The sequence below is a fragment of the Aureimonas sp. Leaf454 genome, from assembly GCF_001424685.1.
GTDB lineage: Bacteria > Pseudomonadota > Alphaproteobacteria > Rhizobiales > Rhizobiaceae > Plantimonas.
The window spans coordinates 1-54,789 of sequence record NZ_LMQT01000002.1; the positions used below are offsets into that span (position 1 = coordinate 1).

The following is a 54,789-nucleotide window of genomic DNA, read 5'->3' on the forward strand; positions in this document are numbered from 1 at the left end:
ATAATCCTCTCGTCAGACTGCCATAATCCTCTCGTCAGACTGCCCGTCCTGGCCGCCTGACGAAATAACTCGGCCCTGCCGAGATCGGTGTTTCTACACCACGTCCCGGGACACGACCCGTGCTTTAAGCCGCTTGGCTTACCAATGTGGTGCTTGCCGGCAAGGTCAAGGTGCAACGCAGCCCTTCCTCCGCATAGTCGATTGCAGCTTTCCCTCCCAGCTCGAGTTCGATGCTCACCCGAATGAGGCGTGAGCCGAAACCCTTTCGAGTGGGAGCTCCAAAGATCGGCTTCCCAAGCTCAGTCCAATTGAAGCGAAGGACACTCTCACCATCCTGTTCTTCGAGGTGCCATTCGACCGCGAGCCGTCCACCTGGCACTGAAAGCCCACCGTGCTTTGCGGCATTGGTCGCGAGCTCGTGAAACACCATGCCAAGAGATAGAGCCGAGCGTGCACCCAAAGCGACGTCCTCTCCACGTATATCCACCTGACCTGCGGCATAGGGTTTCAGCTCATTTTGAAGAATTTCCCGAAGGCTCGCTTTGTCCCAGCCGCCTCGCGTCAGTGCATTGTGTGTGGCTGAAAGGGCCTGCAACCTTGCTTCGAAGCTGGCGAGAAACAGATCGGTAGAAGGGGACTCCCTTGCTGTTTGGCGTGCGATCGACTGAACAGTCGCGAGCGTATTCTTCACTCGATGGTTCAGCTCGTCCGTAAGAAGCCGCTGGCGCGCTTCACTAGCCTTAAGTTCGAGGAATGCGTTACGCCGATCTGTGACGTCGAGCACCACGCCGACCATCTTGCTTGATCGACCATTCCGCGAACCAACCACTCGGCCTCTTGAGTTCACCCAACGCTTGTCTTGAGTGAGGGAGTACTCGATATCGTAATCCGCTCCTGTAGCGACTGAGTGCGCAAGACGGCGTTGCCGTTCCTCCCGAGCGTCCGCTCCAACGCGCATCAAAAGGTCTTTGAATGAAATGCCATCATCAGGTGAAAGGCCGAAGACAGCTCTGCCCTTGGGAGAAAGGTGGACCGTGTCGGACGGGAGGTCGAGTTCCCAATAGCCGACGCCGCCCGCCTCCAAGGCCGCCAATATACTCGCACGTTGATCGTAAAGGCTCGCCATCAGAGCGAGAAACAGGACGAGCACGGTGAGCGCCGCTACGCCTATGGCAAGTGCCATCGGTGGAGCGCCGTTCAGCGCGACCTGATGATCCTGAACATGCACAAGCTGCAACGCGGCCATGGCCGTGTAGTGCATTCCGACGATGGCGAGACCGAGTATAAACGCGGCGATCGCCTGCATGCGCGTGGAGTGCTCACGCCGAGCAGCAAAGAGCGCGGCGGTTGAGGCGACCACGGCGATCACGAGCGAGAGCACGACGAGACCAGGTTTGTAACCCAGTGAAACGGTAGTTTGGACGGCGGCCATACCGACGTAGTGCATCGAGCAAATACCGGCGCCCATCGCTATGCCTGCTAGAACGATCTGCTTCGGCCGGACCGTGTCGGAAGCGACAAAAAAGAATGCACCCGCCGTGGAGCCAATCGCGAGGACCAGCGAGACAAACGTCAGCAGCGGATCATAGCTGACAGCGGAACCAGGATCGAAGCCAAGCATGGCAACGAAGTGCATCGACCAGATGCTTACGCCCATGACGATGGCCGCGACACCGAGCCAGATAATACGTGCGCGCCCGATGTTGTCGGCTACACGGCGGAAAAGGTCGAGCGCTGTCCACGATCCGAAGACCGCGACGATGACAGACAGAACGACGAAGATGGGGCTGTGAAGACTGTGGTGCATTCGGCTCGTCCGCTGTGGCTGATCTTCTCCATAGATGAAGGTCGACCAAGCGGATATGGGCAAAAGCCACCGTAAGGCTGCTGATGCGGAGCTCAGTGGAAGCGATGAGAGGAATACCACTTTTGCGCGACAGACTACGTTTTCCAACATTCAAAAGATCATGTCGTCCGTGTGCGTTGAGATGAATAGTTCGCGCGCACGTATTGATTTTCTTATGATCTGACGATAGGTCCACTTGATAGCGCAGTGTTCTCACCTTTTTGACTTCTAGGAACATGATATGAATTTCGACGACAACGCCCCCTTCTGCCCGATCGATGAGATGACCGAGATCGTCGCTGCCTATGTCAGCAACAATCGCGTAGCGGAGGCTGATCTTCCGGCGTTGATTTCGTCCGTGTACGTGGCGCTCGTTGGAACGTCTTCGAAGGCTGACGTCGTGGCGGAGGCGGAGCCGCAAACCCCCGCCGTGTCGATCAAAAAGTCGGTCACGGACGACTACATCATCTGCCTGAACGACGGAAAGAAGTTCAAATCCCTCAAGCGTCACATCATGACGCACTACGGCCTGACGCCGGACGACTACCGAGCCCAGTGGAAGCTTCCTTCCGACTACCCGATGGTTGCGCCGAACTATGCAGCTCAGCGTTCGGCACTGGCAAAGTCGATGGGCCTTGGCCGCAAGACGGGTGAAAGCGCACCGGCGGCGAAGGGACGAGCGACACGGAAGGCCAAGGAAGCCGCCGAGTAAGCCAGATCTTCTCGGCCGTACGCAACAGGCTCCGCAACAGGTGAAGCCGCCACTATGCGCCCGCCGAACATCCAGCCGGCATGTCGGGGCGCCGTAGCCATACCTGGCCGGTGGCGCGGCGCTCCGACTTTCCGCTTCTCAGTTCATCCGATCGATGACGCCCGGCACGCTGGGGCCGGGGCCCGTCGGATCCGGCTCGTTCATCGGGTTCGTGCCCACAGGCTTCGTCGGCAGATCGTTTCCGATCCCGGCGCCGCCGTCCGGCCTGCCGATGACGTCGTTATCGCCCTGTCCCGGCAGAACCGGATCCGGCAGATCCTGCCCGGGGCGTCCAAAGGTGTTCGACATGCTGTCCCTGATCTCGTTCAGAATGGGGACGCCAGTGAGTGCAATGCGGTTCTTGGCTGCGACGACACAGTCGCATCGTCGCTTGAACCACGGCGCCCCATATCGTCTGCGTGATCAGCGTTCGCCAGACCATTCAACGACAAGTTCACGCCATGACAGGCTTCGGTTCGGGAACCGTGGACCTGGACACGCCGAAAGGCGATCCGGGCCTCTTCGGCCCCCGCTCAGCCACATGGCGTGTGCATGGCGACTTCAACAGCATGATGATCGGCGGGATCGCTTCGCTTCTGATGCAGATGCTGCACCCCGGTGCACTTGCCGGCGTTTGGGACCATTCAAATTTCCGGGCCGACATGGGAGGACGCCTGCGTCGAACGGCTCAGTTCATCTCCGGCACAACATTTGCTTCCACGGAGCAGGCGGAGGGGTTGATCACGCGAGTGCGCCGGATCCACGATCAGGTCCAAGGCGAACTGCCGGACGGAACGCCGTATTCCGCGAACGATCCCGAGCTTCTGTGCTGGGTCCATGTCGCGGAGGTCAGCTGCTTCCTGGATGCGCACCTTCGGTATAGGAACCCATACCTCTCCGCGAGTGACCAAGACCGGTACTTCGCTGAAATGGCTATGGTCGCCGTGAAGCTCGGCGCGACGGACGTGCCGATCTCAAAGCGCGAAGTGGCAGCATACCTCCAGGCAATGCGGCCGAAGTTGAAAGCCGACGATCGCACGCGTGAGGTCGTTCGGACGCTTCTGTCGGAGCCGGCCCCGAATGCGCTTCTGGTTCCGTTTCGCGAGGCCACGATGCATGCCGCCATAGACCTTCTGCCGGATTGGGCAAAGCGCATGCATGAACTCGACATCTCGGCACCGCGGCGCAGTCTCGCGCGTGTGGGTGCTCTAGGGATCGGTGCTGCTATTCGTTGGTCTTTAACCGACGGTTCGGCCGAACGCGCAAAACGTCGCGTTTCCGCTTAAACTGCAAACCTGAAATTAAAACCGAGCTGCCCCTTCGGCTCTGTCCGCTGTGCAAGGGCCGCGGCGAGATCCGGGTCGATGCTGAAATCCCCGCGGATCAGTCCATGAGACCAGCGATGGCGGGCGCCAGGGCGGTTCCAGGGCGGGCTGTCGATGATCGGATACCAGCACACCCCAACGACCTCGGCGCCCTTCGTCCGCGCCAGTTCCACCTCCGACAGAACGTGGCGGAGCCAGGCGCCTTTGTTCATGCCGTGAAAGCGGCGCTGTTGCTCACGATGTCCGTCGTGCCAGCTCGTTTCGGCTACAAGGATCGGCAGGCGGTAGCGGCGGGCCGTCTTCAGGAGGACTTTCGAGAGAGAGGTGCGGGCGGTGTGGGGGTAGTAGTTCACTCCGACGACATCGACGAGGCCCGTTGCGACGAGAGCGTCCGTCGCTTCGAACTGCCGTTCTCCGATTCCGTTCAACGGATCCGTCGTCAGCACGCGCACGTCGGGATGATGGTCTTTCGCCGCGCGCGTCATGGTGAGTGCCAGACGCACGGCGTCGTCGCGCCCCATGCCAGCGAGCATCGGATAGATCGAAGGCTCGTTGACAGGGCAGATCCAAAACGGCCGATCCTGCCTCGCGAGTGACGCGGCGTTGCGGGCGTGGAACGCTGGATCATCTGGCGGATCGAAGTGGTTCAGGTCCCAAATGACGTCGGCCCCAGCCGCCTCGGCCGTGCGCAGGCGTTTCCCGACATCGTGGCGCCAGGGCAAGCCGTCGCGCGAGCGGGCAAGCTCGTGTTCCTGCGCCACGCGGTAATGCGCAGTCATGCGGCCGCCCGGGACGTGATCGGTCGACAGAAGGAGATCATGCCCATTCCAGCAGAGCCGTCCACATTCAAAACCTGCCAAGATGGGGATCATCAGAGGCTTATGACGCAGATCTGCGCCGCGGAACAAGCGAGGGATAGCCGGCAAAGATGAAAGGCTAGACCAGTTGCCCATTGTCGTGCCCAGATCCTCCGGCAGAGTGCCCTAGTCATGAGTGCTGTTGGGCTTGCGCAGCCGCGCGCCGGCATCAATGAAGGACAGACAGGCTCATAGGGCGATCGCCGCCTGGCGGAAGTCCGAACAGCTTACGCACCAAGTTCAGGAAGGCGCCATACGGCCGGCCCAGGACCATCATTAGAACGGCGGCGCCTAGAACGCCGAGGAATAAGGCTCGCCCTGAGGCACCGCTGACAGCGATGATGGCAGCGTAGATCGGGACTTGGAAGCTCACCAGAGCAATGCTGTCCCACATGATCTGAGACAGCCGGCTCGGCTTCGCATGCGTCATGAGCCAGTCGCGCCACAGCCCGTAGGGACGGCCGACCGGAACCATGAGAGCCGCCCCAATAGACGGGCGTGAAGCACCTGCTCCCAGGTCATTCCGGCGACGAAGCGTTCGTTGAGAATGCCGGTCATCGTGAAAAACAGGATGAGCGCCGTCGTGTCGGCGAGGAAGGCGCGGGAGATCTTGATCAATTGGCCTCCGTCGACCAGCTTAGCCGCACGCCAGATCCGCTGCCGATCTCCAAGACGAACTGGACGCCAGCCGTTTCGAGGGTACCCCTCAGCACCTCAACGTATCCTTCTGTAGGGGCCACTTCCCGTCCTCAAAGTTCCGAACCGCAGACACATCCGACCCGGACGCTTCGGCGAGCTGCAGCTGCGACCACTTGAGGAAGCGGCGGGCGGCGAGACATTGGGCGGGGGTCATCATGCGCCGACGCTGCGCTCGTCGGCAAAACCCGGCAATTATCGAGCTACCGTATGTCGTCGTTCGTTGAGTTTACCTTGCCGTAACCGTGAGCGCCACTATCACAGTCAGCACGACGTCGACGTTGCCTATATCTCACCTGACCCTCCGGTTGGTCGTATGACAATCGCGGGCTGGCGCTTCGTTTCGCCGTTTCTCAACGGGATGTCCCGGAACGTGAAGTGGATCGCAGCCTCGCCGTCGAATCGTTTTGCGGCAACTGCGGCAATGGCCGCATAAACGCCCTTCGGCGCCTGCTTCGATCGAGCTGGTAGATCGTCGTCTGGATCAAGCTTTCTCGCATAGGGAAGATCGGAAGCGATGACGTATTCCTTTGCGTCCGGCAGCTCGGTACCACCATCCAGGTCGAATTCAATACCATCGGCAAAGAGCGTGTGGCTGCGTTGGTAGGCGCCCGTCAGCTGCGGTGAGATGTCCATCAGCTCGCGCAGTATCCAGCGCACCGAGTTCGTCTCGGCGTTGAAGAGTGCAACGATCGTGCCATCGGGCCTGACCGTCCCGAGGGCGGCCCCTGGCCGACCGTCGACGGTGACGCGCGGCTTGCGGATCGTGCGGCCGATCGCGAGCTCGTTCTCGATTTTCACCTTCGCGATCTGCTCCCGCGCGAAGCTCGCCAGCATGGCAGATCGCTTCTTCGGCGAGGTCATGTCGTCGACGATGAGCGCGAGCTCGCGATCGAAGGCGTCGGCCATGTCAGGCCAAGCCGGGGAGGGTGGCGGGCTTCTCTTCCTGCACCAGGCCGGCGATGCCGGCGAGGATCATGAAGATGCGGCGCAGCGCGTCGATCTGGCTGGCGCGAAGCGTCAGCATCTCGGGGAAGACGAGCGCGAGCGACGCGACCGGGATGTTCTTCGCGATCGTGTCGTCGAAAAGGCTGCTCGTCTCCGGCGGCGCTCGGCCCTTCCAGTCCGTCAGCATCTTCTGGAACAGCTCGCGCACCTTGTCGCTGTAGTGCGCGCGGGCGAAGGTCCGCCAGACGAGGCGGTCGTCGAGGCCCGCGCTCGGCAGCTTCTGCGCCTGCTCCGTGATCTGTGCTCCGCGCTCACGGAAGAGCCCAAAGTGCGAGAACACGTCGCTTGGGTGCATCTGGCCGCCGTAGGCGAGGATGACCAGTTCGTCGCATGCGCTTTGGAAGAGTTCTTGCGCGAACTGCTCGGCATTCTGTCGAAGGATTTGCGGGGCGCTGCTCATGCGGCCATCCTTTCAATCCTTCGGCGTTCGGCGCGGGACATCGGCGCGGCGGCCTTGAGCGGAGCTGGCTGGATCTTCTCGCCGATCAGATCATCCCAGCGATGAATGACGCTCTGCGTCACCTTGCCAGGCCGGATCTCTGTCAGCAGAACGTGACCGCCGACGAGGTGTCCTTCCGCGCCCCACGGCGTTTCACAGAGCATCCGACGCTGACATTCCATGATCTGGACGCCGTGAGAGAACGCATCGAAGGTCGTCTGGTTGAAGTCCTTGGCTGGTCGGCTGCGGACCCGAGCGAGTTCGGCGTCTGCCTCCTCATCGAGGAACGGCAGATTGTACATCGCCAGCGCATCGAAGGATGCGGGATCGCCTTCGCTGGTGCGGGTCTGGAACCGGAGGATCTTTCCAGAGCGCTCCTTTTGCGACCAGCCGGCGATGACAATCTCGAACTGGTGGAAGCCATCGGCCTCGATGTCTGCGGCGTTGGCCTCTTCCCACTCCATGAGGTCAGCCTCAGCGCGCTCGGCTAGGTCGTCGAAACCGATGTAGCGCTGCGCGGCGCGAGCCGCGAAGTCGAAGGCGAGCTGAGCCAAGCCTCGCACCGCGACGACGGCGTCCATTCCCTCGATCGGGACGGCCTTGTCCGCGAAGCTGTGAACGACGAACTCGCGATCGTAGAAGGCCGCGTCTGTCAGCATGACGACGCGATCCGGCATTCTGAAAACGTTGATGGCGGTCATGCTGCGATCTCCGTGCTTTCCCAGGCATCGGAAGTGGACGCATCCAGTTCGGCCTGCTTTTCCCGTGTGTGTTTGCTCTTGCTCTTCAGGCCGCCGGCGAGTCCTGCAATGGCGCCGATGCCAGCCATGATGGGATTGCCCGTCGCAAGCCCGCCCATGAGACCGCTGAACGCGCCGCCAAGGGGTGAGCCCGACTGGTAGCCCGCGGCGCCTGCGCTGAGCGCTGTGAGACCGCCCTGCGCGAGCGGCGAGTTCATGAAGCCGCCAAGGCCGCCCCCACCCGCGGCCCCGCCCATGCCAGGGATGGCCGGAGCGCCGGGATGCCACGACGCGGTGTTCGTCGAGAAGCCGTCGAAGCCGCCGGCGAAGGCTTTCTGCACTGCTGGCGAGAAGCCGCCGAGAAGGCTCGGCGCGCCGCCGGAGGAGACGCTACGGGCATAATCGGTCGTTCCGAGCTTTACGGCTTGGCGGAGCGCGTTGTCGTTCGCGCCCATTCCAACCGACTGCGCGCCCGGCCACATCTTCCGCTGCGCCAGCGTCAGGCCACCCTCCCAGGTGCCTCCGCCCATACCGACCTTCTTGCCGGCGAGATCGAAGTGCATGTTGTCGACGGCACCGTACTTGCCCTTGCCGCCGGAGAAGTAGCCGCCCCAGCGGAGCATCCCCTCTAGTTCGGGGAAGAGCTCGCTCTGCACCTGCTTCGAGAGTTGAGCGAACTTCTCGTAGGTTCGGAAGGTGCCCGCGTCCTGGTAGTTGCCGAGGCCGGCGATGCTGACGTCGGCGGCGATACCCTGGCCGTGGAAGCGCTTGTCGCTGGGGCGGAGACCAGAGACCGCCGTCACCGGCATATCGAACCGGGTGGACGCCTCTTTCAGGATCGTCATCAGACGACCGTCGACGCCGGAGTTGAAGCGCCCCGCATATTTCAGCATCTCGCCGGAAGCCGCCGCGGCCGCTGCCGGCGCGGCCTCGGTGAGCGCCTGGAGCGCGCCGCCGCGTTGCACCGGCGTCGTCGGCGCTGAGAAGCTCGAGCCGCCGCCAAAGACCTCCGAGGCCGTTGGCGGCTTCGTGATCGCCTGCGTCAGTCCGCTGAAGGCGTTGGCAAGGCCGCCGATGCCGCTGGACTGGCCGCTGCTCCCGCCGCCGTTGCCGAAGAGGCCGTCCATCAGCTTGTCGAGCCCGGCGGAGGCCATCTGCTTGCCGAGCCCGGCGAAGGCACTGATCAGCGTGTCGAGCGCGCCCTTGCCAGAGGTGAGGCCATCCACAAGGGTCGAGACAAAGTCCGCCGCGGCGTCGCGAGTGTTCTCCATCTCGTCGCGGGTCTCACGCAGCGCATCGTTGTAGCGCATCCCGGCGGCAAGGCGCCCGCCTTCGAAGCTGTCGTACTCGACGCCGAGGCCACGAAGCGTCTCTCGGATACTCTGTTCAACGTCCGGCAGCGTGGCAATGCTGCGCTCGAACTCCAGATCGGCGGCGAACTCTCGGACCCGCTCCTGCTGACGCTTCACATCCTCCGCCGCCTTGGCCTGCGCTCTCTGCGCTTCGGTCGCGGTGTTCAACTGATCCGTCAGGCGGCCATACTCCACCGCTTGCTTCTCGATAAAAGTGAGGACGTCCGGGTCGATGGAGGAGCGGCCCGCTTCTGTCGCCGCTTCCTGCGCCTCGCGCAGCCCGTCGGTCTTCATCCTGGCCGCTGCGATGGCGCCCTCGCTCTGGCCGAGCGTGACGATCTGGAGCTGAAGATCCTCGACCGAGCCTGAGAGCGATCCGCGGAGCGCCTTCAGCGCCTCCCCGTAGGTGTCGGCTTCCTTCGTTGCGCCCTGTAGCTCCTTCTGCTGCTTAAGCAGCTGGTTGCGAATGTCACCCATGCCGTCCGGGTCGAGACGATCACCGAAGCGGCGTTCGTTCACGGCGCGAAGCGGCCGATCCTGCTCGCTCGGAACCGGGAGGCGCGAACGTGAACTGACGATCGCGTCCATGGCGGACTGAAGTGCTTCGGTGTTCGTCGCAGCATCCGCCACGTCTTTGCCGAGCAGGCGCATCTCACCGGCGAGGGTCCTGACGCCCTCGCTCGCCCCCGGCTTGATCTCGATCCGGGCCATCTGGTCGGCGAAAGTCTTGGCCGTGATCTCACCGCGCGAGAACTGCGCGTAGAGGCCTCGGATCTCGGATTGCGCGTCGCGCATTTCCGAGTTCATCATGTCGAGCAGCGCGCCCATGCCGCCGATGATGCCGGTTTTTAGCGACACGGCAGAGCCGCCCGACAGTGCCTCGATGGCGGCTTTCGCTTCCTTCTTTGCCTCGCGAAGGCCCGTTGCGATCTCGGCGGTCGATGTGTTCTGCGTTGGGATGGCTGCTCGCGAGAACACGGAGTCGGCCGCATCGGCCGCCGCTCCGAAACTGTTTCGCAGACCGTCGATGACCTTCTTGTAGCGGTCTGCGGACTCGCTGGCCTTGCTCACCTTCTCATCGCTTGACGTGGCCCAGAACACGCCAGCTGCGGCTGTCGCAGCGCCGAGGGCGAGACCCCAGGGGCCAACCGCTCGCGCCGCGCCGGCGATGGCCGTGCCGATAGCGGCGAGACTGCCGCGCATCCCGCCGGGGCCGTCGCCGAGCACCTGCACGACCTGACCAGCTTGGCTCGCCATCACCTGGAAAGGTGAAGCGCCCATCGCCAGCATCGTGCCGACGTCGTTCAACTGATAGCCGAGGCCCTGCACCTGGTTCGTCGTCAGCTTGACGTTATCGTTCGCGGTCTTCGCGTCATCCCCGAACTGCTTGAACCGGGCTGTGGCACCGGCCATGATGGCATTGCCCTGCTCGACCGTGAGGTTCCGCTTGGCGATCTGCGTCTGCACCTGCGCCTCGACCTGAAGGTACTTCGAGGCGTTGGCATAGCCGGTATCGTAGGTCTTTCGCAGCGCCTCTGCCGCGCGGGCGTCGCTGAGGGTCCGTTTTTGCAGCGCCTCGCTCGTCTTCAGCGCCTCGGTCTGCATCTTCCGCATTTCGGCGGCGAGAGGCTTCAGCTCCGCCTCGATCGCCTTCGACATAGACGCCATCTCGCGCGCTGCCGCCTGCGATTGCTTGGCGAAGGCCGCCGCCATCTTCTGCGCCTCGGCGGACAGCTGGCCGGTCGTTCGACCAAACGCCTGGACGTCCTTGGCACCCTTGGCGAGCCCGGACGTGTCAGCGGTGACGGTGAGTTTCCGTTGGAAGGTCGCGGTCATCAGGCAGCTTCCTCGATGTCGCCCTTCCGGAAGACACCGGGGAACGATGCGCCGGAGCGTGCGAGCTTCTCAGCCGCAGCCTTGATGCAGAATTCGTTCGGCGTAATGCCAGCTCGATTGGCGGCATCGAAGAGCGAGGTGCGAAAGGCGTTCGTCACCCGAGCTCCCTTCAGGAAGAGCGGTGCAGAAGCAGCATCGGATCGGCCGGACATCCGCAGTCCTCCTTATATTGATCAATCATCATTCGACCACGGAGGGGAGCTGAGGTTTAGTGGACACGTCCGGACATGATCGGACGTTGGGCTGGCAGCTCGGTTCGTGACAACGGCCGCCTTGCATCGTTGAAAGCAAAGAAGATGGCTGCCGAGATTGCGGCGGTACCGCCAGGCTTTAGAATCGGTATTGGTAACGACCGATAGGTGGGGGAAGGGCAGGGGATGCGGTCGCTCTTAGGGCAGTGCCGATGCCGAGCCGTCACCTACGAAGTCGCAGACGAGTTCGCTTATGCTGTGAACTGCCATTGCTCGGACCGCCGGCGAGCGACCGGTTCAGCCTTCAAGCCGCTGGCGGGCGTCCGGCTGGTGCAGGCAGTCTGCCGGACGATAATGGTGACGGCGATGCAGACGGCGATGCAGACGGCGGTGCTGGCGGAGTACAGCCTTTCACCGAAAGGGCGAGACAATCGTCCGCGTCGCAAAGTTGGAGGTGATGCAGGTGCATGGGCGTTCTGGCCATTGCCAATCCTGAGGCCTCGTGAAAAGTGAGCCATGACAAATCTCAGGGCAGCATAGCGTGGACGACCAGTCACTTGAGGCCGACGCTCCAAGCTTCTTGTCCGGTGGCGGTGAGATGGGCGCTCTGATGCGTCAGCACGATTGGTCGACATCGCCCCTTGGCCCTCCGAAGACATGGCCTCGTTCGCTTGGGTCGGTTGTCGGGCTCATGCTGGGTTCGAAGTTTCCGATGTTCCTGGCCTCGGGCCCAAACCTCGGCTTCCTCTACAACGACGCCTATGCCCCGATCCTGGGTGCGAAGCATCCGCAGGCGCTTGGGCGGCCGTTCAAAGAGATCTGGAGCGAGATCTGGGACGATATCGCTCCCCTTATCGACAAGGCTCTTTCTGGTGAGGCGACTTGGGCTGAGGACCTGCCGCTCCTCATGCATCGTCATGGCTATGCCGAGGCAACTTTTTTCACGTTCTCCTATTCACCGGCGTTCGATGACCAGGGCCAGGTGGTCGGTGTGTTCTGCACGTGCACCGAAACGACTGATCGCGTGCTCGCTGATCGCAGGCTTGAGGCAGAGAGACACCGGCAGCGCAGAATGCTCCAGCAAATGCCGGGTTTCGTGGGCATGCTGTCTGGTCCAGATCTCATCTACGAATACGTCAACGACGCCTATGTGCAGATTTCCGAACGAACCGACTTCATCGGGCGGCGCTTCCGGGACGTGTTCGCCGACATTGAAGGTCAAGGCTATTTCGAAGCCTTTGAGACCGTCTACAGGACCGGCCAAGGCATGGTCATTCGCGGTATGGAGTTGCGGCTTCACGGGCGCACAGAGACGCAGGTCATAGACTTCGTTCTGGAGCCGATCCGCGACGAGGAGAGTGCCGTCATCGGTGTCTTCGTTGGTGGTTATGAAACGACGGAGGCGTATCAGCGTGGTGTGGCACTGCAGGAGAGCACAGGGCATCTTCGCCTGCTCGTGAACGAGCTGAACCACCGCGTGAAGAATTCGCTGGCGACGGTGCAAGCCATTGCGGCCCAGACGTTCAAGACAGCAGAAACATTCGAGCAGTCGAAGAAGGACTTCTCGGGTCGCCTTGTTTCTCTGGCACAAGCGCATGATGTCCTGACCGAGACGAACTGGTCAGGCGCTTCCATTCGGGAGATTGTCGATCGAACGGTCGGACCACACGGGGATGGTTCTGGCGACCGCTTCAAGCTTGACGGTCCCGACGTTGTCCTAAGTCCGAAATCCGCACTCGCTATGTCCATGGCACTGCATGAGCTGGGCACCAATGCGGTGAAGTACGGCTCCTTGTCGGTGGAGAGTGGTCATGTCGAGATCACGTGGCGGGTTATTCCTTCACAGCAGGGGCTGATGTTGACCGTCGTCTGGCGAGAGGTAGGAGGGCCGGTCGTCACGGCGCCGACCCGAAGAGGCTTCGGATCACGCTTGATCGAACGGGGGTTGGCTCCAGAACTCGGCGGCGAGGTGCGTATTGTTTATGACCCAACTGGCGTCGTCTGCACCATCGATGCGCCGCTTAACAAAGGCGTCTGATGGCACCGACCAGAAAGCGTGTTCTCGTTGTCGAAGACGAGATGATGGTCGCCATGATGATCGAGGACATGCTGATCGACCTCGGCTTCGACGTCGTTGGCCCAGCTATGCGCCTTGAGGCGGCGCTTCTGCTCGCAGACCGTGAGGCGATCGATGGTGCTGTTCTCGACGTCAATCTCGGATCTGAGAAGTCGTTTCCTGTAGCAGAGGTGCTTCTCGCCCGAGGCATCCCGTTCTGCTTTGCCACTGGCTACGGCAAGATGGGTGTGAGCGACGTGTTCCCAGATGCCATCGTCTTAGCAAAACCTTTTGAGGCCCACTGCTTGCAGAGGGCCATGAAGGATGCTGGCGTCCATACCGCCAATTGATCATGGAATGCCGACGACAGAATGGAGGGCCACTCTGCCATCGGCATTGTGCCCTGTTCGTCTGCTTACGGGCTCGGCGAAGATGCCATTGCTGCCTGATCCCTGGCTGGAGCGCGGAGCAGTTCCGCCGATCCCGGTGCCAAGGACGACAGGAGGACGTCGACGAACGAGAGTGAGAGGACGATGGCGCCGGTGTCGTCGTGAACCTCGAACGTGGTGTCCATATCGAGTGGCCTGCCAGCCTTGAGCCGTTCTGCCATCATGTCCCGAGCCCCGGCCATGGCTTCTTCGCGCACAGTGTCGATCCCGTCGAACTCGATGCCTTCAGGGTCCTTGGTCAAACGATCATGCAGACGAACGTGGAAGAAGTAGCGCACCTGAAATCCATATCTGCTGCGTCCCTACTGAGAAGGTGCGAAGTCAGACCGGGAAGCGCAATGTCGGAAACGTACGCTTCGCTCTCGCATTGGTTGGACATGCATGGTTAGCAGAGCAAGGTCAGGGTAGCGTTCGGCGCGAACGACTATTGGACATGCGTCGTTCTGTCATGACCAGCGGTTCATTGCCTGCTAAGGATCCTTCGCGGCTTGGACCGTTCGAGGATAGCCGTGCCTTATCAACAGAATGGTCTCCTAGCCGTCATGTCGGGGGAAGACCGCGCCATCCTCACGCCATTCTTCGAGCTAGTGCAGCTCAAGGTCGGACAGCACCTCTTCGACACCTATGAGCCGATCGAACACGTCTACTTCTTCCTGAGCGGGCTCTCGTCCGAAATTGCTGTAGCGAACGAGATGAACCGTGTGGAAGTCGGGTGCGTGGGCAAGGAGGGGCTTTCCGGGCATCCCGTGCTTCTCGGCGTCGAGAGGTCGCCTCACTACAGCTTCATGCAGGTGGCTGGGGAGGCTCTTCGTATCCGCACGCCAGATCTCCAAAAGGCCATGGACGACAGCTCGACCTTACGCAAACTGCTGCTTCGCTACGTGCATGTCTTCATGATCCAAATCGCATCGTCCGCTGTGTCGGACGCGCGCTTCACGATCGAACAACGTTTGGCGCGATGGCTCCTCATGACGCAGGATCGGGTCGGCGACCGCATGCCCCTGACCCACGAGTTCCTATCGCTAATGCTCGCCGTGCGGCGCTCTAGAGTAACGGATGCCATTCACGTCCTTGAAGGGGAGCACCTGATCAAGGCCGAACGTGGAGCCACCACGGTGCTGGACAGGGCGGGGTTGTTGAAGAAGGCGGCGGGTAGCTATGGCAAGCCCGAACGCGAGTACGAGGACCTGATTAAAGCGGCCTGAGCCTGCCTGCTCGTTCATCGGAGAGCCATCCCATGCATACGAGACAAGTTGATGACGAGGGCCGCATATCTCGACGGAGACGCGGAGCCGTTGGGTGAGAACCAGGTAGCTTTTTGCGTTTCAGGTACGGGTCGCGAAAGGTTCAGCCTGTCTTGAACCGAAGTGCACGCTCCTGTTTATGGGGCCGACGTTTCGTTGACTTCGTGAGCGTTGTGGGTTTCGCTTTCGGCGGCTTTGAGGCCGTGATGGTAGTACCAAGCCTGCGAGCGGCGAGCATGCCGCTATCCGTAAGGCTTAAAAGGAAGCTACGCCTCGTCGCGTACCCGAGCGACGCAAGTTCGCCCGCGGCTTCCTCCGAGAAGCGGTCGAGGATGAGCCGGCTTTGAAGGCGTCAAAGGGTTTCACGTGCCTCCTCGGAGAGGACGGGAAGTGTGGCACCATTGTCGTTCATGTCTCTCAGCCTTGGATTGTGGGGTCGAACGGCGGGCTGTCCTCGCTGAAACCTATGACGGGGTCGTGACGCGCTGAGGAAAAAAGACAATCAGGCTCAAGCACGGCAGAGGAACCAAGGCAGCGAGGCTTGCAGCGGCGTGTATCTACAATCCACTTCTATGCAACTCAATTGTTTGTATACAGGTCGATAGCCGGAAGCGTAAGATCACGCTGTTTTCGCAGGTCCGTGAAGTCTCAGTTGGAGGGCACCCAATGTCGACTGCGCATTCTTCCCATATGTCTCTAGCCACTCCAGAATTGGTGCCGCTGCTGATCTCCATCTCCAAAACGATGCGTGCTCTGCACGGGCTGAAATTGGCAAAGCTCGGCTTCTACAATGGTCAGGACGAGCTTCTGATGGCGGTTGATGAGAAGGGTACGATGGCTAGCTCTATCGCGGATCAGTTAGCCATTCGTCCGTCGACCGTTTCCAAGATGCTGGATCGGCTGGTCGATAGGGGCTTGATAGAGAAGGTCGGCGACCCCGAAGACGGTCGCCGCACCATCATTCGGATAACAGCTGCGGGCAGCATCGCACAAAGGCGTGTCATTCGACTGCGTAAAGAGCTTGAGGAAGACCTCGTGAAGAGCTTGGACGAGGACCTCCATCGCAGCATGGCTGCAAGCCTTATGCAGTGTCAAACCCAACTCATGAACCGGCTGAAGCGGCTCCGCTAGGATCGGCCTTCGTGCCGGTGCTCGGCTATCTCGATGACCTGTTGCCCGCACGAAACCCTTACGGGATCTCTTTCGCGTCTACCGCTTGTCCTGAGTGACGAAGTGGTTGCCGGTTCGATCACGCATCTTCAACCTTGAACGAGCTGGGAAACTTTCATGGGCACCATTGCGCAATCTAACGATCTTCGACCTGTTTCGAAAAAGATCCAAACAGTGACAAGCGCTAGCCCTGTGCCTTCTAAAAGCGCAATCACTGCCACAGAGCACAAGACTGAGCTTGTTTCAGCTCTCCTTTCCATTTCGAAGAGCACGCGGGCTCTCACACAGCTCAAGCTGCAGGAACTCGGCTTTCACAACGGACAGGACGAACTGCTGCTGGCCCTGGATGAGCGTGTGTCGACCTCCGTATCGAAAGTGGCGGATGCGCTTTGCGTGCGCCCATCAACGGTGTCGAAGATGATGGATCGGCTTGTCGAACGAGGAATGGTCCAGCGAGTTAAGGGCGTCAGTGACCAACGCCAAACCATGGTGCGGATCACACCAGCTGGGTTGGATGCTCGAAGTCGCCTTCTTGCCATGCGAGAGAAGCTGGAGAAGGAGTTGGTTGCAGCTTTTGCAGGCGATGCCGAAGCGATCATCCAGACGTTGGATACGGTGGCACAGATCCTTCGAGCGCGCCTGATGAGGCTTCGCTGAAGCCGATGCGATCGAGGCCAAAACGCTAAACAGCCCCGATGCGATGAAGGGGGAAGGGCCCCTGGGGGGGGTTGCGAATATCAAGCAACCAGGTGGAGGAAGGGTACTCGTTCTTCCTCATCAGCCGCTATCTCATATAGCTCGATGATCGAGCCACAGCTGCCAGCTCCATAGCAGACACGCCATCGATCTCCTCTGCCTCGTAGGCAGCGACAATCTCACTGATGCTCACGTGATTTCTCCGGCCCGTTCAGGCGGAAATTGCCCGAAGCCAAGGCCGTTATAGGATATTCGTTCGCAGCCTCGCTGCCAATATTATTACGTATAATCAGTTGTTTGCCGGGAAATAAGCGCGCTAACTTTGTGCCGACGAAGGTGCGGCGGCAGAACGCGATGGTATGGATGTCGCGCCGCCGCTGATGCGATCAAGGCAAAACGCTACGCGCCTCGATGTGACGCGATCATGCTCAGCGATGGTGAAGGAAGAGTTTCGGCAACTTTCCTACACCGACGACGCTTGCCGGGATGATTGGCAAGCCTTCTGCAGCGGCACAAAAATTTAACGTTAACGGTTGAGGTGCATTTTGACGCGACCTATCTCTTTCGGACCTCAGCGCTATGTCATTTCAAAACCTCAAGATCTCCAGAAAACTGTCACTCTCGTTCGGCACTCTGCTGATCGGCGTTGTCGCTATGGGGGGTCTTCTTTACAGCAAGTTGAGCTCAATCGAAGATGTTAGAGTTCAGAACAGACAGGTAAACCTCGGTTGGCGTGAGGCAATCGAAGCACGTGGGGCGCTGTCACGGGTGGAGAACTCGCTTCGCGGGTATCTCCTGACACTCGACCCCATCTACACCGACAAGATCAAGAAGCACCGAGCTTCCTTCGATGGTCATGTCGCTAAGCTTGTTGCGATCTCTTCCGACACTCCTGAAGCGAAACTTCTGGCCGATAAAGCCACTTCAGGCGCCACGAATTGGCAACGAGAGATTGCCGACAAAGCCGTTCAGATGGCTTCCAATCCAATGACGCTTGATGCAGCTCGCTCGCTCCCGACATCGAATGCGGCTTCCGCTCTCATCGACCCCACTGAAGAAGCGATTGACGGGCTGATCTCTATTAAAAAGGAGCAAGCGGAAACCAACGCTCAAAAACAACAAGGGGCCTACGAAAGCAGCGTCTTCACCTTGGGGAGCGGTATCAGCTTGCTCGCTCTCTTGGCGATCGGCGCTGGCTTCCTTCTGTCCCGTGGGATCGCAGGGCCGATCACTGGACTGCGAGATGCCATGGAGAAGCTATCGCGAGGGGATCGGTCCATCGACATTCCAGCGGTTGGTCGCAAGGATGAAGTCGGCGCAATGGCTGCCACTGTCCTCACCTTCAAGGAGGCGGCGATCCAGCAGGCCCGTCTTGAGGAAGAGGCCGCATCCAGCCGCTCTGCCCAGGAAGCCCAGCGCAATCATCAGTCCGCCATCGACAATGCCAAGGCAGAGGACCTCAAGGTCTTCGTCCATGCCGTCGAAGCAGGCTTCAATGGCCTGTCGTCCGGTGATCTCACCACGCGCATGCACCAGTCCGTCGCCCCGGAGTTCGAGCCTATTCGTGCAGAATTCAACAGCTCCGTTGCCCAGTTGGAGGAGACGATTGGATCTGTCGTCTCCGCAGTCGGCAGCATGAAGACTGGCCTGGGGGAGATCACCGTCGCGGCTGGCGATCTGTCGCAGCGCACGGAGCAGCAGGCGGCGAGCCTAGAGCAGACCGTAGCTGCATTGGCTGATGTGACGCGGGGCGTCGGCCAGACAGCCCAAAGCGCAGAGGACGCACGAGCAGCTGCCTTCCTAGCCCAGAAGGAAGCTGAAAAGGGCGGCGAAGTTGTCAACCGTGCAGTTGCTGCAATGTCGGAGATCGAGGCATCGTCTGCCAAGATCGGCCAGATCATCGGTGTCATCGACGAGATCGCTTTCCAGACAAACCTCCTCGCTCTGAATGCTGGCGTTGAAGCAGCCCGTGCGGGTGAGGCGGGACGCGGCTTTGCGGTGGTCGCTCAGGAAGTGCGTGGTCTCGCCCAGCGCTCGGCTGAAGCGGCCAAGGAGATCAAGGGCCTCATCGCCACGTCCTCGGCTCAGGTCGAGCAGGGTGTCGAACTTGTCTCGGCGTCAGGTCAGAGCCTGGAGCAGATTGTGACGCAGGTCGGCGGCGTCGCGGAGATCATCACGCAGATGGCGCAGGCCGCTCGGGAGCAGTCGCTGAGCCTGAAGGAGGTCTCGATGGCCGCCGACAACATGGACAAGGTTACGCAGCAGAATGCCGCCATGGTGGAGGAGACCACCGCTGCGGCTCAGACGCTCTCCAGCGAAACAGACGAGCTGGCAACGCTGATCAGCCGGTTCCGCACCCGCGGAAGTAGGACCGTTGCCGCTTCTCCGTCGCGTGTGCCTGCCACGCAACGGAGACCGGTGTCCATCGTTCAGATGCGCACGACCGGAGCAGGCGGCGCCGTAACGAAGCCTTCAGCTGCTGATGAGGAGTGGTCGGAGTTCTAAGCGCTCCCATCATTTCAAGTGAAAAGAGGCCCGTCCGGTTCGTCCGCGGCGGGCCTTTTTACTGTTCCGAAAGCGGCGGCATCGGCATGGCCTCACCAGCTCGAGGTTGACCTCGCTACGCGTCTAGTCTCACTGGTTGAGTTCGATCATAGGCCTGCTACACCAGTTTTGTGGGCCCCAGAATGCCTTATCGAAACAATCAGAACTAACTGGATAACGAAATCATCTATAACAGATTGACCACGCGTTGATGTCCGGTTCTCACTAGTACGCTGTAAGAAGCTCACTGCGGACATGTTCCGTTCAAACCTCTTGCTACTGCATCTTAATAATCGTGCGAGAAGGTGGGCTATCAATCCGCTGCGGGAGGCTGCTGCCATTCGAAACGGGCAACCGTCTTCGGCGGCATTGGGCTGTCCTGAAGCCTTATTCTTTCTCATCGCATGAGCTACACATGCCCAAAACGTCCGTCGCAGACACCCTCAAGCGCATGTCCTACGAGCTTGATGCTCTCGCTGCGGCAACAGACGAGTTCCATGAGCTCGCATTTAGCCATGGCGACAAAGCTCCTTCTATGAGCTCCGCTTTCGTGTCCACAGCGCAGAGGATTGACCTGTCTCAGCAGATCCTAGCTAACCTGTCAGACTTCCTAGCTGGGTTGGCGACTGAGTTGCCCGAGACGCTGGCCATGGATCTGGAGGAGCCTTTGGCCCTGGTCACGTTGAGTGACCTCAAGAACCGTCTTCGCGGCGAAGTCGCTGGTCCTATGTCAGAAATGCGAGCCGCAGGGCCGAACTCCGGGGAAATGGAGTTCTTCTGAACGACCTGTTTGCCTCGGCGGGAGATACGATCGCAGGAGTGCCGCTCCGCTTCTAACTACCCTGCGTCGCGGCGGACTTCATCGTGTTCACCTGGATAACGTACAGGAGGAGGCCCGTTTCATTGGTGACGTCCATCTGCCATTCCTGATCGAGCCAGACCTCTCCAGCATGGTCATGCAACAATGTGCCGATACGCTTGGCCGCCTCGACGCGTGCTGCTGTGTGGTCTGCTAGCTCCATACCATGCGTGAGCATCACGTGGGTTGGGGTACGGACCTCAAAACGGAAAAGCGGCATTGGACATCACGGAGAAGGGCGGGCAAGAACGCTAGCTCATGAACTGTATCATTTGAGCTGTAAGGAAACCCTCACGCCGCGTCGTCATCCTTGCTCGGCGAGCACTGAATACCGCGCCGGCACCGTATCAAATGCAAAGCCTCACCTTCATCCAGCGTTCAGAGCCCACCCTCTAAACGGTGCCTCGTGATCCCGAGAAGCGGCTGGTCTGTTATGTCCCTTCCAGGCCAGCCGCCTATAGCTGGACGTCGTCCTCGGCGTCCAGCGATCATCCAGCTCGTATGGACGTATGCCTACAGTGGCTTAAGCAGCTCGTCATTGATGATGGGCAGTTCGTCGTCTTCGCCTGCATCCTGGTCAGCGGGATCATCGATCACAGCGACAGCAGGTCCCTCTAAAAGGTCGTCCGGGTCGAACGCGCAGTCGATGTCGGCAATGCCGAGTTCGTCCAGCGTCATCTCATCGGTAGCCGGTCGCCTCGGGGGCATAGGATCGCTCCGTCGCTATTCTCCAGAGCAAGCTGCTTCATCCCTTCATCGTTCCATTAGGGAACAAGCAGCCTCGCAACCGGCAGACCTCACCACTACCCGCTATCAGGTCGCGGCTCCGGTCATCGCACTTTCAGCCGGAACTGCTTCGAAGCCAAAAAGCCGAGACGTGTCACACCGAGGAAATCCGAGAGAAACGGCCGATGCAGATAACCGTGACATGGCGCAGCGCTGAGGTGCTGCCAATGAACTCCCAAGCTTGGAGCCGCAGCCGTGGAACACATCGCCGCTTTCATGTTGCTCGTTGGGTGCAATGCTGATGCTAGCAGCTGCCATAAGCTGCCCGTTCCCATAGCAGCCTATGAGAGCACCGATGAGTGCCAGCAGGAGCTTGGACTCCAAATTCGCCTCGGTGGTGCGGGCCAAGAGAAGGTCTACGGTGCCTGCAAGGAGATCGACGAGGAAGTTTTTGAGCAATCCGAAACGATCGACTGGTCGGTCACACGGTCGGGCAAGCTGCTCGTCACTTTCGACGCTGAGCCTCAGATCGTTGCATCACGTTAATTATTTGTATTATTTACAAGCGTCAACGTAAAGGAGTGTATTTACATGTACCGTCGTCCGATATGCGGCTGACAACAGCGTTTTATTTAACAGCGCATATGCCAGGATCGGGTGCGTCGCAAAAGCCCCTCCGCATCCGAGCACCCTGAAAGCAGGCCGTGACGAGACCTTATGTGCCGTCCTGCAGTTAGCTCGCGATCGAAACGGCAGTCAGATTTCGGCGGGGCGTGGGATTGATGCAATGGTATTGAGCGCAGCCGTCGCGCCTTCCCGAACCCAGGACAGTTGTTCCAGTGCGATCCGTGTCGCGCACTCTGACGCAGGGAGCGGCCGGTCAAAGAGGTAGCCCTGGCCTTCGTCGCATCCGGTTGCTCGGATCGCCGCGAGCTGCTCTTCGGTCTCAATCCCCTCCGCCACCGTTGAGAGTCCGAGCTTCGCAGCGAGTTCGCAAATCGTCTGGACGATGATCAGGCTGTCCTCTTCTCCTGTGGAACACCGCACAAAGGACTGATCTATCTTGATCGCGTCGAAGGGAAAGCGCGTTAGGTAGCTTAGCGAAGCGTAGCCGGTGCCGAAGTCGTCAAGTGAGATGCGCACGCCGATCGCGCGAAGATCGTTCAGAGTCGCGAGGACGATGTGGTCATTCTGGATCAGCACCGATTCAGTGATTTCCAGCGTCAGTCGCGACGGACGAAGGCCGTGTTTGGATAGAGCGGAGACGATCGAGGCCTTCAGCTGCGGATCGCCGAACTGACGGGCGGAGAGATTGACCGCGATCGAGATATCGTCTGGCCAAGTCGCGGCGGTGGCGCAAGCATCGGCGATGACCCATCGGCCGATCGGCAGGATGAAACCGGTCTCCTCTGCGATGGGGATGAATTCGGCCGGCGAGATGCGACCGCGCGTCGCGTGCTTCCAACGCAGCAGCGCCTCGAATCCGCTCGTCCGTCCGCTGCCGAGCGACACGACCGGCTGAAAATGAAGTTCGAGCTCGTCCTTCTCGAGCGCTCTCTCGAGGTCGCTCGCCAAGATTTGGCGATCGAGATACGCTTGCTTTAAGGCGGGGTGATACAGCCGATAAGCGCCACGCGTCGCGTCCTTGACAGCGTAGAGAGCGAGATCGGCGTTCTTCATCAGATCGTCCGAGCCGAGGTCGTCTGGGCTAGCGATAGCAATGCCCAGGCTGCCGCTCGCCGTCACGAGGCTACCGAAGAGATCGAACGGCTGGTGTAGCGTCTCCAACATCCGTTGGGCCACATCTACAGCAAAACGCTCGGCATCAGTTTCGCGGAAGATAGCGGCGAACTCGTCGCCACCGAGGCGCGCGAAGAGAAGCGCTTCGGGGACCGCCGTCAACAGCCGAGTGGCGGCGAGGCTCAAGAGCTGGTCGCCAGCCGCGTGACCAAGCGTATCGTTGACGTGCTTGAAGTGATCGAGATCGATCATCATCACGATCAGCGAACCCGTTTCATTGCCACGTCCGAACTCCTCGGACAGCGTCGAATTGAATGATAGGCGATTGGGAAGGCCCGTTAGGACATCGGAGCTGGCGCTATGCCGCGCCACGCGCCGGGCGCGCCTGAGGAGTGCGATCAGGAGGATGCCACAGATCAGGAGGCCGAGGATTTCCGATAGCAGCTGCCAGAAGATGCCAATTAGCTTGGCTCGATTCTCCGCAATGCGGCCCGACGAGCTCGATGTCGTCAGGGCCGCAAGCTGTGCGGCCGCCGTGTTCAACGGCTCGATCGCCGAAAGGATCGCCACAGCGTCGGCGGACGTCTTCAGATGTTGCATGCGCGGCGAGATTTCGCGCACCGTCTTCTGCATGCGCTCGATGAGTGCGATAGCCTCGTCTCCGTCCTGGCGAAGCCGTCGCGACTCCGCCGTGCCGAGCACCACCATCCGGTTTTCGAGAATACCAAAGCGTAAAGCGACGTCGTCGTCTGTAACCGGGCTTTCCGGCAGGAAGCGCGCCGCTACGGTCATCTGCAGCCGCGCCAGCTCGGGTGCCGTGGTCAATACCTCATAGACGACGTTGTTCTCGGCCGAGCGAGAGATGCCGTTTATGTACTGAACGCTTGAAAAGAGCATCGACACGGCCGCGATGCCAAGGCCCGCCGTTCCGGCTAGGAGTGGATACTCCCATTTGTTCTGATGCTTCGGCATAAGAAGTGTCCGGCTTGTTGGCAGTCAGATGATGTCGAGACGAGCGACTTGCCAAGCGCAGCGCATGTAGAAGCTCTGGTTCTGCAGGCGCGTCTCGTCATCAAACGGATAGAGGATGAAAAGCGGACCCTTGTCGCTGATCGGCATGAGCTGGCCGTCGCGCCGGAAGGCGAGGATCGCACCGTCCTCGGCGAGGCCGACCAACGGCACGTCGACGACATAATCGTTAAGAGCGGTGGCGCGGATGGTTTTGCCGGAGGCACCGACCGCGGTCATCAACGTAACGAGCGGAACGCCTTCCCACGTCGCGCGGCTATCAGTCCATGGCGTTGCGGTGGCAAATCTAGCGGTGCCGAGCGCCTCAAGCATGGCAAGATCGAAGATCGCCTCGTCGCCAGCATTGTGTTCCGTAATCGATCCGCCGACCTTTAGAATCGTCTTTCCGGACGGTATGCTGAGGGAGGCCGCGATGGCAGCGTGATCCATTAACGTGAGGGCCGCGGCGGCCAGCGTCAGCAGAGAGCGACGGGAAATCTGCGACATGACGAGGCGCCTTTATGAAGGTTGCCTATCGAATATGGCGTGAAACCTCTTGATACTTCATGACCTTTTCTCAGGACATATTATCAGGCGCTCTCTCGACATTCCGCGTCTGCCACAGTTGTTATCGGCAACGATGTCGGGCTCGGGCTCACCTCGACGCCACTTGGCAAGCACCAGGACGGCGGCACGGTACGTGTCGAAAATGGACATGAGTTCTTGCGTCCAGCGGGTTGAGGAGCTGCTTTCGGCACCTTGCCGGCGATGGCTAATAATGTGGAGGTCTGATCTGCATCTACGATCGCAAGATCTCGCCCACAATCGGGCTAAGCGTCAAAGGCAAGAAGCCGCATCCATATCGCGTTCAGATCTTAACTAATAAACCAACAGCGTGCTCCTGAGAAGCGGCTGGTCTGTTATGCCCCTTCCAGGCCAACCGCCTGTGGCTGGGCGTTGACCCCCGGCGTCCAGCGATCCTTCCGCCAGATGTAGAGCTCAGGTAGGCAGATCATACCTACGTCTCCTCTCGCCACACGGCCCGGCGCACAGTGAAAAGCCGGTCCAGCCGGCGGACGACGAGACCGAGGCGCTTCTCCCGCAGCGGGTGTTAGACCCTAACGACGAGATAATCCGAGCGGCCGCGCTTCTCGCATGCTCGTTCTCTAGACTCCACCGCTACGAAGTCAGTCAACGAGCCCAAGCAGCTCCACGTACCGCCGCACCGTATCTGCACCGAACTCGCCTCTGCGTAACGCTTCGAGTGCCGCTTGATCGCCATAACGCTTCGCTTCCAGCGCAACTGCCGAGATCTCCCATGGAGCGCTTGGCGAAGAGCGGCGCCCGATGCCATCGCTGACGCACCAACGGGAGATCGTCTTCTCCGATCGTCCGGATCGATAAGCGGCCTCCTTCAGGCTGATGACCTCGGCATCACGCATCAGTACGGGAGTGTTGTGCTGGATGGCCATCGTCGCCTCAGCTCACTGTTGCTCGTGTCTGTCTCGCTGCAAACTCTCGAGCCCGCTCAGCGCGTTCGGCATTTTCAGGATCACGGCGAATAGTGTCGCGCGAAGGATCGAGCAACGACGTGTAGGCTGATGGCTGCAGCCACTTCAGGCTACCCAGGCCGGCCACAATCGCTCGGACAAACTGAAGGTCGATGTTCGGCCTGATCTCGCGGTTCGCCGCCGCCAGCTCCCAGATCGCCTCGCAGCGAGCTGCAGCGAAGAGGCGCGCCTCGGGAGGCTGTCGACTGTCCTTGGCGAAGGCGACAAGCTTCAGCGGATCGCTGAGCCCATAGACTGCGTCGATGGCCGGCTTAATGACGTTCTGGATCCGATCCGGCGGCTGGAAGTCGTGGATGCCGATGCCGCGGTAGGTTTCGACGATGGGCATGGCGAGGTTGTCGCTCATGTCAGTTGGGCCTTCCTGTTCGAGCAATGATCTCCAGCGCTTTGCGGCTGAGATCGTCGAGCGGCTGATGTGCCGTCTCGGAAACAGGGACAGCCTGCCCGCTGGAGGCCGTCAGCAGTGCCTTCGCCGCAGCGACGCGGGCGCTGGCCGGAGCGGCTGCGTCGACGGCGATGGCGGCCAGAACACGTCGCGGGTTGACGAGGGCTGGATCGATCCCGGCTGCGTCGACGCGCTTCAGCAGCGCCGCCTGCTTCGTCGGCCGGCCGCCACGGCCTCTGTTTTGTGTAGGTTTTTCCATCGTTCTCTCCTCAGGTGTATTCAGGCTCTCGGGCCGGCCTGGGCGGCTCTTGATGAGGGCGGGATCCTTGATCGAAGGAATTTCCACAGCGCGCGCACAATCTCCGCGTGGGGGACCCTGTGACGGTGGACCCCCCAGATGCCCGAAGTTTCGACCTCCCCCCCCCCGGCCTTCGGCTCATCGACGGCCATAGCGAGCCTCCTCGGCCAGCCGACGGAGGTCGTGCGCGATCTCCGATCGATCCTCGAAGAACCGATGAGGGTCACGGCGGGAGATGGTCAGGCGGGCCACGCGCTCGGCCAGCTTCCGCAGCTCGTCGGCTTGCAGGTAGGACGGTAGGGGCTTGCGCTGTCCCATCACTGCAGCCCTCGGAACTGTGCCAAGAGCGCCGGTCCCTCACCGTAGCCGTCCGAGTAATCCGTCAGCTCGCCGCTGACGATCAGCACCGACTCGGCCCAACCTCTGACCGCATCGAGCCGCCGAAGGGCTGGTAGAGCGCGTCTGAAGTCCTCGCGCGCCGCCTTGCATAGCGTCAGGACCTCCGAAGGGCTCGGCGGGAATTTGTGCTGATCCCAAGCGCGCGCGACCGCAGCGGCCATAGCGACATCAGAGATGAAGGTGGCAGGGCGACCGTGTGCAATGGCTTCGGTCTGCTGGTTCTCCCGCATGATCGAGAGGAACAGGCCGTTCAGGTAGCCCTCGATGCTCGGAGGGTTCGCGTTCGCATAGGCATCGATCAGGACACCCAGCAGAAGCTCGAGCTGGCGCTCGCCGCAGGGTGTGGCGTTGGTCGCCTGCACTGTCTCCGTTGCGGCTTCGATCTCTTCGAGCGTCATGCGCAAGCCGGCCATGACTCGATGAGCTTCGGCGATGTGCCGCTTGGGGTCATTCCATGCGGTCTCGTGAAGCGTCGTTGAGCTGACTGCCTGCTGCAGCGACGCCCATCGGGTGCGATCAGCATCAAGCTTCAGCAGCGCCATCATCGCCTTGCGTGGCGCCATCGATCGATCGGCGTTCGCGACAGGCTTGGTCGTATGCGCCAGGGCCTTACCCATCGCGGTCCTCCCTTTCAAAGCGGGCCGTGATGAGGTCGAGTGCGCTCTGCCTGCCGCGGCGCTGGCCGGATCTCGGTCGGCTCTCGGGCTTGTCCTCCTGTTCCTTCGTCCAGCCTTTGCCCTTCAGCCACATGGCCGGGGCTGTTGCATACTGTCCGCGCTTCGCCGCGCGCCTCGCGCCTTCGACGATCTCCTCTGCCGTGGCCTGATCGGCCAGCACGATCTCTGAGAACAGCGAGGCCAGCTTTGGATCGACCGGCTTGGGGTAGACCTCGCAGAATCTCTCGAAGGCTTGGCCGATCTTGCCGGCCGCGCCCACCGGCGCGGGCCGGGCCGGTGCGCCGTCAGGCGCGCCGCTCCCCCCTTTGGGTTCTCTAAAGGGGTTAGTAGGACGAATCTGTCCGGTCTGGTTGGACAGATCTGTCCGGTCTGCTCGACCTGACCGGACGGATTTGTCCGGTCTGCTATCGGTGCCGTTGTCGTCCAGACCGGACAGATATGTCCGGTCTGCCGCGACCAATCGGTAGCGGTTGGCTCGACCGTTTCCGCCGCGCCGGACGTCGAGATACTTTGCCTCGATCAGTTCGATGGTGAAGCGCCGGACGTTCCGATCGCTGGCGCCGAGGATCTCGCCAAGCGTCTCCTGCGAGGGGAAGGCGTAGCCCTTCTCTCGGGAGAGGAAGCGGCTGGCGACGAGGTAGGCGAGCCGGAAGGCGCCGGCGGACAGCGCCTTATCCTCGGCCACGCAGTCGAGCCATTCGAGCTTAGCGCGGGTGAAGGGGTCGCCGCTCATCGCGACGCCCCCCTTGCCCGATTAGCAATTTTCAGGTAAAAAGAAGAGAAGAGAGCGCTGGAAAACCGCTTCTCATCTTGAAAGCCGTGCCGACTGATCCTCGGTGCGGCTTTCGCGTTTCCGGGTGGTCCTACAGATCGCTCGCACATGCGCTCATCCGTGGATCCAGAGGCTGAGCTCGCTCGCGGCTTCACGGGCGACGGTGCTCCTCGTCTTCACGACTTCCAGCATCAGCGTCACCGCCTGCAGCTCCGCGACGCTGAGCGTGATGCCGCCCTTCGTGGCGTTGGCGACACCGGCCCGGATGAAGGTCATGGCCGCGGAGACAGCCTCGTCGGTGTCGAAGGTCGTCTGCTCGACGGTCTCGATGCGATCCAGCGTCTCGTCTGAGAAGATCTCGATCCCGAGGCTCATGCGGCCACCTCGCCGAAGAAGCGCAGCAGTGCGTCACGCTTCGCTACCCACCGGCCGCCGACTTTCTTCGCCGGGATCTCGCCGCTGGCGAGCAGGTGGAAAGTCTGTGTCCTTGTCCGGCCGATCAACTTGCCGATTTCGTCTGCCCCCCAGACTAGGTCGAGGCCGATTCCCACTGAGTTATCCATGTTCCATCTCCATGAGTGCAACTCGCACCCATTGTTAATGGATCAGAACTATGATGAGTGCAAGTCGCACCTAGCGTCAAATCGCACTCATGGGAAACTCATGGACGACAAATTCCCGAGCGAAGCCGCCGAACGCTTTCAGGTGAGGATGCCCGACGGCATGCGTGATCGGCTTAGAGTCGCGGCCGAGAAGAACAATCGCAGCATGAACGCCGAGATCATCGATCGTTTGGAACGCAGCTTGGCTGGCGTGGATGCAGAAGAGACCTTTTCGCTGATGCTGAACCCCGAAGCTCGGATCAAACTGGCCCGGCATCGCCTCCGCCAGGTGCTCGACTTGCTCGACGAGTATGAACTTGCGGAGATGATCTGATGAGCGTCCGCAAGCGCAGCTGGACGAATTCGAAGGGCCAAGAGAAGACCGCCTGGATAGTCGACTATCCCGACGCAAAGGGCGTCCGCCGGCAGAAGACGTTCTCCAAAAAGAAGGAGGCCGACGCCTTCGCTGCAACGGCCACGATCGAGGTGCGTGAGGGAACGCACGTCACGGATCGCGAGACGGTGACGGTAGCGGCCGCTGGCAAGCTCTGGATCGCCACCAGCGAGGCGGCCGGCCTCGAACGGTCGACGGTCGAAGCTTACAAGCAACGCCTCGATCTCCACATCACGCCCTTCATCGGCGCCGAGAAGCTCTCGAAGATCACCGTACCCGTCGTGCGAGCGTTCGCCGACACGGTGCGCGGCGAAGGGCGCTCTTCAGCGATGGTCAAGAAGGCGCTCACCGCCCTCGGCGCGATCCTGTCGGACGCGCAGGAGAGGGGCCTCTGCACGCGCAATGCGGTGAAGGAGATGAGCCGACGGCGTAACGGATCGGAGAAGCGCAGCAAGCAGCTACTCCAACCAGGCGTCGACATCCCGACGCCAGACGAGATCAGAGCGTTCCTCGGTATCTTGGACGGCCGCTGGCGCCCGATCCTGCTGACGGCCGTCTTCAGCGGCCTACGCTCTTCCGAGCTGCGCGGGCTGCGCTGGCAGGACGTCGACTTCGCGAAGGCCACGATCTCGGTGCGCCAGCGGTCGGACAAGTGGGGCGAGGTCGGCGCAACGAAGTCGCACTCGAGCCAGCGGACGCTGCCGGTGCCACCGGTCGTCGTGAATACGCTCAAGGGGTGGAAGCTGGCCTGTCCGCCCGGCGAGCTTGTCTTCCCGAATGGCCGCGGCAACCCCGAGTCCCATGCGAACGTCGTGAACCGCGGCTTGAATTTGGCCATGAAGAAAGCCGGGCTCGGCTACACCGGCCTGCACGTCCTCCGGCACTTCTATGCGTCCTGGCTGATCAATCCAAAGGAGGCCGGCGGGTTAGGGCTCGACATGAAGACCGTGCAGGCGCGCATGGGACACTCGTCGATCGTCGTCACCGCCGACGTCTACAGCCATCTCTTTCCGCGAAAGGACGACGGCAAGGAGATGGCCGACGCAGCCGCCTTCCTCATGGTGTAAATGCAACATGGATGCGACACAGGCGGTGATTGTGTAGCGATTACAACGGCCAAAGTAGGCCTTCTAAGCCGATGGTCGCTGGTTCGAATCCAGCCGGGGTCACCATGTCTTTGCAAATGGTTAGCTCGCTTTTCTCGTGTCGTCAGCCCGCCGGTTCCGTCGTCGCATCCCAGGGCTGGCGTTCGTCCACGTCTCCCAACCAACGACGGCGCAGGATGCGGCCGAACGACCGGCTCGGACCGATCCGGCCTTGCACCGGGATGGCCGCCAGAAACCGCCGTCTTGGGGCTGGTTCGCTCTGTTGCTTTCCCGTATCCTGAGATCGTGGTCCCGTAGCTCAGCAGGATAGAGCATCAGATTCCTAATCTGAGGGTCACTGGTTCAAATCCAGTCGGGATCACCACCATCTTCGATCCTCTGACACGTGCGGGGGAAGAGAGTTCGCTGAAGCCTTGCCGAACTGTCGTGGCCGCTTTGTCTCCGGCACGGACTGCGCGGTGATTCCGGTGGCGGCGAGAGATCCTGCCGGTTTCAGCGGGCTCCGCGGCTTCGAAATGTCCGGGCCGCACTGAGCGCTCGGGTTGGCGGGTGAGTGGAGATCGGCCTGCCTCGTATTGCTTGCGGGCGAGAGACGCGGCGTCGACGACGATGACACGAGATCACGGAAACCGGCCTTCGCCGGGCGCCGATCGATCGACGCGTTCCAAGGGCGCCGCGCCCCGATCGTCACCTCGATCAGCCGGATAGGAGGGCGATCCGGAGCTTTCGGCTTCGCACGTCCGCGTTGACCCGCTCGCCGACGGTCCGCACGGCGTCCCGTGTGCTCCGCGCAAGGCCGACGCTTGCTCAAGGCCGGGGCGAGGGCAGGCTGGCGGTGGGAGGTATGGGGGACGCGCGCTCCGGGACCGCCATCCATGCGGCGTCGCTGAAGAATCCGCGTGAAAGCGACGTCGGATCGCGATGAAAGAGTGTCCAGGCCACGGCGCGATCTCGATTCGCCATCTTGTGGACTGCCGGGTTCGGACGCATTCTCAAACAGGCCAGGTCGGCTTGGTGACGCAGCCCCGATGTCTTCGTCCTATCCGCGCAGCAGGATCCATGCGGCCGGCATGGACGATGTCTTGAGATTTGAAAGCTTCTCTTGCAAAATCGACGGCCGGCTAACCCAAATGGGTGAAGCAGGGCACATGACCGTTCGTTAAGGTTCGTTCGTAGCAATTCTACAAGGCATCCTGGTTACCAGTCTCGACGTTCAGCACCTTCCCTTGGAATTTTCCCTGCTTCAACGGCTGTCGATTGGAAAGGCCGTATACGGAATTTTTTGATCATGCTTACTGGCGGTTTCTGGCTTCAGCTTCTCTGGTTCGGTGCCCTGCGTGAATGGGGCCGGAGGACCGAAACGCCTTCGGAGCGGCTCGCGTCCGCTCGTGGATTCATCATCGGTCTCACGATCTGCGTGGTGTTCTGGGGCTTCGTCGGCTGGTTGATCTTCGGCTGACGATCGCGTCCGATCGTCTCGCGATCGCTCAACCCTCGCCGTTCCCGTCGTCTCCGTCGGAACGTGAACCGCTTCGAAGCTCTCGCCAGGACTTGCGGTAACCGGGCTGCTCGGGGGATGCGGCGGCATCGTTCCGGATCAAGGTCCAGGTCAGTTCATCTTCATAAGGTCGCTTCGGGAGGTTGATCGTCCAGCGGGTTCGCAGCGGCGAGACGAAGACACGAAGGATCCGCTGAGATGGTGAACCGTCAACGGTCGAACATTCGGGACGGCGCGAGCCGCGCCAGCACAGCCCGGTTCCGAACCCGCATGCTGCGGCTCTCCGCGGTGGTCTTCGGGCTGTCGACGTCGGCGGCTCTCGCCACGGGATTTTCGCTGCCGGTCAAGTCTCTGAACGACGGCGTGCTCGAAGCCCCCGGTGACGATCGGACGGGCCGTGTCGCCACGGACGATCCGGCAGCGATTTCTGCACAGGAACAGCAATCGCCCGTCGAGGAGGATTTGCCGATCGACGGGGACGTGGTCGGCCTCGTCAACGCGCAGTCGCAGGAAGCGGCCCGCTTCGCCATGCAGATGACCGACCATGTCCGTCAACGTCTCGAAGGGCTGCGGGATGCCAATTGCCATGCGATCGACCTCGGACTTCGGCTGAACGTCACCGACGTGACGGACGGCGGAAGCCAGAACCCGCTGATCATCGACAATCGTCGTGACCAGAGCTTCGAACTCGGCAGCGGTTCTCTGGCCCGGCAGGCCTCGGTCGCCTGCGGCGATGACCCGGTGGCGGCCTGGACCGGCGGCTTCCTCAGCGTCGGCTCGTTCGAGACGACCGGAGCGGACATCCTCGATTTCACCACTGTCGGCCTGGCCAGCGGGCTCGACCTGCGCGTTTCCCCGACATTCCTCGTCGGCATGGCGCTCGGCTATGCCAGCGACGACAGCACGGTCGGCACGGACGGATCCGGCAGCCGGGGCGTGGCCGGAAGCGTATCGGCCTATGCCAGCTACAGCCCATCGGAAGACGCCTTCATCGACGCCACTCTCTCCTTCGATCGGCTGGATTTCAGCCAGCGACGCGCCAGACCCGGCGGATCCCTCCGCGAACTGGGTCCCGAACACGCCACAGGACGGCGAGCGGGACACCAGTTGACCGCCGCGGTGACGGCGGGACTGACGGCGCGATGGGGAAAGACCACTCTCACCCCGTTCTCCAGCATCTCCGCGACCGGCACGCGACTCGATCCCTTCGAGGAGCGGAGCGAGGGGACGGAGGCCGCACCCGCCTTGAGCTTCGGGCGTCAGGCCTCGACGCGTCTCGCCTCTTCGGTGGGCCTTCGTGCGACCCGGCAGGCGACGATCGGCAAGGCCAAGCTCACCTTCAGCCAGACGATGGAATGGAGCCGGGATTTCGGCAGCGGCAGCAGCACATCCTTCGACCGCAAGCATCGCCTCGGCCCGCGACGCTACTGGGTCGCGACCGACCGCCGGGACGTCAGCCTCTATCCCGTGACATCCGGCGTCAAGATGAGCGTGGGCAAGGCGACCAGCCTGTCGCTCGACCACCGCACGACCATGGGCGGAGCCTTGAAGGCCAAGGATCATTCGCTTCGACTCTCGTTCACCGAACGGTTCTGACGATCGCCGCGCTTGCGACGCTGCCTACCGACATCACGTTTTCAGCACCTTGGTCGATCCGGTTCAGCCTCTAGGTCCTTCCTGACGAGGGTGCCTCCGAACGAGGGCCGAACCGGCCGGGCCGCGCATGAGATTCGTCAGACTTGTCGTCGTGCTCCTCCTTGTCGGGGGTCTGGGTCTTCTGGGTTTCCTCGCCTATGCCTGGAAACCGGCAATCGCGGCCATCGATCCCCCGGCGCCGGCCGGCTTCGATCCCGATCTCGTTCGACGCGGCGCCGATCTCGCCGCGATCGGAAACTGCAATGTCTGCCACACCGCGCCGGGCGGGGAGATCTTCGCCGGCGGACTGGCACTGCCGACCCCGTTTGGAACGATTCACTCGACCAACATCACGCCCGATCCGGACACGGGGATCGGACGCTGGAGCGAAGCGGCCTTCGGGCGCTCGATGCGCAGCGGCGTCGATCGAGAGGGGCGGCATCTCTATCCCGCCTTTCCCTACGATCATTTCACCCTCGTCACCGACGAGGACAATCGGGCGCTCTACGCCTATCTCATGACCCGAAAGCCCGTGCGCGCGGAGCCACCGGCCAACGCACTGCCCTTTCCTCTGAACATCCGCATGGCGGTCGCGGGGTGGAAGCTGCTGTTCTTCCGCGAAGGCGTCTATGAGGCCGCGGCCGACAAGGACGAGGTGTGGAACCGAGGCGCCTATCTCGCGGAAGGGCTTGGACATTGCGGGGCCTGCCACACGCCGCGCAACGCCCTTGGAGCCGAGAAGAGAGATTCGCATTTCGCCGGTGGAGAGGCGGAGGGCTGGACGGCCTATGCCCTGAACCCCCAATCGCCGGCGCCGATTCCGTGGACCGTCGACAGCCTGACGCATTACCTGAAGCAGGGTTGGGAGCAGCGCCACGGGGTGGCCCGCGGCCCGATGGCGCCGGTCAACGCCAATCTCGGCGCGGTGCCGGAAGCGGAATCGAGGGCCATCGCCACCTATGTCGCGAGCACGATGGGCGAGCCTGATCCGGCGCGGACGCGGCGCGGCGCGGACCTCCTGGCGGAAGAGACATCGCATGCGCCGGGTGTTCTCGTGGCATCCGCGGGCAGCCAGACGGCACCGCCTTCGCCGCCACCCAACGAACGCGGCGCAGCGATCTATGCCGCAGCCTGCTCGAGCTGCCACGATGCCGGGCGGCCGCTGCCCTATGGCGGGCTCCGGCTCGATCATTCGAGCGCCATGTACGGCCCGACACCGGCCAATCCGATCAACGTCATCCTCTACGGCTTGCCGGCTCCGGAGGGCGAGAGCGGACCGATCATGCCGGGCTTTTCCGGGGCCCTGAGGAACGAGGATGTCGTCGATCTCCTCGCCTATCTCCGCGCGACGTTCAGCGACCAGCCTCCCTGGAGCGACCCGGCGGTGCTGGTCGAGGAGATCCGCACGAACCGGACGGAGACCGAGCTCCGGTCGCTCGGAACCGCCTCGAATGCGCCCGCAAACCCTTCGAAGCGAGAGACAGGATGGTAGCCTTCACGCTCAACGGACGTCCGGTCGAGGTCGAGGTCGAGCCGGATACGCCGCTGCTCTACGTCCTTCGGGACGAGCTCGGGCTCCACGGCGCCAAGTATGGATGCGGCCTCGGCCAGTGCGGCGCCTGCACGGTTCTCGTGGACGGCGAGGCCGTGTTTTCCTGCGTGACGCCGATCCTGTTGATGGGGGACCGCGCGGTGACGACGGTCGAGGGTCTCGGCACGATCGAGGCGCCAGGCCCGATGCAGCAAGCCTTCATCGAGGAGCAGGCCGCGCAATGCGGCTATTGCATCCCCGGCATGATGATGCGGGCGCAAGCGCTTCTGCAGAACCGGCCCGGGGCCTCGGATGCCGAGATCCGCGCTCATATGGAGCCCAATCTTTGTCGCTGCGGGACGCATGTGCGGATCCTCGCCGCGATCCGGCGCGCGGCGACGCTGATGCAATCGGCCGGAGCTGCCGAGGCGGGGAGGACCGGCTGATGACCGGGGCGACGTCCTTTCCGTTGAATCGCCGATCGGTCCTTTTGGGAACCGGGGCGCTGGTGCTCGGCTTCTCGCTTCGCGACACGTTCGCTCAAACCGTGCAGTCACCGGGCGACGAGACGCAGAACTTCCAGGCCGTGCCCGAACCCGCACCCGACCTGCCGGGCAGCTTGAAGACCACGCCCGATCTGGAATCCTGGATCCGGATCGAAGCGGATGGACGGGCGACGATCTTCACCGGAAAGGCGGAACTCGGGCAGGGGATCAAGACCGCGCTCCTCCAGATCGCGGCGGAGGAGCTCGACATGCCGTTCGAGCGCCTGTCGCTGATCGGGCCGGACACGGGCCGCTCCCCCAACGAAGGTTTCACCGCCGGCAGCCATTCCGTGCAGGACAGCGGCACGGCCATTCGGCATGTCGCGGCACAGGTTCGCGAGATCCTGATCGGCGAGGCAGCCCGTCGTTGGGGCATCGCCGTCGACGGTCTTCGGGCTTCCGCGGGCACCGTGACGGCGGGGGACGGGCGTCAGGCGACCTATGCCGATCTTGTGGCCGCGCAGCGGATCGAGGGCCTGGCCCAGCCGACCTCTCGCCTCAAGGCGACGGCGGATTTCCGCGAGATGGGCAGGCCGCGGGCGCGCATCGACATTCCGGGCAAGGTCACCGGCGGGGCCGCCTATGTGCAGGACATGCGGCCGGAGGGCATGGTCCATGGCCGCGTCGTACGTCCGCCGAGTCCGGCCGCGCGCCTCGTCGAGGTAGATCTCGCGGCCGTCGAGGCGATGCCGGGCGTGCTCAAGGTCGTACGGGACGGAAACTTCCTGGGCGTCGTCGCCGACAAGGAATGGCGGGCGATCAAAGCGATGTGGACCCTGTCGGCGGCCGCGCGGTGGGAGGAGCGGGAGACGCTGCCCGACGCCGGCCAGCTGACCGAGTTCCTCACGCGCCAACCGACCGAGGACGCGCTGGTCGCCGAGAGCGGTCTGCCCCCCGAGTTCGGCGGGAGCGGCAACGGCGAGGTGGTCGAGGCGACGTTCACACGGCCCTACCAGATTCACGGCTCGATCGGCCCGTCCTGTGCTCTCGCGGTCCTCGAAGGCGGTGTCACGACCGTCTGGACGCACACGCAGGGTGTCTATCCCGACCAGAAGGCGATTGCCGAGATGCTGCGCGTTCCGGTCGAGGCCGTCCGCTGCATTCATGTCGAGGGCTCCGGCTGCTACGGCCACAACGGAGCGGACGATGCGGCGGCGGATGCCGCGCTGCTGGCGCGTTCCCTGCCGGGGCGGCCGGTCCGCCTTCAATGGATGCGCGAGCAGGAACATGCCTTTGAGCCCTTCTCGCCGGGCATGGTGACCAAGGTGAAGGCTGCGCTCGACGGCTCGGGCTCGGTGACGGACTGGACCTACGAGCTCTGGAGCAACACGCACAACTCGCGCCCCGGCGGCGCAGGCGCGCTGCTGCCGGCACAGCATCTGGAGGAGCCGTTCCGGCCGGAGGCGCCGGCGGTGAAGATCACGCCGGAGGGGAATGGCGATCGCAATTCCAACCCGCTCTATGCCTTTCCCAACCGGCGCGTGACCTGGCACTTCATTCCGGACATGCCGCTACGCGTTTCCGCGCTTCGCGGTCTCGGCGCCTATATGAACGTCTTCTCGATCGAGTGCTTCATGGACGAGCTGGCGAGCCGCACCGGCGCCGATCCGGTCGAATATCGGCTCCGGCATCTGACCGACGAGCGGGCGAGGGCCGTGGTGGAGACGGCGGCCCGGCGCTTCGGCTGGCAAGCGAAGGCGGTTCTCCCCCGCGGGCATGGCGTCGGCTTCGCCTTCGCGCGCTACAAGAATCTGGCCGCCTTCTGCGCCGTTGCGATGGAGGTGAAGGTCGAGCCTGAAACCGGCCGCGTGCGGATGTTGAGGGCTTGCGCCGCGGTGGATGCGGGCGAGGTGGTCAATCCCGACGGCGTCGCCAATCAGGTCCAGGGCGGGATCGTCCAGGCGGCGAGCTGGACGCTCTACGAGGGCGTGACCTTCGACCGGACGCGCGTGTCCAGCGTCGACTGGTCGACCTATCCGATCCTGCGGTTCGACGCGCTGCCCGAAACGGTGGATGTCGAGATCGTGCCGCGACCGGGAACACCGTTTCTGGGCGCGGGCGAATGCGGGCAGGGGCCCGGCGGCGCGGCGCTCGCCAATGCGGTGGCCCATGCGATCGGACGGCGGATCCGCGACCTTCCACTGACCCGCGAACGGATCAAGGCCGCGGCCGAAGGCGCGGCCTGAACCGTCGATTTCGTCGGACGAAACGGTGCTGACCCGCACCTGGCGTTCCCGTTCGGTCGACCGTCACTTCATGGATCGTCGAAGCGGCATGGAACGCAATGGCTTGGCGGCCGTAGTTCGACAATCGAATCCGATGAACCGTCCACGAGACTCTTTTCATGTCTGCCATGCACACGCCGTCCAGGCCACCGAGAGCGCGGATGCCCATCCACGCGATGATCGTGCCGTTCCCCATCGTCTGCTTCACCCTGGCCCTTCTGACCGACATCGCCTTCTGGCAGACGTCGAACCTGATGTGGCAGAACTTCTCCGCGTGGCTCCTCTTCGCGGGCCTCGTGTTCGGCGGGATCGCCGCGCTGGCCGGCATCATCGACGCGGCGTTCCGCCTGTCGATCGGAGGCGACGCGCCGGCCTGGCCGCACGCGATCGGGAGCCTTCTCGTTCTCGTGCTCGCCTTCGTGAACAGCCTCGTCCATGCCGGCGACGGCTGGACGGCGGTTGTCCCCATGGGTCTGGCGCTGTCTGCCGCGACCGTTTTCCTGATGCTCGTGACCGCGTGGCTCGGCCGCGCCGTCGCGGTCCGCAGCCATGCCGGAGTGGCCTACCATGACTGATCGTCTCTCCACCCTGTCCCGCGCCGCTCTCGCCGGCAGCTGCCTCCTCGCGCTCGGCCTCGCCGGTTGCAGCGATTCCAGCGACACGTTCGACACCGCGACGCAGATCGGCCCGAACCCGGTGCTGCCCGAGCCCAGCCCTTCGCTCATTCCGAGCCTGAAAGTGGCGGAGGTCGTCGGCTGGTCCGCGGACGAGATGCCCGTCGCGCCGGCCGGCATGACGGTGACGGCCTATGCCCGCGACCTGGTCAATCCCCGCACGGTCTATACGCTGCCGAACGGCGACGTGCTCGTGGTGCAGTCGCGCGGACCCTCGGGAGAGCCGAAATCGCGGCCGAAGGACATCATCCGCGGCTGGATCATGTCGATCGCCCACGGCGACACCGGGGGCGAGCCCAAGGAGAGCAATCTCATCACGCTGCTGCGCGATTCCAACCGGGACGGAACGGTCGACGAGCGGCACGATCTGCTGAAGGGGCTGAACTCGCCCTTCGGTCTCGCCTATGTCGACAACACGCTCTACGTCGCGGCCGCCGATGCGGTCCTCGCCTATCCCTACCAGCTCGGCCAGACCGCCATCACCGAGCCTCCGCGCGAGCTGACGGCGCTGCCCGGCGGCCCGATCAACCATCACTGGACGAAGGATCTCGCGCTGAGCCCTGACGGGCGCTACCTCTACGCATCGGTCGGCTCCAACTCGAACATCGTGGAAAACGGGCTCGAGGCCGAGAAGAACCGTGCCGCGATCCTGCAGATCGACCGTCAATCCGGTGCCAGCCGAGTCTATGCATCGGGACTGCGCAATCCGAACGGTCTGACGATCCAGCCGGACACGGGAGAACTCTGGGCCGTGATCAACGAACGCGACGAGCTCGGTCCCAATCTCGTCCCGGATTACATGACCTCCGTGAAGGACGGTGCCTTCTACGGCTGGCCCTGGAGCTATTACGGCTCGCATGTCGACGAACGGGTCCATCCGCCGCGGCCGGACATGGTCGAGAAGGCGATCGCGCCGGACTACGCCCTGTCCAGCCATGTCGCGGCCCTCGGGCTCGCCTTCTCGAAGGGCTCGGCCTTGCCGGCTCCCTATGCGAACGGCGCTTTCATCGGCGAGCACGGGAGCTGGAACCGCGATCACTTCAACGGCTACAAGGTCGTCTTCGTGCCGTTCGAAAACGGCAAGCCGAATGGCAAGGCCGAAGACTTCCTGACCGGCTTCATCGACGGCGACGACGCCCGTGGTCGCCCGGTCGGTGTCGGCTTCGACGGCACGGGCGCGCTTCTCGTGGCCGATGATGCCGGAAACGTTGTCTGGCGCGTTGCGGCGTCCGACGGCTCGGTCACGCCGCAGCCGATCGCCTCGGACCCGGTCACCGCCGCGTCGGCCGACTCGTCCGCCGCGTCGCCGGCCAGCGCGATGGCCGCCGCAGGCAATGGTTCGGCGGGAACGCCGTAAGACCGAGGCTGTCCGAACCGTTCAAAGAAACGAAAGGTCGGAGGCGCCGGTCGATCGAGATCGACGCCTCCGATGGCGAGAGAAAGGACCGCTTCGGCGGCCACCAGGAGCGCAGTCGATGAAATGGAGCTTGCGGCGGGTGGTTTTCGGCCTCATCGTGCTCGGTGCGGTGGTGCTTGCGGCAATCACCTATGTCGGATCGCATCGATACGACGAGGAGCTCGAAGTGCTCGACCGTCGCGAGCGATGCGTGGCCATCGCCCAGTCGCCGCAACCGGGTGGGGCCGATGACGCGCAGCGTTCGCAACTCGCGCAATGCCGAAGCGAAGGATGGGTGCCGGAAGCGGTTCGTTGACGGATTTGCGCAAGCCGTTACGAACGTTGATGATTCTTCGTTAAGACATCAGCCGTCTTCGCTCGAGTTCAGTGTTTTTGATGGGATGGGCTGGAGATGATGACGGCAGCGGAGATGCTGGTGCGCGCCGATGAGATCGCCGCGTCCGCGCATGATGGTCAGGTCGACAAGGCCGGTGCGCCCTACATATCGCATCCCCGCCGGGTCTCCGCCGCCGTCGACGGCGAGATCGCAAAGGTTGTGGCCTTGCTTCACGATGTCGTCGAGGACGGTCCGGACTGGAGTCTCGAGCGTCTGCGCTCGGAGGGCTTTCCCGTCGAGGTCGTCGACGCGGTCGACGCCCTGACCCATCGCGAGGGCGAAGACTATTTCGAGTCCGTGCGTCGTGCCGGTGCCGATCCGATCGCCCGGCAGGTGAAGCTCGCGGACCTCGCCGACAATTCCGATCGCACACGATTGACGTCGATCGGCGAAGCCGACGAGCGGCGGCTCGCCAAATATGCCGAGGCGACGGCGATGTTGCGGCCCCTGACGACGTCCCCCGCCTGACGAAACCACAGGAGCCTTCGGCTCGATCCGGATGGTTCTCCGCGAACTGAGGGTATGCGCCATCGCGCCAAGACCGGGGCGGACGTCGAGTTTCGAGGCGTTCGTTCGCCGCGCTTGAGCCGTTGCGAGAGGCAAGCGCGGCCCGTGCGACCGGAGGCTTCGCGAAGCCTTCAGGACCTTCCACCGATCTGTGGAAAGAATGCGCGCACATCGTGCGCATATGGGCCGGACGTAGGTTTCGCTCCAGCCTCGGACGTCATCTTAACGTCTCAGTAAGGACGGGACGAACGGATCCCGGCAACCAGAATCTGTGACGATGACCGACGCTCCCACGACCGCCAAACCCGTGCGCCTGCGAGGCCGATCCTTCCTCGCGCTGGTGCTTTCGCCGGAGCTGCCGATCCGGGATTGGCTGGCCGCGCTGGACGATCTCGCCGCCCGATCGACGGGCTTCTTCCTCGGGCGTCCGATCGTGCTCGACGTGGACGGACTCGCGCTCGACGCGGCCGGGCTCACCACGCTTCTGGAGGCTCTGGCGGCCCGCGGGGTCAGGGTCATGGGCATCGAGGGCGCCATGCCTTCCATGATCAGGCCGGGAATGCCGCCGGTGATGCGCGGCGGGCGCGATGCCGGAGCGGTCGAGCCGGAGGCGCTGGTCGCCGGCGAGGGCTCCAAGGCTGCCGGAGCGGACTCCCAGCCCGCCGATGCCGCGTCGTCGGCCGCGCCGGTCCTTTCGGCGCCGGTTCCCGCCAAGTCCTCGCTTCTGATCGACGCTCCCGTCCGCTCCGGGCAGTCCATCATCTTTCCCGAAGGCGACGTCACGGTTCTCGGCTCGGTCGGCTCGGGTGCCGAGATCATCGCCGGCGGGTCCATTCACGTCTATGGCAGCCTGCGCGGCCGGGCGATCGCGGGGTCGGCGGGGCAGGCCGATGCGCGCATCTTCTGCCGCAAGCTCGAGGCCGAACTCATCGCGATCGACGGTCTCTACAAGACCGCCGAGGACATCGAACCGAAGCTGCACGGCCAATCGGTTCAGGTCTGGTTGGACGGCGACCGGTTGAAGACCGTCGCGCTCGCCTGACGCATCTCAGAAACAGGAACGCTTCAATGTCGACAGTAATGGTGGTCACATCCGGCAAGGGTGGCGTTGGCAAGACCACGACGACGGCGGCGCTCGGCGCCGCGCTGGCCCTGACGGGGCAGAGTGTCGTCGTGGTCGATTTCGACGTCGGCCTGCGCAATCTCGACCTCGTCATGGGGGCGGAGCGGCGCGTCGTCTACGATCTCATCAACGTCGTGCAGGGCGACGCCAACCTGTCGCAGGCGCTGATCCGCGACAAGCGGATCGAGACGTTGTCGCTGCTGCCGGCTTCGCAGACCCGCGACAAGGACAATCTGACGATCGATGGCGTCGATCGCGTGATGGCGCAGCTGCGCGAGCGGTTCGACTGGGTGATCTGCGACAGCCCGGCCGGCATCGAGCGCGGCGCGACGCTGGCGATGCGCCATGCCGACGTCGCCGTCGTCGTGACCAATCCGGAGGTCTCCTCGGTGCGCGATTCCGATCGCATCATCGGCATTCTCGACGCCAAGACGCTGCGCGCCGAGCGCGGAGAGGCGATCGAGAAGTATCTTCTCCTCACCCGCTACGACGCCGCCCGCGCGGAGCGCGGCGACATGCTGAAGGTCGACGACGTCATCGACATCCTGTCGATCCCGCTTCTCGGAATCATCCCGGAAAGCATGGACGTCCTGCGCGCTTCCAACACCGGGACGCCCGTGACGCTCGGCGAGCCGAACAGCGCGCCCGCCCGCGCCTACATGGACGCCGCTCGCCGGCTCAACGGCGCCGACATCCCGATGTCGATCCCCGACGATCGCCGTGGCCTCTTCGGGCGTCTCTTCGGTCGGAGGGCGGCATGACGATCTTCGATTTCTTCACCAAGCGGCAGAACAACACCGCCCCGGCGGCGCGCGAGCGCCTTCAGGTGCTGCTCGCCCACGAGCGGGCCGCCATCGGACAGGCCGATCTCGTGGGTGTCCTGCGCGAGGAAATCCTCGCCGTCATCACCAAGCACGTCTCGATCGATCGCGACCGCGTGAAGGTGAAGATGGAGCGCGGCGACGCGGTCTCGACGCTCGAAGTCGATATCGAACTGCCCGCCCAGACGCTGAAGCCTGTCGTGGCCGCCCCGATCGACCGGACCACGCCGGTCGGACGAATCCGCCGCGCCTGAGGCGCGGCGGTCCATGGCGCCGGTCCCGCCGAACAGGCGACCGGTGCTGCCACCGCGGGCCACGCCCGCAGGAGCCTTGAACCCACGAGAGGAACGAGCATGACCAGAGCCGAACTTTTGAAGCGTCTCGGGAACGTGCAGGACGCGCCGCAGCTGAAGGGCCGCGACGTCAGGAGCATCACCGCCATGCTGGGCCTCGACGCCCTGCGCAAGCATGTCGAAGTCTGCGAGGCCGCGGCCGCCCGCGGCAATTGAGCGAACCCGCTCCATCTCGAACGGCGGCCGGGCCATGATGGCCCGGCCGCCGTTTCCATTTCCGGCGCGATCGGGAATGCTGCCCGTCGTCGGCGAGGCGCAGACGTCTTCGACGACGGGGCGACCCTTTCCAGCGCCGCCGAACGCCGTCGCGGCGCGAAGTCGCCACCCCGGCGAGCGTCGAGGATCACCGTGGGGTCCCGCCATCCGGCCCTCCAACCCGATGCGTCTCCTGCACGGCACCGGCTTCATCGACGCGGTGCCAGTCGATCCGAGTGGCACCGCGTCCCGGCATCGTCCGGGTCCGGCCTAAGACATCGAGGCTTCAACCGGCGCCGGCGCCGTCGAGCCGCCCTCGACGAGAGGCACGTCCCAGACCTCGACGAGCTCGTTCGCCGGCGTGCCGCGGGCACGCTCGATCGCCATTTCCCCGATCCGCCGCCCGGCTGCGCGCACGGGTGAGCGCAGGACCGTGAGACCGGCGAAGGCCATGTCGGAGGGCAATGCCGCAACCGCGTCGTCATGAGCGATCAGGGAGACGTCCTCCGGAATGCGCAGGCCGGCCTCGGCGATGGCGCGCGAGGCTCCGGTGGCCAGCAGCACCGACGAGCAGAGGAAGGCCGTCGGCCGTTCGGGCAAGGCCAGCATCGCTTCGGCGGCGGCGTAGCCGCGGAGGTAGGTCTGCTGGCCGCAGGTCATCAGACGCTCGTCGCAGTCCAGACCTGCCGCGGCGAGGGCCATGAGGAAACCGTCGCGCCGGTCGCGGCCATAGGCGCGGTTTTCCTCGCCGTTCAGCAGCGCGATCCGGTGATGGCCGAGGGCTGCGAGATAAGCGGCCCCTTTCCGAAACGCGCCGACATTATCGACGCTCAGCGAGGCGACGGTCTGCCCGAAGATCGGTCGTCCGTGCGCCACGACGGGAAAGTCGATCTCGGCCAGCACGCTCGTCTCGGGATCGTCGAGGATCGGCGACAGGAGCACGAGCGCATCCACCGCGCCGCTCCGCACGATCCGTTCGCAGGCGGCGACCTCTTCTCCCGCGCGGATCGGATTGAGATGGATCGCGAGCCCGCGTTCGGCCGCCGTCTCGCTGATGCCGGTGAGAAGATCGGCGACGATCGGACTCTCCAGCATGTTGCTTTCGATCGAAAAGAGAATTCCGATCGCATTGGCACGACCGGTCGCCAGTCCCTGCGCGACCGGGTTCGGCCGATAATCCAGCCGCTCGGCTGCTTCCAGCACGCGGCGTCGCGTCTTCGCGCCGACCTCGGGATATCCGTTCAAGGCGCGACTCACGGTCGTCTGCGAAAGCTTGAGATGCGCAGCAAGCGCCTTCAGGCTGGTCAACGTCGTCCTTCCCCGGCGAAATGCCGACGCGATGGGCCAAGAGCGTGTTTGCGAAGGCCCGAGAGGGCGAACGTGACAGCAGCGGATCCGATCGCGCAAAACCGACATTGACACAGGAACCAAAGCGCTTCAATCTTCAGTCAAAGCGCTTTGAGAGAGGTTCAAGGTGCTGCACCGCACTGTGGGAGGAGGCGGTCGCCGGGAGGATGGCATGCGGATGTCGCGAAGCGCGGGCTCGTTCAGGCGAGATCGGTGCTTTCTCGTCTGCGTCGAAGCTCTTCACCGCCGCGACCGCACGGCATGTTGGAAGGTCAAGGCATGAGCATCCGGACCGTCGTCTGGAACGAGTTCGTCCACGAGCAGGAAAACGCCGTGGTTCAGAGCGTGTATCCCGACGGCATTCACAACACGATCGCCGCGGCGCTGGCGAATGACGAGACCATCTCCGTCTCGACCGCGACCTTGGATCAACCCGAGCACGGGCTGCCGCAGTCGCGACTCGACGAGACGGACGTGCTTCTCTGGTGGGGGCACAAGGCGCATGGCGCCGTCTCCGACGAGATCGTCGACCGAGTCCAGCAGCGCGTGAACGAGGGCATGGGCCTCATCATCCTGCATTCGGGGCACTTCTCGAAGATCTTCAAGCGGATGATGGGAACGCCCTGCTCCCTGCGCTGGCGCGAGGCGGGCGAGCGGGAGCGTCTCTGGGTCATCAATCCCTCGCATCCGATCACGCAAGGGATCGAGAAGGCGATCGAGATCCCGAATTCGGAAATGTACGGCGAGCCCTTCCTGGTGCCCGAGCCGCTGGAGACCGTGTTCGTGTCCTGGTTCGAGGGCGGCGAGGTGTTCCGGTCGGGGCTGACGTACCAGCGGGGAGCGGGCCGGATCTTCTATTTCGAGCCGGGCCACGAGACGTATCCGATCTATCATCAGCCCGACATTCAAACCGTCCTGCGCAACGCCGTGCGTTGGGCCTACAATCCCGCGGCTCCCTGGAAGGATGTCGCCAAGGCACCGAACGTGCCGATCTCCGAGGCTCGCGAAAAGCTGGAGAAGAAGGGTCCGTCGCTGCACAAGGCCGGGGAGGCGGGTTACCGATGAGCGGTCCCCAGCGGATCATGATCCTCGGCACGGGCGGCATCGCGCCGCGCCATGCCGAACACTTCAAGACCATTCCTCAGTGCAGCGTCGTCGCCGCGGTGGACACGAACATCGAGAAGGCACGCGCCTTCGCGACCGAGTTCGGCATCCCGCATGCGTTCGCAAGTCTCGATGATGCGTTGGCCTGGGGCGCGTTCGACGCGGCCGTCAACGCGACGCCCGATCCCGTTCACAAGCCGACGACGCTGAAGCTGATCACGGCGAAGAAGCCCGTTTTCTGCGAAAAGCCGCTGGCGGTGAATTTCGACGACGCGCTCGCGATGACCGAGGCGGCGGAGGCGGCCGGTCTCGTCAACATGGTCAATCTCACCTACCGCAACGCGCATGCGCTGCAGATGGCGCGTCTGATGATTGACGAGGGTCGGATCGGAACGATCCGGCATATCGAGGCGAGCTACCTTCAAAGCTGGCTCACCGGCAAGCACTGGGGCGACTGGCGCACCGACGAGCGCTGGCTCTGGCGCCTGTCGTCCGAACACGGTTCGAAAGGCGTCCTCGGCGACATCGGCATCCACATCCTCGACTTCGTCACCTTCGGCACCGGTCTCGACATCGCCGCCCTGCAGGCGCGGATGAAGACCTACGACAAGGCCGAGGGCGGGTCGATCGGCGCCTATAAGATGGACGTCAACGACAGCGTCGCCATGACCGTCGAGATGTCGAACGGCGCGCTCGGGGTCATCCATATGAGCCGCTATGCGACGGGCAGTCTCAACGACCTGAACCTCACGATCTACGGCGAGACCGGCGCGCTGCGCATCTGGGCGAACCAGATGGAGTCCCGCCTCGAAGCCTGCATGGGCGAGGACATCGATACCGCGACCTGGCGCCGGCTGGACTGCCCCGTCACGCCGCGCAACGAGCACCGCTTCGCCAGGGCGCTCGTGACGGGAGAGAACGGTCAACCGGATTTCCGGCATGCGGCGACGATCCAGAAGCTGCTCGATCTCTGCTTCGTGTCCGATCGGGAAGGACGGATGCTCGACGCGGCCTGAGGTCGATCATCCGGGGCGCCGGGCCGATGTTCAACGGCCGCCTCGCTGCATCACAACTCCGGTGTGCACCGCCGGAGGAGGGCGGGGTTCTTTTCCTCGGCTTTCGAGTGAGCCATGCTGGTGGGAATTCCGCCGGCGACAGAGCGGAAACGGACCAGTTTTTCGGAGCCGGATCCGCATGGCAGACGCTCTCGATCGGGTGCCCGATCGAGTGACAAACGAATTTTTTCGGGAGGAATTTCATGTTGAAAGCATTGATGGGCGTCCTCGTCGCGGGGACCATGCTGTCCGCCACGACCGCCAAAGCGGACGAGATCTCGATTGTCGCGGGCTCGATCGGCAAGGACATCGAGGAGTTGCGGTCCCAGCTCGACGCCTTCCAGGCCGCGAGCGGACACAAGGTCGAGATCGTCACGATGCCGGCCTCGACGACGGATCAGTTCGGCCAGTATCGGCTCTGGCTCTCGGCGGGCAACAAGGATGTCGACGTCTACCGGACCGACGTGATCTGGGCGCCGCAACTGGCATCGAACCTCCTCGATCTCACGGATGCGATGAAGGACGTGGTGGGCGAGCATTCCGCCTCCGTGATCGCCTCCCAGACGGTGGACGGCAAGCTCGTCGCCATGCCGCTCTTCGCAGATGCGCCGGCGCTCTACTACCGCAAGGATCTCCTGGAGAAGTACGGCAAGACGGTTCCCGCCACCTGGGCCGAGCTGACCGCGACCGCCAAGGAGATCCAGGACAAGGAACGCGAGGCCGGCAACCCGCAGATGAACGGCTTCGTCTTTCAGGGCGCGGCCTACGAGGGACTGACCTGCGACGCGCTGGAATGGGTCGCCTCGAACGGCGGCGGGCAGATCGTTTCACCCGAGGGCGACGTGACGATCAACAATCCGAAGGCCGCCGCCGCGCTGGACATGGCGCATGGCTGGGTCGGCACGATCGCACCGGCCGGCGTCACCGGTTACATGGAAGAGGAGGCCCGCGGCGTCTGGCAGACCGGCAATGCCGTCTTCATGCGCAACTGGCCCTATGCCTTCCCGCTCGGCAACGGCGACGATTCGCCAATCAAGGGCAAGTTCGACGCGGTGCCGCTGCCGGCGGGCGAAAGCGGTCAGTCCGCGGCCTGTCTCGGTGGCTGGAACCTCGCGGTCTCGAAGTTCTCCGAGCATCCCCAGGCCGCCGTCGATCTCGTGAAGTTTCTCGTCTCGGCCGAGTCGCAGAAGCAGCGCGCGCTCGGCACGGCGCGGCTGCCGACCATCGCCTCGGTCTACGACGATCCCGAGGTGAAGGAGAAGCAGCCGCTGGTGGCCAAGTGGAAGACGGTCTTCGAGAATGCGACGCCGCGACCCTCGGCGCCGACGAAGACCAAGTACAACGAAGTCTCGCAGCAGTTCTGGACGGCGGTGAACAAGACATTGGCGGGCCAGGGCGACGGCGCGACCAATCTCGACGCCTTGGAGAAGCAGCTGCGCCGCCTGAAGCGCAGCGAGTGGTGAGAGCGCCCGCCGCCCGCCGGACCTGACAAGGTCCCGGCGGGCGGCGTCGCGACGTGTCGCGCTCCGGCCGCGTCCTGCGGCCGGAGAGGTCTTTACCCCGTTCGAGGGCGTTCGAGATGACCCAGACAGCGCTCGGCGTGCCGCCGACGAAATCCTCCTTCGAACCGGATGCGACGACGCCGAAACGGTCGGCCCTGACGAGCCAGCGACGCCGGGCCGCCTGGATCTTTCTCGCCCCGATGCTGGTCGTCCTCGCGCTCGTCGCGGCCTGGCCGCTCCTTCAGACGATCCGCTTCTCCTTCACGGACGCCAAGCTCAGCGATCTCGAAGGCGCCAGCTTCGTCGGTTTCCAGAACTATTACGAGTGGGTGGACTATGGCGGCGGGGAGGGCGAAGCCTTCGGCCTGCTCGTCGACCCCGTCTGGTGGCAGGCGGTCTGGAACACCGTCACCTACACTGCGATCTCGGTCTCGATCGAAACCGTGCTCGGGATGATCTTCGCCCTCGTGCTCAACGCGAACTTCAAGGGACGCGCCTTCGTGCGGGCCGCGGTTCTCATTCCCTGGGCGATTCCAACGATCGTCTCGGCCAAGATGTGGGCCTGGATGATGAACGACCAGTTCGGCATCCTCAACGACATGCTGATGACCGTCGGCCTTCTCTCCGCGCCGATCGCCTGGACGGCCTCGCCCGACACGGCGATGATCGCGGTGGTGATCGTCGATGTCTGGAAGACGACGCCCTTCATGGCGCTCCTGATCCTCGCCGGCCTGCAGATGGTGCCGGGCGACGTCTACGAGGCCGCCAAGATCGACGGCGTCCACCCCGTGAAGGTGTTCTTCAAGGTGACGCTGCCGCTGATCCGGCCCGCGATCCTCGTCGCGGTCATCTTCCGCGCCCTGGATGCACTTCGCGTCTTCGACCTCATCTACGTCCTGACCCCGAACAACGGGGACACCAAGACCATGAGCGTCTACGCGCAGGAGAACCTCTTCCAGTTCGACAATTTCGCGCAGGGATCGGCCGCCTCGACCATGCTCTTCCTGGTGATCGCGATGATCACGCTCGTCTACATCAAGCTCGCGCGGCTGAACCTGGAAGGAGGGCGCTGAGATGGACGGCCGTACGCTGAAACGCACCGCCGGCACGATCGGCTTCTACGCTCTCGTGACCGCGATCGTCCTCTTCTCGATCTTCCCGTTCTACTACGCGATCCTGACCAGCTTCAAATCGGGGACGGACCTCTTCCGGATCGATTATCTTCCACGGTCCTTCTCGCTCGCCAACTATAGCGGCGTGTTCCAGTCCGGCACGTTCCTGCGCAACATCCTCAACTCGGTGATCGTCGCGATCTCCGTGGTCTTCATTTCGCTCTTTCTCGCGGTGACCGCGGCCTTCGCCCTGTCGCGCGTGAGCTTCCGCGGGCGCGGCTTGCTGCTGATGACCATTCTCGCGGTTTCGATGTTTCCCCAGATCGCGGTGCTCGCCGGGCTCTTCGAGATGATCCGCGCGATGGGCATCTACAACACCCTCTTCGCGCTGATCTTCTCCTACATGATCTTCACGCTGCCCTTCACCGTCTGGGTGCTGACGACCTTCATGCGGGACCTGCCGCTGGAAATCGAGGAGGCCGCCATCGTGGACGGCGCCTCGCCCTTCACGATCATCCGCCGGGTCTTCCTGCCGTTGATGTGGCCGGCGCTGGTGACGACGGGGCTGCTCGCCTTCATCGCGGCCTGGAACGAGTTTCTCTTCGCGCTGACCTTCGTCGCCAACAACGACACGCGCACGGTGCCGGTCGCCATCGCGCTCCTCTCCGGTGCCTCGGAGCAGGAAACGCCCTGGGGCACGCTGATGGCGGCTTCCGTCATCGTCACCGTGCCGCTGATCGTTCTCGTCCTCATCTTCCAACGCAAGATCATCTCCGGCCTGACCGCCGGCGGCGTGAAAGGCTGACCATGCTCGATCCCGCGCGCGAAACGACGGCCTCGACCGTGAACCCGGCTCCCGCACCCGACGACTGGTGGCGGGGCGCGGTGATCTACCAGGTCTATCCCCGCTCGTTCCAGGATTCCAACGGGGACGGGATCGGCGATCTTCCGGGCATCACGCAGCGTCTGCCGCATCTGGCGGACCTCGGCGTCGATGCCGTCTGGATCTCGCCGTTCATGACCTCGCCCATGGACGATTTCGGCTACGACGTCTCCGACTACCGGGACGTCGACCCGATCTTCGGCACGCTCGGCGATTTCGATGCGCTGGTCGCCGAGGCGCATCGTCTCGGGCTGAAGGTCATGATCGACCTCGTCCTGTCCCATTCCTCCGACCGTCATCCCTGGTTCGCCGAGAGCCGGACCGACCGAACGAACCCGCGCGCGGACTGGTACGTCTGGGCGGACGCCAAGGACGACGGCACGCCGCCGACGAACTGGATGTCGAATTTCGGCGGCTCGGCCTGGGAATGGGATGCCGGACGCCAGCAGTACTATCTCCACAACTTCCTGATCTCGCAGCCCGACCTCAACTTCCACCATCCCGAGGTTCAGGACGCCATGCTGGACGTCGTTCGCTTCTGGCTCGACCGGGGTGTCGACGGGTTCCGGCTCGACACGGTGAACTTCTACTTTCACGACGCGGAGCTCAGGGACAATCCGCCGCTCGCCCCCGAATTCTGGAACGAGCGCATGGCGCCGCGCTCGCAGATCTACCATCGCCAGGATCATCTCTACGACAAGAACCGCCCTGAAAACCTCGACTTTCTGCGCCGCTTCCGCGCGCTGCTCGACGCCTACGAGGGGCGCACGGCCGTCGGCGAAGTGGGCGAGTTGATCCGGGGCGTCGAACTGATGGGCGAGTATACGAGCGGCCGGGACCGGCTGCACATGTGCTATGCCTTCGACTTCCTGAACACGCGGCTGCCGGAGATCGACGACATCCGGCCGGTGATCGAGCGCTTCTCGGAAACGGCCGCGGACGGTTGGGCGTGCTGGGCCTTCTCCAATCACGACGTGGTGCGCCACGCCACACGCTGGGCCGACGGACATCCCGACCGGGACGCCATCCTGAAGCTCGCCGCCGCCATCCTGCTGTCGCTGCGCGGCTCGGTCTGTCTCTACCAGGGCGAGGAGATCGGGCAGAGCGAGGCGGAGATCGCCTTCGAAGACATTGCAGACCCCTGGGGCAAGCGCTTCTGGCCGACGATCAAGGGCCGGGACGGATGCCGGACGCCGATGGTCTGGGAGGCCGAGAGCCGGAACGGCGGCTTCTCCGCGGCGTCCAAACCCTGGCTGCCCGTGCCGGCGGATCATCTCGAGGCCGCCGTCGACCGGCAGGCGGGGCAACAGGGCTCGTTGCTCGAAACCTACCGCAGCCTGCTCGCCTGTCGAACGGCGCATCCGGCCTTGCGCAAGGGCGATCTCGATTTCCTCGATCTCGGCGCGGGACTGCTCGCCTTCGAACGCCGCCACGAGGACGAGCGCATCCTCTGTCTCTTCAACCTGTCGGGCGAGGCTCGGGTCGTCGAGCTCGCGGGCGAGTTCGCGGCGGCGACACTGCTGAATGCCGCAGGGCATCTGGGCGCGGCCTCGTCCGGTCCCGGTCAATTCCGGCTCGCGCGACACGGGGCTGCCTTCGCGCAGCTCGGCGACGCATGAGCCACACACGACATCGATCGCGCAAAGAGCGGGTCAGGGAGGAGACGACATGGCAAATCTGAAGCTCAGCGGCGTCCAGAAGACCTACGGCGCGGTGAAGGTGCTGCACGGCATCGATCTCGACATCCAGTCGGGCGAATTCGTCGTTTTCGTCGGACCGTCCGGTTGCGGCAAGTCCACCTTGCTTCGCGTCATCGCGGGTCTCGAGGAGATCACGGGGGGCACGCTGTCGATCGACGGGGACGTCGTGAACCACCGCACGCCCAAGGAGCGCGGGATCGCCATGGTGTTCCAGTCCTACGCCCTCTATCCCCACATGACCGTCTACGAGAACATGGCCTTCGGTCTGTCGCTGGAAAAGGGAACGTCGAAGGAGGAAATCGACAAAAGGGTGCGGCACGCGGCCGGCGTCCTGCAGATCGAACCCTATCTCGACCGCCTTCCGAAGGCCCTTTCGGGCGGTCAGCGACAGCGCGTCGCCATCGGCCGTGCCATCACGCGCGATCCCAAGGTCTTCCTGTTCGACGAACCGCTTTCCAATCTCGATGCGGCCCTTCGGGTCCAGACCCGGATCGAGATCGCCCGCCTGCATGAGAGAATGCACGGAACGACGATGATCTACGTCACGCACGACCAGGTGGAGGCGATGACATTGGCCGATCGGATCGTCGTCCTCAACCGGGGACGCGTGGAGCAGGTGGGAACGCCGCTCGAACTCTATCGCGATCCGGACAATCTGTTCGTCGCCCAGTTCATCGGCTCGCCAGCCATGAACATCCTCAGCGGTCGCGCCTCGGGCCGGGCCGTCATTCTGGAGCATGGTGCCGGCGCCGTCCCGATTCCGGCGCCCGACGGCGTGGTGGGCGCTCTTCATGTCGGCGTCCGTCCGGAGGACCTGTCGATCGCGCCGGCCGGGGAGGGGTTCCTCACCGGAACGGTCACGCTGACCGAAGCGCTCGGCGAGGTAACACTGATCTATGTCGATCTCGGCCGGAAGGGCGAGCCGCTCGTCGCCAAGGTTGCCGGGAGCGTCGAGCTGCCGCGCGGTTCGGCGATCCATCTTCGCGCAGACCCGCAGTCGCTGCGCTTCTTCGACGAGGGCGGCCGCGCCCTTCGTCGCGAGAGCCGCAACGCGGCGGCCTGAGGGAAGGCCGCTCGGGACGCCCCGCCGCCGGATCCGTGCATCGTGCTTGACGACGGACGCCGGCGGCAGGGCTTTTCGGTTCACGTCCGAGGGCCTTTGCCTCAGCTCGCGGAACCGCTGCGACCGCTCCCGACGCCTCGACCTCGAGACGGCAGCGCCGGCATCATGGCGTGCGCCGATTAGGCGGAAGCATTCGGCCATTCACGATCGTCCCGCCACCACGGCCCCGAGAGTTCGAGCCCGTCGCAACCGGATGCAGGGCGTCCTTGCCGACGCCGCTCGAGATCGGGTGATGGTCGCCCTGGCCGAGGTGTCCCGGCGCGGAGCGATCTCGCGAAGAACCGCTCTCAGCCGGGCGCGTTCGGCGGCGTCGTCGTTCCGGGCGCGATCTCCGTGCCGTAGAGACCGAACCCTTCGGTAAAGAGGCCGAGAAGCAGTATCGCGACAATGACGGCAATGATACCGATCACCCAACCGGAAGATCTGTGACGGTCTTCGCGCGCCATGCTTCCGTCTCCGCCTCGCTTCGACTTCGCCCTTCAGGATGCGGCCGCCGTATCCTCTGGGCCGTCGAGGGTTCGTCTTGGAAACAGACCATCGCGCGTTTTGTTTCGACGCAAGAAAGAGGCCACCTAAGCTTAGCCATGCAAGCTCGGCGGAGGTTTTTGCGGGAAGGCGAGGGGTGGCGGATATCGGCTTTGGGCCTGTCCGCCGCCTGGGGCGCAGCGACGGCAATCCTCGATCAGGGCGCCGCGGATCGGGCTCCATCGATCGAAACCCGTTTCCGCACCGCATGAAAAAGGCCGCCGAGGTGGCGGCCTTCGTTGGAGGCGAATGCGTCCTGTGGGATCAGGCGACGGTTGGTTTCGGCGTCTCGTCGTCGTCCTCGTCCTCGTCGTCGGACGCTTCGAAATCGATCGATTGCAGCACTTCGGCGGCGTCGTCGCGGATCTCGTCCAGGAATTCGACGGCTTCGTCGAGATTGTCGGCGCCCTGCGCCGCCAGCATGGCCAGCTGGATCGTCAGGATCTGGGCGACATCGTCCAGGCTGAGGCCCTCGAAGAGGTTCCCGATCTCGTTGGCGATCCGGTCTTTCTCGGCTTCGGCGAGCATGGCGGCAGTCCTCTTCTTCGTCAGCCGACAACCGGCTTCGCGCCACTATCTAGGCAGGACGAAACGATTGCCAGTGTCTCGGCTCCGTCGAACCGAGAAAGTGCGTCAGCCCTCCGACGCTTCCCGGGCGTTCGCCGGTACGATCAGCTTGCCGATCTCCGCACCGATCTCAGCGCTTTCGGCCTTTGCCCGCGCCCGCTTATGCCGGCGATCGAAGCCTGAGAGGATGTCCGACAATTCCTTCTCGAGAACAAGGGTCGCCGCTTCCTCCGCCCGGAACCAACGTCTGCGACGCTGGCCGTATTCGGGCCAAGCGGAATCGACGGCCTCGACCCGCAGGGGAAACACCTCGACGCGGCATCGAACGAAGGTCAGTCGATCCGCACCGGCCTTGTCGTAATCGTAGTGACCGAGACTCTTTTTGGCGACGCGTCCGAGAACGCCCGCCTCTTCCCAAGCCTCCTGTGCCGCCGCCTCGTGCGGCTTCTTGCCCTTCATGGGCCAACCCTTGGGAATCACCCAGCGCCCGGTATCCCGCGACGTGATCAGCAGGATTTCGGCATCCTTCGCATCCGTTTCCCGGAAGGGAAGCGCTGCGAACTGAGTTTTCGGACGTTTGGAGGCCATGAACGACGGTGGGCGAGAGAGGAGCGACAGGCTGTTTTCAATGCGACACCGCGTGCCGGATCAAGGCGTGTCCCAAGCAATTCATATGGAGATCGCGAACCCCGATTCAATCCATACGTCGAATGACGCAGGCCTTCCCCGAACGCGGTCGCGGATCCTTCGTCGGCCGACGGATCGTCTTCGGAGCCCGTGTCGCAAGGCCCGGCGGCGACGCGGCCGAGGGCCTGCGCCGCGTGCAGCCGGACCGTGCGGAGGGTCCAGCTGCCTCGAGATCTTGGGTCAGAGGGCGCCGGGTGCCCGATCGAGCGTGGCGGAGGCCGAATGGCGCTGGCGTCGGCCGACAATCATCATCGGAATGCTCGCGAAGGAGAGGACGAGCGTCAGGGCGGCGAAGAGGCCGATGGACGGATTTTCCTCGACGGCGGTCGTATAGAAGATGAGGTACATTTCGTAGATGAAGGCGGGAGGCGCGAGCGAGAAGAGGCCTGCGCCGGCGTAGCCGATCGTGCGGAAGCTGGTGGTGACGAAGGTGTCTTCGCGAACCATGTCGGGTGTCTCCTAGAGCGTGGACGCCACCGTTCGCAGG

At 63.3% G+C, this 54,789-nt stretch carries 60 protein-coding genes, 1 tRNA gene and 1 pseudogene; 34 read left to right on the forward strand and 28 right to left on the reverse strand.

Annotated features, from left to right (window positions below):
* Positions 1–124 precede the first annotated feature (124 nt).
* Positions 125–1,807, reverse strand: a complete 1,683-nt coding sequence (locus ASG43_RS04940) for an MHYT domain-containing protein (protein ID WP_056501188.1) — start codon at positions 1,805–1,807, stop codon at positions 125–127.
* A gap of 280 nt (positions 1,808–2,087) precedes the next feature.
* Here ASG43_RS04940 and ASG43_RS04945 point away from each other — a divergent pair, with 280 nt between their 5' ends.
* Positions 2,088–2,558 carry a MucR family transcriptional regulator gene (locus ASG43_RS04945; protein ID WP_056501191.1) on the forward strand — a complete coding sequence of 157 codons (471 nt, stop codon included), beginning with the start codon at positions 2,088–2,090 and terminating at the stop codon, positions 2,556–2,558.
* A 138-nt stretch (positions 2,559–2,696) separates the two neighbouring features.
* Here the strand turns inward: ASG43_RS04945 and ASG43_RS04950 are convergent, their stop codons facing one another.
* A complete protein-coding gene (locus ASG43_RS04950) occupies positions 2,697–2,906 on the reverse strand; it encodes a hypothetical protein (protein WP_056501196.1) in 210 nt (69 codons plus the stop codon).
* Between the two features lie 152 nt (positions 2,907–3,058).
* Here ASG43_RS04950 and ASG43_RS04955 point away from each other — a divergent pair, with 152 nt between their 5' ends.
* Entirely contained in the window at positions 3,059–3,883 is an 825-nt protein-coding gene (locus ASG43_RS04955) for an oxygenase MpaB family protein (RefSeq protein WP_056501199.1), read from the forward strand.
* Here the strand turns inward: ASG43_RS04955 and ASG43_RS04960 are convergent.
* The 8 genes from ASG43_RS04960 to ASG43_RS04990 all read right to left on the reverse strand — a co-directional run bounded on the left by ASG43_RS04960 (position 3,880) and on the right by ASG43_RS04990 (position 11,008).
* Positions 3,880–4,794, reverse strand: a complete 915-nt coding sequence (locus ASG43_RS04960) for a hypothetical protein (protein ID WP_156386477.1) — start codon at positions 4,792–4,794, stop codon at positions 3,880–3,882. The two genes, ASG43_RS04955 and ASG43_RS04960, sit on opposite strands and share 4 nt — an antisense overlap.
* Before the next feature lie 154 nt (positions 4,795–4,948).
* Positions 4,949–5,254, reverse strand: coding sequence for an L-alanine exporter AlaE (gene alaE / locus ASG43_RS04965; RefSeq protein WP_244487986.1), 306 nt, complete (start codon positions 5,252–5,254; stop codon positions 4,949–4,951).
* Entirely contained in the window at positions 5,206–5,397 is a 192-nt protein-coding gene (alaE, locus tag ASG43_RS23440; protein WP_244487987.1) for an L-alanine exporter AlaE, read from the reverse strand. Before alaE (ASG43_RS23440) ends, alaE (ASG43_RS04965) begins: the two co-directional genes overlap by 49 nt.
* Before the next feature lie 363 nt (positions 5,398–5,760).
* Positions 5,761–6,384: a hypothetical protein gene (locus ASG43_RS04970; RefSeq protein ID WP_056501205.1), complete on the reverse strand. Its 624-nt coding sequence runs from the start codon at positions 6,382–6,384 to the stop codon at positions 5,761–5,763.
* A 1-nt stretch (position 6,385) separates the two neighbouring features.
* Positions 6,386–6,883: a hypothetical protein gene (locus ASG43_RS04975; RefSeq protein WP_056501207.1), complete on the reverse strand. Its 498-nt coding sequence runs from the start codon at positions 6,881–6,883 to the stop codon at positions 6,386–6,388.
* Positions 6,880–7,623, reverse strand: a complete 744-nt coding sequence (locus tag ASG43_RS04980; protein WP_056501210.1) for a hypothetical protein — start codon at positions 7,621–7,623, stop codon at positions 6,880–6,882. The genes ASG43_RS04975 and ASG43_RS04980 overlap by 4 nt, the downstream gene beginning before the upstream one ends.
* On the reverse strand, positions 7,620–10,850 hold the full coding sequence (locus ASG43_RS04985; RefSeq protein ID WP_056501215.1) for a phage tail length tape measure family protein: 3,231 nt from the start codon (positions 10,848–10,850) through the stop codon (positions 7,620–7,622). Before ASG43_RS04985 ends, ASG43_RS04980 begins: the two co-directional genes overlap by 4 nt.
* Positions 10,850–11,008 (reverse strand): hypothetical protein, encoded by a 159-nt coding sequence (locus ASG43_RS04990; RefSeq protein ID WP_244487988.1) that lies wholly within the window; start codon positions 11,006–11,008, stop codon positions 10,850–10,852. The genes ASG43_RS04985 and ASG43_RS04990 overlap by 1 nt, the downstream gene beginning before the upstream one ends.
* A gap of 279 nt (positions 11,009–11,287) precedes the next feature.
* Between ASG43_RS04990 and ASG43_RS23445 the strand changes: the two are divergent.
* The 3 genes and pseudogenes from ASG43_RS23445 to ASG43_RS05000 all read left to right on the forward strand — a co-directional run.
* Positions 11,288–11,425: pseudogene (locus ASG43_RS23445) on the forward strand (GFA family protein); the annotation flags it as partial.
* 367 nt (positions 11,426–11,792) lie between these two features.
* Positions 11,793–13,139 (forward strand): PAS domain-containing sensor histidine kinase, encoded by a 1,347-nt coding sequence (locus tag ASG43_RS04995; protein ID WP_162244678.1) that lies wholly within the window; start codon positions 11,793–11,795, stop codon positions 13,137–13,139.
* The gene (locus tag ASG43_RS05000) at positions 13,139–13,507 is read left to right on the forward strand and encodes a response regulator (protein ID WP_056501222.1); all 369 of its coding nucleotides are present in this window, start codon (positions 13,139–13,141) and stop codon (positions 13,505–13,507) included. The genes ASG43_RS04995 and ASG43_RS05000 overlap by 1 nt, the downstream gene beginning before the upstream one ends.
* 65 nt (positions 13,508–13,572) lie before the next feature.
* Here the strand turns inward: ASG43_RS05000 and ASG43_RS05005 are convergent, their stop codons facing one another.
* Entirely contained in the window at positions 13,573–13,884 is a 312-nt protein-coding gene (locus ASG43_RS05005; RefSeq protein WP_056501224.1) for a hypothetical protein, read from the reverse strand.
* A 231-nt stretch (positions 13,885–14,115) separates the two neighbouring features.
* Here ASG43_RS05005 and ASG43_RS05010 point away from each other — a divergent pair, with 231 nt between their 5' ends.
* The 5 genes from ASG43_RS05010 to ASG43_RS05030 all read left to right on the forward strand — a co-directional run bounded on the left by ASG43_RS05010 (position 14,116) and on the right by ASG43_RS05030 (position 20,041).
* Positions 14,116–14,811: a Crp/Fnr family transcriptional regulator gene (locus ASG43_RS05010; protein WP_244487989.1), complete on the forward strand. Its 696-nt coding sequence runs from the start codon at positions 14,116–14,118 to the stop codon at positions 14,809–14,811.
* A 705-nt stretch (positions 14,812–15,516) separates the two neighbouring features.
* Positions 15,517–15,981: a winged helix DNA-binding protein gene (locus tag ASG43_RS05015; protein WP_082490651.1), complete on the forward strand. Its 465-nt coding sequence runs from the start codon at positions 15,517–15,519 to the stop codon at positions 15,979–15,981.
* 156 nt (positions 15,982–16,137) lie between these two features.
* Positions 16,138–16,677, forward strand: a complete 540-nt coding sequence (locus ASG43_RS05020) for a MarR family transcriptional regulator (RefSeq protein ID WP_082490652.1) — start codon at positions 16,138–16,140, stop codon at positions 16,675–16,677.
* 618 nt (positions 16,678–17,295) lie between these two features.
* Positions 17,296–19,221, forward strand: a complete 1,926-nt coding sequence (locus ASG43_RS05025; protein ID WP_056501234.1) for a methyl-accepting chemotaxis protein — start codon at positions 17,296–17,298, stop codon at positions 19,219–19,221.
* A gap of 454 nt (positions 19,222–19,675) precedes the next feature.
* Complete coding sequence (locus ASG43_RS05030; RefSeq protein ID WP_056501238.1) at positions 19,676–20,041, forward strand: hypothetical protein; 366 nt, start codon at positions 19,676–19,678, stop codon at positions 20,039–20,041.
* Between the two features lie 52 nt (positions 20,042–20,093).
* On the opposite strand, the gene ASG43_RS05035 is transcribed toward ASG43_RS05030, so the two are convergent.
* Together ASG43_RS05035 and ASG43_RS23220 are read right to left on the reverse strand one after the other, a co-directional pair.
* Complete coding sequence (locus tag ASG43_RS05035; protein ID WP_056501241.1) at positions 20,094–20,339, reverse strand: hypothetical protein; 246 nt, start codon at positions 20,337–20,339, stop codon at positions 20,094–20,096.
* A gap of 293 nt (positions 20,340–20,632) precedes the next feature.
* Positions 20,633–20,797 (reverse strand): hypothetical protein, encoded by a 165-nt coding sequence (locus ASG43_RS23220; protein WP_200939471.1) that lies wholly within the window; start codon positions 20,795–20,797, stop codon positions 20,633–20,635.
* 303 nt (positions 20,798–21,100) lie between these two features.
* On the opposite strand from ASG43_RS23220, the gene ASG43_RS05040 reads away from it, so the two are divergent.
* Positions 21,101–21,391: a hypothetical protein gene (locus ASG43_RS05040; protein WP_056501244.1), complete on the forward strand. Its 291-nt coding sequence runs from the start codon at positions 21,101–21,103 to the stop codon at positions 21,389–21,391.
* Between the two features lie 210 nt (positions 21,392–21,601).
* Here ASG43_RS05040 and ASG43_RS05045 read toward each other — a convergent pair whose 3' ends face one another.
* The 10 genes from ASG43_RS05045 to ASG43_RS05090 form a co-directional block, all read right to left on the reverse strand.
* Entirely contained in the window at positions 21,602–23,557 is a 1,956-nt protein-coding gene (locus ASG43_RS05045) for an EAL domain-containing protein (protein ID WP_056501245.1), read from the reverse strand.
* A gap of 24 nt (positions 23,558–23,581) precedes the next feature.
* On the reverse strand, positions 23,582–24,100 hold the full coding sequence (locus ASG43_RS05050; RefSeq protein ID WP_244487990.1) for an oxidoreductase: 519 nt from the start codon (positions 24,098–24,100) through the stop codon (positions 23,582–23,584).
* Positions 24,101–24,780: 680 nt separating this feature from the next.
* Positions 24,781–25,065: a hypothetical protein gene (locus ASG43_RS05055; protein WP_056501246.1), complete on the reverse strand. Its 285-nt coding sequence runs from the start codon at positions 25,063–25,065 to the stop codon at positions 24,781–24,783.
* Between the two features lie 7 nt (positions 25,066–25,072).
* Complete coding sequence (locus tag ASG43_RS05060) at positions 25,073–25,510, reverse strand: hypothetical protein (RefSeq protein ID WP_056501249.1); 438 nt, start codon at positions 25,508–25,510, stop codon at positions 25,073–25,075.
* 1 nt (position 25,511) lies between these two features.
* Positions 25,512–25,808 (reverse strand): hypothetical protein, encoded by a 297-nt coding sequence (locus tag ASG43_RS05065; protein ID WP_056501253.1) that lies wholly within the window; start codon positions 25,806–25,808, stop codon positions 25,512–25,514.
* 177 nt (positions 25,809–25,985) lie between these two features.
* Positions 25,986–26,165 (reverse strand): hypothetical protein, encoded by a 180-nt coding sequence (locus ASG43_RS05070; RefSeq protein ID WP_056501256.1) that lies wholly within the window; start codon positions 26,163–26,165, stop codon positions 25,986–25,988.
* Positions 26,165–26,863, reverse strand: a complete 699-nt coding sequence (locus ASG43_RS05075; protein ID WP_056501259.1) for a hypothetical protein — start codon at positions 26,861–26,863, stop codon at positions 26,165–26,167. The genes ASG43_RS05070 and ASG43_RS05075 overlap by 1 nt, the downstream gene beginning before the upstream one ends.
* A complete protein-coding gene (locus ASG43_RS05080) occupies positions 26,856–27,656 on the reverse strand; it encodes a helix-turn-helix domain-containing protein (RefSeq protein ID WP_056501261.1) in 801 nt (266 codons plus the stop codon). The genes ASG43_RS05075 and ASG43_RS05080 overlap by 8 nt, the downstream gene beginning before the upstream one ends.
* Positions 27,657–27,809: 153 nt before the next feature.
* A complete protein-coding gene (locus ASG43_RS05085; RefSeq protein ID WP_056501263.1) occupies positions 27,810–28,070 on the reverse strand; it encodes a hypothetical protein in 261 nt (86 codons plus the stop codon).
* Positions 28,067–28,258: a hypothetical protein gene (locus tag ASG43_RS05090; RefSeq protein WP_056501266.1), complete on the reverse strand. Its 192-nt coding sequence runs from the start codon at positions 28,256–28,258 to the stop codon at positions 28,067–28,069. The genes ASG43_RS05085 and ASG43_RS05090 overlap by 4 nt, the downstream gene beginning before the upstream one ends.
* A 100-nt stretch (positions 28,259–28,358) precedes the next feature.
* Between ASG43_RS05090 and ASG43_RS05095 the strand changes: the two genes are divergently transcribed.
* From ASG43_RS05095 to ASG43_RS23225, 16 genes are all read left to right on the forward strand, one after another.
* On the forward strand, positions 28,359–28,631 hold the full coding sequence (locus tag ASG43_RS05095; protein WP_056501269.1) for an Arc family DNA-binding protein: 273 nt from the start codon (positions 28,359–28,361) through the stop codon (positions 28,629–28,631).
* Entirely contained in the window at positions 28,631–29,758 is a 1,128-nt protein-coding gene (locus ASG43_RS05100; RefSeq protein ID WP_056501272.1) for a site-specific integrase, read from the forward strand. The genes ASG43_RS05095 and ASG43_RS05100 overlap by 1 nt, the downstream gene beginning before the upstream one ends.
* 326 nt (positions 29,759–30,084) lie before the next feature.
* Positions 30,085–30,161: transfer RNA gene (locus tag ASG43_RS05105), tRNA-Arg, on the forward strand.
* Between the two features lie 924 nt (positions 30,162–31,085).
* Positions 31,086–31,256: a hypothetical protein gene (locus tag ASG43_RS22550; RefSeq protein WP_156386478.1), complete on the forward strand. Its 171-nt coding sequence runs from the start codon at positions 31,086–31,088 to the stop codon at positions 31,254–31,256.
* A 237-nt stretch (positions 31,257–31,493) separates the two neighbouring features.
* Positions 31,494–32,891 carry an autotransporter outer membrane beta-barrel domain-containing protein gene (locus ASG43_RS05110; protein WP_082490653.1) on the forward strand — a complete coding sequence of 466 codons (1,398 nt, stop codon included), beginning with the start codon at positions 31,494–31,496 and terminating at the stop codon, positions 32,889–32,891.
* 127 nt (positions 32,892–33,018) lie between these two features.
* Positions 33,019–34,422, forward strand: a complete 1,404-nt coding sequence (locus ASG43_RS05115) for a cytochrome c (RefSeq protein ID WP_056501277.1) — start codon at positions 33,019–33,021, stop codon at positions 34,420–34,422.
* Positions 34,416–34,907 carry a (2Fe-2S)-binding protein gene (locus ASG43_RS05120; RefSeq protein ID WP_056501279.1) on the forward strand — a complete coding sequence of 164 codons (492 nt, stop codon included), beginning with the start codon at positions 34,416–34,418 and terminating at the stop codon, positions 34,905–34,907. The genes ASG43_RS05115 and ASG43_RS05120 overlap by 7 nt, the downstream gene beginning before the upstream one ends.
* The gene (locus ASG43_RS05125) at positions 34,907–37,192 is read left to right on the forward strand and encodes a molybdopterin cofactor-binding domain-containing protein (protein WP_056501283.1); all 2,286 of its coding nucleotides are present in this window, start codon (positions 34,907–34,909) and stop codon (positions 37,190–37,192) included. Before ASG43_RS05120 ends, ASG43_RS05125 begins: the two co-directional genes overlap by 1 nt.
* A 158-nt stretch (positions 37,193–37,350) precedes the next feature.
* Positions 37,351–37,806 (forward strand): DUF2231 domain-containing protein, encoded by a 456-nt coding sequence (locus tag ASG43_RS05130; protein ID WP_056501286.1) that lies wholly within the window; start codon positions 37,351–37,353, stop codon positions 37,804–37,806.
* Positions 37,799–39,262, forward strand: coding sequence for a sorbosone dehydrogenase family protein (locus ASG43_RS05135; protein ID WP_056501291.1), 1,464 nt, complete (start codon positions 37,799–37,801; stop codon positions 39,260–39,262). Before ASG43_RS05130 ends, ASG43_RS05135 begins: the two co-directional genes overlap by 8 nt.
* Positions 39,263–39,380: 118 nt before the next feature.
* Positions 39,381–39,617, forward strand: a complete 237-nt coding sequence (locus ASG43_RS05140; protein ID WP_156386479.1) for a hypothetical protein — start codon at positions 39,381–39,383, stop codon at positions 39,615–39,617.
* Between the two features lie 96 nt (positions 39,618–39,713).
* Positions 39,714–40,166 (forward strand): GTP pyrophosphokinase, encoded by a 453-nt coding sequence (locus ASG43_RS05145; protein ID WP_200939472.1) that lies wholly within the window; start codon positions 39,714–39,716, stop codon positions 40,164–40,166.
* Between the two features lie 316 nt (positions 40,167–40,482).
* On the forward strand, positions 40,483–41,247 hold the full coding sequence (gene minC, locus ASG43_RS05150) for a septum site-determining protein MinC (RefSeq protein ID WP_056501296.1): 765 nt from the start codon (positions 40,483–40,485) through the stop codon (positions 41,245–41,247).
* 26 nt (positions 41,248–41,273) lie between these two features.
* Positions 41,274–42,089, forward strand: a complete 816-nt coding sequence (minD, locus tag ASG43_RS05155; protein ID WP_056501301.1) for a septum site-determining protein MinD — start codon at positions 41,274–41,276, stop codon at positions 42,087–42,089.
* The gene (gene minE / locus ASG43_RS05160; protein ID WP_056501303.1) at positions 42,086–42,403 is read left to right on the forward strand and encodes a cell division topological specificity factor MinE; all 318 of its coding nucleotides are present in this window, start codon (positions 42,086–42,088) and stop codon (positions 42,401–42,403) included. Before minD ends, minE begins: the two co-directional genes overlap by 4 nt.
* Positions 42,404–42,502: 99 nt before the next feature.
* Entirely contained in the window at positions 42,503–42,658 is a 156-nt protein-coding gene (locus tag ASG43_RS23225) for a hypothetical protein (RefSeq protein WP_200939473.1), read from the forward strand.
* A gap of 309 nt (positions 42,659–42,967) precedes the next feature.
* On the opposite strand, the gene ASG43_RS05165 is transcribed toward ASG43_RS23225, so the two are convergent.
* Entirely contained in the window at positions 42,968–44,005 is a 1,038-nt protein-coding gene (locus ASG43_RS05165; protein ID WP_056501306.1) for a substrate-binding domain-containing protein, read from the reverse strand.
* Between the two features lie 318 nt (positions 44,006–44,323).
* On the opposite strand from ASG43_RS05165, the gene ASG43_RS05170 reads away from it, so the two are divergent.
* The 7 genes from ASG43_RS05170 to ugpC all read left to right on the forward strand — a co-directional run bounded on the left by ASG43_RS05170 (position 44,324) and on the right by ugpC (position 52,463).
* Positions 44,324–45,109 carry a ThuA domain-containing protein gene (locus tag ASG43_RS05170; protein ID WP_056501309.1) on the forward strand — a complete coding sequence of 262 codons (786 nt, stop codon included), beginning with the start codon at positions 44,324–44,326 and terminating at the stop codon, positions 45,107–45,109.
* Complete coding sequence (locus ASG43_RS05175) at positions 45,106–46,164, forward strand: Gfo/Idh/MocA family oxidoreductase (protein ID WP_056501310.1); 1,059 nt, start codon at positions 45,106–45,108, stop codon at positions 46,162–46,164. The genes ASG43_RS05170 and ASG43_RS05175 overlap by 4 nt, the downstream gene beginning before the upstream one ends.
* A gap of 242 nt (positions 46,165–46,406) precedes the next feature.
* Positions 46,407–47,666 (forward strand): ABC transporter substrate-binding protein, encoded by a 1,260-nt coding sequence (locus ASG43_RS05180; protein WP_056501313.1) that lies wholly within the window; start codon positions 46,407–46,409, stop codon positions 47,664–47,666.
* 239 nt (positions 47,667–47,905) lie between these two features.
* Positions 47,906–48,778, forward strand: coding sequence for a sugar ABC transporter permease (locus ASG43_RS05185; protein ID WP_244487994.1), 873 nt, complete (start codon positions 47,906–47,908; stop codon positions 48,776–48,778).
* 1 nt (position 48,779) lies between these two features.
* Complete coding sequence (locus tag ASG43_RS05190; protein ID WP_056501315.1) at positions 48,780–49,622, forward strand: carbohydrate ABC transporter permease; 843 nt, start codon at positions 48,780–48,782, stop codon at positions 49,620–49,622.
* A 2-nt stretch (positions 49,623–49,624) separates the two neighbouring features.
* Complete coding sequence (locus tag ASG43_RS05195; protein WP_056501319.1) at positions 49,625–51,319, forward strand: alpha-glucosidase family protein; 1,695 nt, start codon at positions 49,625–49,627, stop codon at positions 51,317–51,319.
* Positions 51,320–51,368: 49 nt separating this feature from the next.
* The gene (gene ugpC / locus ASG43_RS05200; protein ID WP_056501320.1) at positions 51,369–52,463 is read left to right on the forward strand and encodes a sn-glycerol-3-phosphate ABC transporter ATP-binding protein UgpC; all 1,095 of its coding nucleotides are present in this window, start codon (positions 51,369–51,371) and stop codon (positions 52,461–52,463) included.
* Between the two features lie 347 nt (positions 52,464–52,810).
* Here the strand turns inward: ugpC and ASG43_RS22555 are convergent, their stop codons facing one another.
* The 4 genes from ASG43_RS22555 to ASG43_RS05215 form a co-directional block, all read right to left on the reverse strand.
* Positions 52,811–52,969, reverse strand: a complete 159-nt coding sequence (locus ASG43_RS22555) for a hypothetical protein (RefSeq protein WP_156386480.1) — start codon at positions 52,967–52,969, stop codon at positions 52,811–52,813.
* A gap of 343 nt (positions 52,970–53,312) precedes the next feature.
* On the reverse strand, positions 53,313–53,576 hold the full coding sequence (locus tag ASG43_RS05205; RefSeq protein WP_056501324.1) for a hypothetical protein: 264 nt from the start codon (positions 53,574–53,576) through the stop codon (positions 53,313–53,315).
* A gap of 105 nt (positions 53,577–53,681) precedes the next feature.
* The gene (locus tag ASG43_RS05210) at positions 53,682–54,203 is read right to left on the reverse strand and encodes an NUDIX hydrolase (RefSeq protein ID WP_082490656.1); all 522 of its coding nucleotides are present in this window, start codon (positions 54,201–54,203) and stop codon (positions 53,682–53,684) included.
* A gap of 279 nt (positions 54,204–54,482) precedes the next feature.
* Positions 54,483–54,749, reverse strand: coding sequence for a hypothetical protein (locus ASG43_RS05215; protein WP_056501326.1), 267 nt, complete (start codon positions 54,747–54,749; stop codon positions 54,483–54,485).
* Between the last annotated feature and the right edge of the window lie 40 nt (positions 54,750–54,789).

Bases quoted from the DNA above. Each gene is read 5' to 3' on its own strand.
- ASG43_RS04940 (WP_056501188.1), bottom strand. From the start codon at position 1,807: ATGCACCACAGTCTTCACAGCCCCATCTTCGTCGTTCTGTCTGTCATC.
- ASG43_RS04945 (WP_056501191.1), top strand. From the start codon at position 2,088: ATGAATTTCGACGACAACGCCCCCTTCTGCCCGATCGATGAGATGACC.
- ASG43_RS04950 (WP_056501196.1), bottom strand. From the start codon at position 2,906: ATGTCGAACACCTTTGGACGCCCCGGGCAGGATCTGCCGGATCCGGTT.
- ASG43_RS04955 (WP_056501199.1), top strand. From the start codon at position 3,059: ATGACAGGCTTCGGTTCGGGAACCGTGGACCTGGACACGCCGAAAGGC.
- ASG43_RS04960 (WP_156386477.1), bottom strand. From the start codon at position 4,794: ATGATCCCCATCTTGGCAGGTTTTGAATGTGGACGGCTCTGCTGGAAT.
- alaE (WP_244487986.1), bottom strand. From the start codon at position 5,254: ATGGTTCCGGTCGGCCGTCCCTACGGGCTGTGGCGCGACTGGCTCATG.
- ASG43_RS04970 (WP_056501205.1), bottom strand. From the start codon at position 6,384: ATGGCCGACGCCTTCGATCGCGAGCTCGCGCTCATCGTCGACGACATG.
- ASG43_RS04975 (WP_056501207.1), bottom strand. From the start codon at position 6,883: ATGAGCAGCGCCCCGCAAATCCTTCGACAGAATGCCGAGCAGTTCGCG.
- ASG43_RS04980 (WP_056501210.1), bottom strand. From the start codon at position 7,623: ATGACCGCCATCAACGTTTTCAGAATGCCGGATCGCGTCGTCATGCTG.
- ASG43_RS04985 (WP_056501215.1), bottom strand. From the start codon at position 10,850: ATGACCGCGACCTTCCAACGGAAACTCACCGTCACCGCTGACACGTCC.
- ASG43_RS04995 (WP_162244678.1), top strand. From the start codon at position 11,793: ATGCTGGGTTCGAAGTTTCCGATGTTCCTGGCCTCGGGCCCAAACCTC.
- ASG43_RS05000 (WP_056501222.1), top strand. From the start codon at position 13,139: ATGGCACCGACCAGAAAGCGTGTTCTCGTTGTCGAAGACGAGATGATG.
- ASG43_RS05015 (WP_082490651.1), top strand. From the start codon at position 15,517: ATGTCGACTGCGCATTCTTCCCATATGTCTCTAGCCACTCCAGAATTG.
- ASG43_RS05020 (WP_082490652.1), top strand. From the start codon at position 16,138: ATGGGCACCATTGCGCAATCTAACGATCTTCGACCTGTTTCGAAAAAG.
- ASG43_RS05025 (WP_056501234.1), top strand. From the start codon at position 17,296: ATGTCATTTCAAAACCTCAAGATCTCCAGAAAACTGTCACTCTCGTTC.
- ASG43_RS05030 (WP_056501238.1), top strand. From the start codon at position 19,676: ATGCCCAAAACGTCCGTCGCAGACACCCTCAAGCGCATGTCCTACGAG.
- ASG43_RS05035 (WP_056501241.1), bottom strand. From the start codon at position 20,339: ATGCCGCTTTTCCGTTTTGAGGTCCGTACCCCAACCCACGTGATGCTC.
- ASG43_RS23220 (WP_200939471.1), bottom strand. From the start codon at position 20,797: ATGACGCTGGACGAACTCGGCATTGCCGACATCGACTGCGCGTTCGAC.
- ASG43_RS05045 (WP_056501245.1), bottom strand. From the start codon at position 23,557: ATGCCGAAGCATCAGAACAAATGGGAGTATCCACTCCTAGCCGGAACG.
- ASG43_RS05050 (WP_244487990.1), bottom strand. From the start codon at position 24,100: ATGTCGCAGATTTCCCGTCGCTCTCTGCTGACGCTGGCCGCCGCGGCC.
- ASG43_RS05055 (WP_056501246.1), bottom strand. From the start codon at position 25,065: ATGGCCATCCAGCACAACACTCCCGTACTGATGCGTGATGCCGAGGTC.
- ASG43_RS05060 (WP_056501249.1), bottom strand. From the start codon at position 25,510: ATGAGCGACAACCTCGCCATGCCCATCGTCGAAACCTACCGCGGCATC.
- ASG43_RS05065 (WP_056501253.1), bottom strand. From the start codon at position 25,808: ATGGAAAAACCTACACAAAACAGAGGCCGTGGCGGCCGGCCGACGAAG.
- ASG43_RS05070 (WP_056501256.1), bottom strand. From the start codon at position 26,165: ATGGGACAGCGCAAGCCCCTACCGTCCTACCTGCAAGCCGACGAGCTG.
- ASG43_RS05075 (WP_056501259.1), bottom strand. From the start codon at position 26,863: ATGGGTAAGGCCCTGGCGCATACGACCAAGCCTGTCGCGAACGCCGAT.
- ASG43_RS05080 (WP_056501261.1), bottom strand. From the start codon at position 27,656: ATGAGCGGCGACCCCTTCACCCGCGCTAAGCTCGAATGGCTCGACTGC.
- ASG43_RS05085 (WP_056501263.1), bottom strand. From the start codon at position 28,070: ATGAGCCTCGGGATCGAGATCTTCTCAGACGAGACGCTGGATCGCATC.
- ASG43_RS05090 (WP_056501266.1), bottom strand. From the start codon at position 28,258: ATGGATAACTCAGTGGGAATCGGCCTCGACCTAGTCTGGGGGGCAGAC.
- ASG43_RS05095 (WP_056501269.1), top strand. From the start codon at position 28,359: ATGGACGACAAATTCCCGAGCGAAGCCGCCGAACGCTTTCAGGTGAGG.
- ASG43_RS05100 (WP_056501272.1), top strand. From the start codon at position 28,631: ATGAGCGTCCGCAAGCGCAGCTGGACGAATTCGAAGGGCCAAGAGAAG.
- ASG43_RS22550 (WP_156386478.1), top strand. From the start codon at position 31,086: ATGCTTACTGGCGGTTTCTGGCTTCAGCTTCTCTGGTTCGGTGCCCTG.
- ASG43_RS05110 (WP_082490653.1), top strand. From the start codon at position 31,494: ATGGTGAACCGTCAACGGTCGAACATTCGGGACGGCGCGAGCCGCGCC.
- ASG43_RS05115 (WP_056501277.1), top strand. From the start codon at position 33,019: ATGAGATTCGTCAGACTTGTCGTCGTGCTCCTCCTTGTCGGGGGTCTG.
- ASG43_RS05120 (WP_056501279.1), top strand. From the start codon at position 34,416: ATGGTAGCCTTCACGCTCAACGGACGTCCGGTCGAGGTCGAGGTCGAG.
- ASG43_RS05125 (WP_056501283.1), top strand. From the start codon at position 34,907: ATGACCGGGGCGACGTCCTTTCCGTTGAATCGCCGATCGGTCCTTTTG.
- ASG43_RS05130 (WP_056501286.1), top strand. From the start codon at position 37,351: ATGTCTGCCATGCACACGCCGTCCAGGCCACCGAGAGCGCGGATGCCC.
- ASG43_RS05135 (WP_056501291.1), top strand. From the start codon at position 37,799: ATGACTGATCGTCTCTCCACCCTGTCCCGCGCCGCTCTCGCCGGCAGC.
- ASG43_RS05140 (WP_156386479.1), top strand. From the start codon at position 39,381: ATGAAATGGAGCTTGCGGCGGGTGGTTTTCGGCCTCATCGTGCTCGGT.
- ASG43_RS05145 (WP_200939472.1), top strand. From the start codon at position 39,714: ATGATGACGGCAGCGGAGATGCTGGTGCGCGCCGATGAGATCGCCGCG.
- minC (WP_056501296.1), top strand. From the start codon at position 40,483: ATGACCGACGCTCCCACGACCGCCAAACCCGTGCGCCTGCGAGGCCGA.
- minD (WP_056501301.1), top strand. From the start codon at position 41,274: ATGTCGACAGTAATGGTGGTCACATCCGGCAAGGGTGGCGTTGGCAAG.
- minE (WP_056501303.1), top strand. From the start codon at position 42,086: ATGACGATCTTCGATTTCTTCACCAAGCGGCAGAACAACACCGCCCCG.
- ASG43_RS23225 (WP_200939473.1), top strand. From the start codon at position 42,503: ATGACCAGAGCCGAACTTTTGAAGCGTCTCGGGAACGTGCAGGACGCG.
- ASG43_RS05170 (WP_056501309.1), top strand. From the start codon at position 44,324: ATGAGCATCCGGACCGTCGTCTGGAACGAGTTCGTCCACGAGCAGGAA.
- ASG43_RS05175 (WP_056501310.1), top strand. From the start codon at position 45,106: ATGAGCGGTCCCCAGCGGATCATGATCCTCGGCACGGGCGGCATCGCG.
- ASG43_RS05180 (WP_056501313.1), top strand. From the start codon at position 46,407: ATGTTGAAAGCATTGATGGGCGTCCTCGTCGCGGGGACCATGCTGTCC.
- ASG43_RS05185 (WP_244487994.1), top strand. From the start codon at position 47,906: ATGCTGGTCGTCCTCGCGCTCGTCGCGGCCTGGCCGCTCCTTCAGACG.
- ASG43_RS05190 (WP_056501315.1), top strand. From the start codon at position 48,780: ATGGACGGCCGTACGCTGAAACGCACCGCCGGCACGATCGGCTTCTAC.
- ASG43_RS05195 (WP_056501319.1), top strand. From the start codon at position 49,625: ATGCTCGATCCCGCGCGCGAAACGACGGCCTCGACCGTGAACCCGGCT.
- ugpC (WP_056501320.1), top strand. From the start codon at position 51,369: ATGGCAAATCTGAAGCTCAGCGGCGTCCAGAAGACCTACGGCGCGGTG.
- ASG43_RS22555 (WP_156386480.1), bottom strand. From the start codon at position 52,969: ATGGCGCGCGAAGACCGTCACAGATCTTCCGGTTGGGTGATCGGTATC.
- ASG43_RS05205 (WP_056501324.1), bottom strand. From the start codon at position 53,576: ATGCTCGCCGAAGCCGAGAAAGACCGGATCGCCAACGAGATCGGGAAC.
- ASG43_RS05210 (WP_082490656.1), bottom strand. From the start codon at position 54,203: ATGGCCTCCAAACGTCCGAAAACTCAGTTCGCAGCGCTTCCCTTCCGG.
- ASG43_RS05215 (WP_056501326.1), bottom strand. From the start codon at position 54,749: ATGGTTCGCGAAGACACCTTCGTCACCACCAGCTTCCGCACGATCGGC.